This window comes from Bacteroides reticulotermitis JCM 10512, from assembly GCF_000517545.1.
GTDB lineage: Bacteria > Bacteroidota > Bacteroidia > Bacteroidales > Bacteroidaceae > Bacteroides > Bacteroides reticulotermitis.
The window spans coordinates 1-57,671 of sequence record NZ_BAIV01000023.1; the positions used below are offsets into that span (position 1 = coordinate 1).

The following is a 57,671-nucleotide window of genomic DNA, read 5'->3' on the forward strand; positions in this document are numbered from 1 at the left end:
TTTTGCCTCTAGTGGAGCATATACGGTATATATAAAATAAAAACAGCTACAACCGTGTTCGGCAATGCCACACTTTCTTAATGGTTATTAAACTAATTACCAAGAACGGAGACACCTCTATTAAATAGCTTTCCAGAAAGCTTGAAAGTCGCGATATTTACCATAACAGACCAGTTCATCACCTTCCTGTACTTTCTCATTTGCAGGAAGTTCGTTCTTGATGTGCTGTTCCATAAGCGATATACCTAAGCAATTGGTTATTTGGTCTGCTCGCTTCAATCCAATTAACTTCAGCCGGAACTCTTCATCCAGATTCAATTCATTGACAAAGTAACCTACAAGCTTCTTTGGAACGGTAAACTTCATAACATAATACTCAACATCAACTCGAAATGACTCGATGCTAGTACCGAAGTCAAGCAATTGCACCAAGCCACGAGCAGCATCTTCTTCCGGGGTTAATATCTTCTCCAGATCAAAAGCTTCCAATACCGATTTATGAACCAAATCAATAGCACGGGCATAAATATGAGCTACTTTCTTTTGTTTCAAGAGAGCTACCACACGTATAGAAGCCCCAAAGTTCTCACCAATGGCAACAATCACAATATCGACATTATTCAACGGAAGTACTGATAAAGACTGTTCATCTGTCGCATCAATCACAAAGGCTGTAGCAACTTTGTCTTTAATGCTATCTACACGACCTTCACTGATATCCGCCCCGATGACCTCATGCCCTAAAGCTGAAAGTTCTTCAGCCAATACACGACCGTAATTACCTAAACCGATTATTATGTACTTCATACTTATTAGTTTATTATGATGTTATCGCTTGGATAACGATATTTTAAATTCTTCTTCTGTTTGATAATGCCTAACATCAATGTGATAAGTCCCACGCGACCGATAAACATTAAAAAAGCGACCAATAGTTTACTTACATCACCCAAACTGGAAGTCAGGTTCAGACTTGCTCCCGTGGTGCTCAGTGCAGAGACACACTCAAAAGCCAAAGCCATCAACGAGGCTTCCGGCTCAAGCATACTTAATATAAAAATAGATAAGAACAGAACGATCAACGACATAAAGACTGTCGCATTGGAACGCCGGATCGAGTCGGACGAGAGTTCACGTCCAAAAACTTCCACCCGATTTGTCCCGCGCAATACGGCTACAAGATTCAATGAGACCACTGCAAAAGTATTCACTTTAATACCACCCGCTGTAGACTGTGAACCACCACCAATCCACATCAAAGCCAGATAAAGCAATAGCGTTTGTAGACTTAATGATGCCAAATCGACACTTGTGAAGCCGGCCGTACGCGGACATGTCGCGTTAAAGAATGCTTGAGTCACCTTTTCAGTCATAGACATTCCAGCAAAGGAGCCATTCCACTCTAAAACAGCAATAGCTAAAGTACCGATTGTAAGCAGTAGGAATGTCATAATCAATACAATCTTTGTATTCAGATTATAAAGATGAGGCATATTATGCTTATCAAATTTACGAGTGCGCAACATCTTCCAGAAATTCCGCAGACGATATAACACAATATCTTTGAAGTTAACCAAGATAGGGAAACCAATACCCCCCAGAATAATCAGAAACGAGACCGAGACATACAATGAATTGTGCCCATCCATTAGCAACGGATTACCTAGATTGCCGGGAAGTGTAGAGAAACCGGCATTACAGAAAGCCGAAATCGAGTGAAAAGCCGCGAAAGCCAGTTCGTCGTCAAAACTCATTCCAAGTGTATCATGAATACTGAACCAGATAGCTACCATACCGATCCCTTCAATAACTAACGTAAATCCAAGTATATATAGCAGTGTAGAAAGCAAAGAGCCCAACGAATTGGAACTAACCATATCACGTACTACCAACTGATTATAAAGAGAAGTGTTCCCCATAAAGAACATCGCAAAGAAGCTGGTTAGCGTCATCACGCCTAGTCCGCCAATCTGAATGAGTAAGATTATAATAACATGACCGGTAGGAGTAAATGCGGTTGAAACATCTACAGGAACCAATCCGTTGACACATACGGCACTCGTAGCCGTAAATAAGGAATCGACCCAGGTAATGCCATCTACCGTACACAACGGCAACATTAACAATCCCGTACCAATGATAATAAAAGTGAGGAAACCCGCCGCCAACATCAATGACGGATTCGTGCGCCGACCTAAAAGACGTACTAAACCATTAGACAGGTTCAGGAAAGAGAGCACCAACAATAATAAGATATGGTAGAATTTACCATTCAGAAAGTCCCAGAAGTGCAAGATAGCTCCCGACTCTTCCGGGCGATGAAAGATTACCGGAATAAGGGTCAGAAACAAAAAACCATTCAATATCCACGCCAGATTTCGATAGTTCTTTTTTGTGTCCCGGTATTCGAGTATAACGTGTAAGCTAACATCTATCAGAAAAATAATCCATACAGCTTTGTAAACACTGTTCAGACCTATTATTTCATTTGGAGACAAAGGAAATCCATGTTCATAAACCACACTGACAATCAACAGTAGTGAGGCCAGATAGGTTAAGACTTCTACTAAGCCCAATAAAACACGTATATAGGGCCTCAGTAATTTATTCTGGTATAACAAGAATTTATGATAAATCTTCATATCATCCTATTTATTCTTCTTTGCAAACTTAGCTAAAATAACAATTGATTCCGATTCTTTGTTGACAAAATCATCCTTGTCTTAAAAAAAATGGCTACATTTGGCAGCGAAAAACAAAAAAAACACAAGATTATGAGTAATAAAAGAAAACGGTATATCCTACAAGAAGAAGAAATCCCACATTACTGGTACAACATACAGGCTGACATGGTAAACAAACCATTGCCACCGCTACACCCTGGAACAAAAGAAGCTTTGAAGCCGGAAGATATGTATCCGATCTTCGCCAAGGAATTATGCCATCAGGAATTGAATCAGACGGATGCCTGGATTGAGATTCCCGAAGAAGTACGTGAAATGTATAAGTACTATCGCAGTACGCCATTGGTTCGTGCCTATGGATTGGAAAAAGCACTCGGTACCCCGGCGCATATCTACTTTAAGAACGAAAGTGTTAGCCCTATCGGCTCGCACAAATTAAATTCGGCATTGGCGCAAGCTTATTATTGCAAAGAAGAGGGCGTTACGAATATTACAACTGAAACCGGCGCCGGACAATGGGGAGCCGCACTTTCCTATGCCGCTAAGGTCTTCGGATTGGAGGCTGCTGTTTATCAGGTAAAGATAAGCTATGAACAAAAGCCTTATCGTCGCAGCATTATGCAGACATTCGGTGCACAAGTCACCGCTTCGCCTTCGATGTCTACCCGCGCCGGAAAAAATATTCTGACTGCCCATCCCAACTATCAAGGTTCATTGGGTACTGCTATATCAGAAGCAATCGAATTGGCTCAAGTAACTCCAAATTGTAAATATACGCTAGGTTCCGTGCTCAGTCACGTCACGCTTCATCAAACAATCATTGGTTTGGAAGCTGAAAAGCAAATGGAAATGGCCGGCGAATATCCGGATGTGGTAATCGGTTGCTTTGGTGGTGGTTCTAACTTTGGAGGAATCTCCTTCCCTTTCATGCGACATAATATATTGGAAGGAAAGAAAACACGATTTATTGCTGCCGAACCTGCTTCCTGTCCCAAGCTGACCAGAGGTAAATTCCAATACGACTTTGGTGATGAAGCCGGATATACTCCCCTGCTCCCCATGTTCACTTTAGGACATAACTTTTCGCCCGCGCATATTCACGCCGGTGGACTTCGTTACCATGGTGCAGGTGTAATCGTTTCTCAATTGCTGAAAGATAACTTAATGGAGGCGGTCGACATTCAACAACTGGAGTCGTTCGAAGCAGGATGTTTATTCGCACAAGCAGAAGGAATCATTCCGGCACCCGAATCTTGCCACGCAATTGCTTCCGCCATTCGCGAAGCCAACAAATGTAAGGAGACGGGGGAAGAGCAAGTCATTCTATTTAATTTATCCGGGCATGGACTGATTGATATGGTGTCATACGACAAATATCTGGCAGGCGATCTGGTCAATTATGCGTTAAGCGATGAAGACATTCAACAGAACCTTGACAAGATAGGAGACTTATCCAAATAATTGTAAAAGTCTAAAAGTCTGATCGTTCGGTCAGACTTTTTAAATAAAAATACATTTAGTTTTCATTTCCACCGACGGGGAGTTGAAAAGATATCACTATCTTTGAGCCCATTAATAATTTTGCATCCCCGAAAATGAATATCCTTAAAAATAATACATTCTATCTGTTCGTTTTACTTCTCCTTGGAGTCACTCCCGTCTTTTCTGAAGCATCAGACCCAATCAATTTTTCCTATATATCTCTAAACGAAGGTTTATCGCAAAGTACGGTTTTCTCTATCGATCAGGACAAGCAGGGCAATATGTGGTTTGCGACCTATGATGGTGTGAACAAGTACGACGGTTATTCATTTACGGTCTACCAACATGATGAATCCAATCCGCACAGTATCTCCACCGACATTGCCCGCATTGTAAAGGCCGATAGTCAAGGACGTATATGGATCGGCACACGAGACGGATTATCTTTCTACGATGAAGAAAAAGATCAGTTTAAGAATTACTACTACAAGAAAAGTGGTAAACAGTTACCAATTAATGGAATTGCAGAAATATCACCGGAAAAACTATTAGTCAGTACGCCCAACGGCCTGACTTTATTCAATATACCTGAAGAGCGCTTTATCGACAACGCCCTTAACACAGCAATGCACCAGGTAATCGCTTCTACACTCTATAAGCACGGCGAACAAATTTATATTGGTACGCAAGAAAAAGGATTGTACAGCTATTCCATCCCCAATGGAAAGTTTGAGAAAGTCAATCCGATACTCGATACAAAAAGGATTCAGGCCATTTTACAACAATCGCCTACCCGCATCTGGGTTGCCACCGAAGGAGCAGGTCTCTTTCTGATCAATCCGAAAACTCAAGAAATAAAAAACTACCTCCACTCCTCTTCCAACCCGAAAAGTATTAGCTCCAACTACATCCGTTCGTTAGCTATGGACTCGCAGAATCGGCTTTGGATCGGAACCTTTAATGATCTAAATATCTACCACGAGGGCAGTGATTCGTTCGTTTCTTATAGCAGCAATCCGGTGATAAGCGGAAGTCTGTCTCAACGCTCGGTTCGAAGCATCTTTATGGACTCGCAAGGAGGAATGTGGCTGGGGACCTATTTTGGTGGGCTGAATTATTATCATCCCATACGCAATCGTTTTAAAAACATACGGCATATTCCCTATAAGAACTCCTTGAGCGACAATGTCGTCAGTTGCATTGTGGAAGATAAAGAGAAGAATTTATGGATCGGTACCAACGACGGAGGATTGAACCTTTACAATCCCAACACAAAACTCTTCACCCACTATATGCTGCGAGAAGGCAAAGATGAAAAAGGAATTGCTTCCAACAATATTAAAGCCGTATATGTAGACGAACAAAAGTCGCTGTATATATAGGTACGCACGCCGGAGGATTCAATATTCTTCACCGGAAAACCGGCAAAATGGAACATTTCAATCAAACGAACAGCCGACTAGTGAATGAGAATGTATACGCCATTCTTCCCGATGAAGAAGGCAATATTTGGCTAGGTACACTAAGCGCGTTAGTTCTTTTCAATCCGGAGAAGAGGGATTTCACCACCATCGAAAAAGAAAGAAATGGCAATCCTTTCTCAGTTAAGCAAATCACCACATTGTTCCGAGACTCCCGCAAACGACTGTGGATCGGCGGCGAAGAGGGAATATCGGTCTACAACCAGCAACACGATAAACTACAAAAAGAGCTCATCCTCCCAGACAACTCCATGCTTCAGGCATTTGTAAACTGTATATACGAAGCGGTCAACGGAGTATTCTGGATAGGTACACGGGAAGGTGTATATAGTTTCTCCGAAAAAGAAAAGAAAGTGAAACGATATACCACTGCCAACGGGCTACCCAACAATGTGGTTTATGGTATTCTTGAAGACTCTTTCGGACGCCTTTGGATGAGTACCAATCAGGGTATTTCGTGTTTGAATCCGGAGACAGAACAATTCCGTAACTTCACGGAATCAGATGGTTTGCAAAGTAATCAGTTCACATCGTCACACTACCGGACAGCAACCGGACAAATGTTGTTTGGTGGTATCAATGGTATCACCACTTTCCGTCCGGAATTGCTGCAAGACAACCCGCATACGCCTCCGGTGGTCATTACCAAACTGCAATTATTCAATAAGACAGTACGCCCGGACGATGAAAGCGGTGTATTATCCAAGAATATCAGTGAGACAGAAAGCATCACGCTGAAATCATGGCAATCGGCATTCTCACTGGAGTTTGTTGTTTCCAATTATATTTCCGGGCAACATAACACCTTTGCTTATATGCTCGAGGGATATGATAAAGAATGGTATTACCTGAACGACAAACGCACAGTTTCTTACTCCAACCTACCTCATGGCACCTATCGTTTCTTGGTAAAAGCTGCCAATAGCGATGGGAAATGGAACCCGACACCCACGGTATTGGAGATCAAAATCCTACCCGTATGGTATAAAACGTGGTGGGCGACTCTTTTATTTGTAGTTATTACCGCAGGTTTCATCATATTTGTTTTCCGTTTCTTCTGGATGCGCAAAAGTATGGAAACAAAGCTAGAAATGGAACGCAAGGATAAAGAGCATCAAGAAGAGATTAACCAAATGAAGATGCGCTTCTTCATCAATATATCGCATGAGCTTCGTACACCGTTAACGCTCATTCTCGCACCTTTGCAGGAAATTGTTAATCGGATTAGCGACCGTTGGACACGCAATCAGTTGGAATACATCCAACGGAATGCCAATCGCTTACTTCATTTGGTCAATCAGTTGATGGACTATCGCCGGGCCGAGCTTGGTGTATTCAGCCTGAAAGTGAAAAAAGGAAATGCCCACGAGCTTATTTATGAGAATTTCCTCTTCTACGATAAGTTATCGCGCCATAAAAGGATTAATTATACCCTGAATTCGGAACTTGCCGACAAGGAGGTTTTATTCGATCCGAACTATCTGGAACTAATAGTCAACAACCTGTTATCGAACGCATTTAAATATACCAAAAGCGAACAAAGCATCACCGTCACATTGAAAGAAGAAAAAGGCTGGCTATTGTTGAGAGTCAGTGATACGGGTATAGGCATTCCGCTGAGCAAGCAAGGCCGAATATTCGAACGTTTCTATCAAGTTGACAGCGAACATGTAGGAAGCGGTATCGGCCTTTCATTGGTCCAACGCTTGGTAGACTTGCATCACGGACGCATTGAACTGGCGAGTGAAGAAGAAAAAGGAAGTACATTCTCCGTATATCTCCCACAAGATCCGAGCAGTTACAAACCTTCCGAACTAGCCTCTACCGATGAGGAGAGCGAAGAGGATCAAGTCTACTCAACTAACTCCCGAGAGATGTACTTCATCGACACAGAGAGCGTAGCCAATCCTGCTATAGAATCGAGCGATAAAAAACGGGGAACCATTCTGATTGTAGAAGATAACATTGAGATACGTCGCTATTTAAGTAACGGACTTGCCGACTTATTCAACACACTGGAAGTCGGCAACGGCGAGGAAGCTTTAGAAATATTGAAGGATAGTGAAATAGACGTCATTATTACTGATGTTATGATGCCCGTTATGGATGGTATCAAACTCTGTAAAAGCGTGAAGCAGAATATACGTACCTGTCATATCCCTGTAATGATACTATCGGCCAAGACAGAAATCAAGGATCAGATGGAAGGCTTACAAATGGGTGCAGACGACTATATACCCAAACCTTTCTCACTCACAATATTGACCACTAAGATACAAAACATGATGCGGACACGCCGGCGAATGCTCGAGCGATATTCCAAATCATTAGAAGTCGAGCCGGAGAAGATAACATTCAACGCCATGGATGAAGCTTTACTCAAACGTGCTATGAAGATTGTGGAAAAGAATATGGATAACATTGAGTTTTCGACAGATGAGTTTGCCCGTGAAATGGGTATGAGCCGCTCAAACCTACATTTGAAACTAAAAGCCATCACCGGTGAGTCGACAATTGATTTTATTCGAAAAGTACGTTTCAACGAAGCATCCAAGTTATTAAAGGATGGTCGTTACACGGTTGCGGAAGTTAGTAGTATGGTTGGGTTCAACACTCCCTCCTACTTCGCGACCAGTTTCAAGAAATATTTTGGATGCTTGCCAACTGAGTACATCAAAAGATTAAAAGGATAAAAACTAAGAAGAGTTATTTCCAATCTCTTTTTGTGCCTCCTGAGATATCCAGTATCGCGGCCAGTGCCACTGCGTTGGCACAACTGTGACAGTGCGATGGCACAACTATGCCACTGCGGTGGCACGACTGTGACAGTGCATTGGCACTGGCTGGCACACCGCTTAATAATTTTAAAAGATAAGGTAAACAAAGACAAGCTCAACTATTTTCAACACAGAGACTAGAATGTTTAAGCTCACGTTTCACTGGTAGTGAAATCTTATTATGTCATTCATTCCAGTCCTTACGGATTTGTTTCCACGGCTTTGATATACAAGCACATTGCATACCATTATGATAGCTTATAAGCCTTCATCAATGCGCATAACTTACCTTTTCAACAATACTAATATATAATTCAACGTTTTTAATAGCATAAAGCCATTTTTAAACAAAGCAGAAACAAGATAAAACAGGAAACATAATTAATCAAACTACATTTGCCATCAGTGAAATATAACTTTTAATAATTAAATCCTAATAAAGTATGAAGAACATCTTCTTTATTTGCCTTTTTGCTCTATTCGCATTTACCGGATGTACTGATGACGATGAAGATCTGTATACCGGTGGAGATATAGATATAAATCTATTACCAGAGCCGAAACCGAATGAGGTCGTAAATTCCAAAATTTTCGATGTGATTAACTTAGACTATCCCGGTTTAGAGAAAGTGAAAGAATATTATGAAGCCGGTGAACATTACTATGCAGCTAATGAATTGTTGAAATACTACAGAAACCGTACGCATGTTGTTAACCCGAATATTAACCTTCTGAATCCCTGGATCAGTCCGTTTGATCAAAACATAGCTGAGCAAGCAGTGGATAACCGTTTCTATATCCGTAATTTCAAAGAATCAGAAGAAAACGGGAAAGAAGTATATTACTCTTTCCTTAAGGATGGGAAAATCGACTGGGAATTTGTACCCAAAGGAATTACCGATCAAGAATTCATGTCACAAAAGCATCGCCACCAGTGGATGCTTCCACAAGCCAAAGCATACCGTATAACTCAGGACGAAAAGTTCATCCAATCGTGGATTACCGTATATTCTGATTGGTTGACCACTTTCCCTGCTCCGGAAGGAACGGTTTCCAAGAACAACGTACAATGGTATGCATTGCAACCGGCCGAACGCGTACTCGATCAGATTGATATAATGGCGTATTTTATCCAATCGGCTAACTTTACACCCGAATGGCTTTCAACATTCCTCACCGCATTCTCGGACGAAGTAGAATGTGTGCGTAACAACTACTATACAGATGGTAGCAATATTTATGTTACTCAGGTACAAGCCATCACCACAGCGGCGATCTTAATGCCCGAATTTAAAAATTCGGCAGATTGGCTGAATGAGGGAACACAGAGAATCACGGAACAAATCACTGCACAGTTTTTAGCAGATGGCGTGCAGAATGAATTAGATCCGAGTTATCACCTGGGAGTGGTATCCGGATTCTACAACATCTATCAGATTGCACAGCTAAACGACAAGCTAAGTTTGTTCCCTTCTACATATATAGAACAATTGAAGAAGGCAGCACGTTTTGTGATGGACGTTATTTATCCCGACTATTCAATCGACAACTTTAATGACACGCGTTCTGCTTCATATACCAAAAACGTGTTGTTAAGAAACCTCAGACAGTATGCTGAAATGTTTCCGGATGATCCAGAAATTAAGTGGATGGCAACCGAAGGGAAACAAGGAGAAGCACCTGCTGAGTTGATACAAGTATATAGTGCATCCGGTTATTACATGTTACGTAGTGCATGGGGGAAGAATTCGACCCAGATGATTCTAAAGAATAATAACAACCCGGATAATAAATGGCACTGTCAGCCCGATAACGGTACATTCGGTTTATATCGCAACGGACGTAACTTCTGTCCGGACGCAGGTGTTTATTCTTACGGAGGAACATCCGAAAGCAATGCCGAACGTGCAGCATTCCGCGCAACTAAGATGCATAACACGATGACCAGAGAGGAAGCAAATATAGCGGACGGATACATGAACGGGAAATTTCTGAAGATGGATAGTCAAAATGGTGTAGACGTTCTCGTGACAGAAAACAAGTCTTACAGCGACCTGACACACCGCCGCGCAGTATTCTTTGTCAACAAGGAGTTCTTTGTATTGGTCGATGAAGGTTATGGAGCCGGTTCAACCCCGTTGGTTAACCTGAACTTCAGTTTATGCCCAACAAAAGAAGACGTTGTAATCGATGCGAACGTATCAGGTTATCAGTATGGTGCCCACACCGTATTCGCCGACAATAATAATATGCTGTTCAAAACCTTTGTAGAAACAACAACGGATTATAAAGCAAAGGAGAATACGACATACGTTTCAAACAAATTACAAGAAAAATCGGGCCAACGCAGATTCTATCAAGTTAGCACTCGTAAGCCAGCAAGCGGAGCCGCTCGCTTCATCACAGTTATTCATCCATTTGGAGCTGCAAGTGATGCAGAGAACCTGATTATTGATGCGAAATTTACGGACAACGAAGGCAAGCAGCCCGGAACATTTCACGAAAACGGTGCTTCCGTAGAAGTGAAAATTAATCAGAAAGCCTATAATTTATCTTATACATTAAATTAATAGACCCATAATATGAGACTAAAATTGCAATACATTACTTCGAGATTCTTAGCAATCTTAATGGTAGTCGTATTATGTGCTCTCCCAACTTCGTGCACAGATACAGAAACTACCGATTCTACTAAATTTGCACTTCACTATGCCGGCATAACCGACATAGGTCCCTCTATGAACTTTAATCTGGACGGGCCCACGTATATTGGCAATACCCCTTCCGATTTTGCTATCACTCGTATAACAGTAAATGGTGAGGTATACAGCACCGATTGCTTCGCGATAGATAGTGACAAAGGTTCGATCACTATCGCTAACACCAGTGATTTGCCGGTAGGTTTGTATTCCTTGAGTATATCCTGCTATTCAAGTGGCAAATACTATGAGTTTAAAGACATTCTAACCATAAATATGATGAAGTCAGTTCCCGACGGTATTACCGTAGAACCTAATAAGATTGAAGTGGAATATGGCGATATTATTGATGAAGAAAGTACAGAAATACTTCCTACTGCACAAGTCAAAACAGATGGCAATCATATTTCCATCCGCAAATACATCATTGCTAACGTTCGCAAAGATGGAGCGTTGATTGAGAACAAAGACTTCTTTGCTATTTCTGCAACCGGAGAGATTTCTGTAGTAAAAGGACAAACCGGCATTCAACCTGGAAAATATGTACTCGATCTGAAACTGACAACAGCCGTAGTAGATGAAGAAGCCGAAGAAGGTATCTTTGCCAACGCACTCGAGATCGATATAACCTCAAAACCATTATCATTGGTTTATACCCCTAATTCTGTTCGTACAGAAGTAGGAACAGGCAATGTATCGGTTTCTCCGGAATTTATCGGTTCCGTTGATGATTTGGTTTATAGCATTAAATCGAAATCTCCGTCCACTGCGCCTATCTCTATCGACCCGACAACAGGTGTCTTAACTTTAGACGCAAACAATAGCTTGGCGATTGACGATAAATGTGAAGTTACGGTTACCGCTACCAACAAATTCGGAACTGCCGACTTTGAAAATGTATATACCATCAACATTGTTGCATTTATCCACCCGATTGATAACTTCTCGTACAACAATACCGAGGATTTCATTCAGGCTACCGCATTCGAACATTCTGTAGCCGTAATAGACGGTGATGAAGTAAGTTATTCATTCGTCAATCTGCCGGAAGAACTAAGTGCACTGACTATTGACAGTCACAGCGGAAAGATAACTGCTACCAAAGGCAACTCGATTCCGGTGGGCTCGCATACAGTCACTGTACTGGCTAAAAACAGCAAGAACGAAAAGCAGGCTTCATTTAAACTGAACGTAGCTAAGAACCCATATTATTTCACTTACATCCATTGGGGAAATAACCTGAACTTGGCACCTGCCAAAGCTTATGCAAGTCAACATCGTGTAAATTCCAAGGCTGAATTACTAGCTCTATCTATTCCGGTAGCGGAAACCGATTTACCGAATGATGTAAAAGTTATTTGGGAAGTTGCAACCGAAAGTTTCTCCGGAGGAAGTACACAAATCGACGAGCATGGTACACTCACATTTACTGGCGGATGGATTGATGCTAAATGCTTCGTAGTTGTAGTTAGTGCGACTACCGGTAAAGGTACTGCTGGAGAGATTACAGTCAAAACGCCTGTATTTGTAGACTGTTCGGCTGCTATCAAGGGAATAACGGTAAGCTATACCCCATTTGCGTTCCAAGTGAACCCACGTACAGGTGGTAATTCTGTTGCGCCTGTTATTACAGGAGCGGCCGACCAAAGCCAATTCCTGATGGACTACCGCAGAACATTCAATTTCTATAACATCAACGGACCCGCTTCACACCTTGACGGACAACCCACGGTGAAAACCTCATTCATGTACAGCATATGGGCGGCATACTTTAATGCCATAGGTTCTTCATCGGTAAATACAGGTGCACGTGCTCCGTTGTCCTACTATGACAATATCGGCAAAACGTCCATACCCGCTGCATTTGTAAACAACACCGACTTGTCTGTTGTTGTTAATCCGGATAAATGGAAAGATGATGCCGGATTTGCCAACGGAGTTATGATCGGTCAGATGACTTATGCAACAAATGGCAACCCATCCAGTATTGGTGGCGGCGAGAAAATATTCCCGCTAGCGATTTGGTTTGATACGAAGTTTTAAAACTAATCTAAAAATCAGTATATAATGAATACATATAAAACTATATTTAGTACATTGAGCAAAAGAGGGTATCTTACCCTCCTAGCTCTCCTGATGGCAATCTGCACCTTTGCCCAGGAGCAGCAAGTAACCACCAACGGTGTGGTACTTGACGAAACAGATATTCCTTTGATCGGAGCGACTGTACAAGTAAAAAATGGCAAGAAAGGCGTCATCACCGACTTTGATGGTAACTTCTCCATTAAGACTCGCAGTAACGCCACCTTGGTGTTCAGTTACATCGGCTACAAAACGCAGGAAATCAAATTAACAGCTTCAAAAAAGCTAACCGTTAAACTGGTTCCGGACAACGCTATGCTCGATGAGGTAGTAGTTGTAGGTTATGGTAGCATGAAGAGAAGTGACCTGACGGGTTCTGTTTCCTCTGTAGGTGCCAAATCAATTGAAGGATTCAAAACCAGTTCGGTAGTAGAAGCCTTAGGAGGCCAAATTGCCGGTGTACAAATTACACAATCGGACGGTACTCCGGGATCGGGTTTTGATATTAAGATACGCGGTGTCGGTACGGTAAATGGCGACTCCTCTCCTCTTTTCATCGTGGACGGTTTTGAAGTTAGCAACATTGACTACCTGGCTAACTCGGATATCGAATCGGTCGACGTATTGAAAGATGCTTCGGCCTCGGCAATCTACGGTGCTCGCGCAGCAAACGGGGTTGTATTGGTCACCACCAAATCCGGTAAAGAAGGAAAGCCTATCATTACCTATAACGGTTCGGCAAGCTATCGCGATATGTCTAAGAAGTTAGACCTGCTAAACCCTTATGAATTCGTAGGCCTACAAATGGAAATCAACCCAGGTAAATTTGCTACTACCTATTATCAAGAAGGTGAAGACAAAGAAGGAGTTCCTTATCGCTACCAGAATTTAGACGATTATTTGACAGAAAGAGGAGTAGACTGGCAAGATGCTGCATTCAAATCTACCTGGTCTCAGAATCACGACATAAGTATCAATGGTGGTACGAAAGAATCACAATATGCGGTGTCTTTCTCTCATTTCGATGAGAATGGTATCTTTACCAATAGCGGATATAAGAAAAACACCGCCAAGTTACGCCTGAATCAGGAAATTAACAAAGCAATCACGCTCAATACGACCATCAACTACGCCAATACGGTGAAGGATGGTATTGGAACATCGGGTACAGGTGGCACATTGAATGTTTTGTCTAATCTGATCAATGCACGTCCTACCGGCGGTCTGAATATTACAAATGAAGAGCTGTTGAACTCGGTTTTCGACCCACTGGAAATTAGCGAAAACCAAACGTACTCACAAATCAATCCGATCAAGCAAGCTCAAGCGGTAAACAGCCGCAGACAGTCGGAATTATGGAGTGCCAATGCAGCGTTGACCATACAACTGATGAAAGGATTAACGTTTAAATCATCAGCTACCTATAATACGACTAATACGAGAGTTGATACATTTTATGGCGAACAGTCTAGTCAGGCCTATCGTAGCGGTGGGACATACGGTTCGACACAGATGCAGAAAGAATTGCGTTGGTCAAACAATAACACACTGACCTACAAAAAGAAGATCAACAAAAAGAACTCTTTCGACATCATGCTCGGACATGAATTCTCTTACAGAAGCTATGAACATTTGTTAGGTCAAGCTAAAGATTTCCCATTCGAAAATATGGGTAATGACAACTTAGGCCTGGGAGCTACTCCTAGCCGGGTTGAAACGACCAGAAATGATAAGAAGCTATTGTCTTTCTTTACTCGTGCGAACTACAACTTCGACAATCGGTATTTTTTTACCGCTACTGTACGTGCTGATGGTTCTACCGTGTTCTCTAAAAAGAACAAATGGGGATACTTCCCCTCATTCTCTGCGGCATGGCGTATTTCCGAAGAAAAGTTCATGAGAGACATTACTCCTATTTCAAACATGAAACTTCGTTTAGGATGGGGTACAGTAGGTAATGACCGTATTTCGAACTATCTATCGATGGATTTGTATACGGAGAGTAAGTACGGAGTCGGCAATAAACTGACAACTGTATTGACTCCTAAGCAACTGGCTAATAAGAATCTGAAATGGGAAGGTTCTACAACCACCAACATCGGACTTGACTTGGGCCTTCTGGATAATCGCTTGAACCTGACTGCCGATTTCTTCATAAAGAATACGAAAGACTTGCTTTTAGCTCAGAATCTGGCTTACATAACAGGTTTTGAATCGCAATGGCAGAATATCGGAAAGATTCAGAATAAAGGTATTGAGTTGAATTTGAATACTGTCAACATTCAAAAGCGTAACCTGATATGGCAAACCGATTTCAATATCTCCTTTATTAAGAACACTTTGAAATCGTTGCAAGATGGAACCGTTTCGATGTACTCTGCAACAAGATTCAATAGCAACTTTACAGGCTATGATTATGTAGCAACTGTCGGTTCATCGCTTGGACAGATTTACGGTTATGTCTTTGATGGCGTATATCAAACCTCTGATTTCAATGTGACTCCTGACGGAAAAATGATTCTAAAACCAGGTATTGCTGATATCAGTAGTCACTCTGGTAAACCCGTAGAACCCGGTATGGTTAAGTATAAAGATATGGACGGCGATGGAGTTATCAGTACATCAGACCGTACCGTAATTGGTAATGGTTTACCTGATTGGTATGGAGGTATTAATAATACGATCAACTACAAAAACATTGATTTCAGCTTTATGTTCCAGTTCAGCTTTGGGAATGATGTTTATAATGCGACTCGTATGTTCCACACTCAATCGCAAAACGAGCGTAGCAACCAATTAGCCGAAGTTGCCAATCGTTGGACACCAACCAATGCATCCAACCGTGTGCCTTCCGCTAAAGGGTATGTCAAGTATGAATTATATTCACGCTTCATCGAAGACGGTTCGTTCCTGCGTTTGAAGAATGTAACTTTGGGATATACGTTACCGAACAAATGGACAAGAAAAGCATACATCAACCGTTTAAGAGTATACGGTACTGCACAAAACTTGTTCTGTCTGACCAAATACAGCGGTTTCGATCCGGAAGTAAATATGAAAAACAGCCCGCTCATGCCAGGATTTGACTGGGGAGCTTATCCGAAGAGTAAGGTATTTACATTTGGTGTCGAAGTTCAATTCTAAATTAAATAACAAGAACAATGAAAAATATAAAATACTACTTATATACACTGATCTGTGCAATAACCGTTAGCTCCTGTTCACTGGACGAAACGAGTTACACAGAGGTTGAGAAGCCAAACTATATGAATAATGCCGCCGAAGCGCAAAACGTTCTTCTGGGCGTATACCGCAACATGGTAGAGGAAGGGATGTACAGATACCACCTGTCTTTACTATTCACACTGCCTAGCGACATAGCCAAATGTCAGGGCAATAGCCCGGATGGCCTCCGTCTGGTACCGTCTAACTCTTACACCAGCACGCAGAGTGAGGTGCAAACAACTTGGACTAATTTATACGATGCTGTTTATGACGCTAACGACTTTATCGAAAGAATCCAGCATAAAATAGGTGGATACGATGATGTAGACAAACAGAAAGCGATCGTTTTTATAGCAGAAGCACGTTGCCTACGCGCACTTTATTACTTCGAGTTAGTTCGCTGGTACGGTCATGTCACATTAATGACTTCGACCAAGCAGTCGAACGAGCACCCATCAACTTTCACGCAGGCAGATGCTGCGGAGGTTTATCGGTTCATGGAAGAAGATTTAGTGTATGCCGTCGAGAATTTACCGTATGCGATAGATGATCGTTTCCGGGGAGACAACAGTTTCCGTTTATCCAAAGGCGCTGCATTAGGACTATTAACTAAAGTTTACGCTACTTGGGCCGGACATCCTGTCAATGACACAAGTAAATGGGAAGCAGCAGCTAAAACCGCGAAAAAATTAGTGGAGTCGGGTAAACACCACCTGCTTAGTGATTACGAACAATTATGGAAGAATACTTGCAACGGTATTTGGGATGCAGACGAAAGTCTGATTGAAGTGAGTTTCTACTCGCCCGCCATCACCGGAGTAGCCGCTTCCGATCCAAGTGGACGTATTGGTAAATGGAATGGAGTAGCTGCCAGTGGTATCAAAGGTGTACGTAATGCCGGTAACTGGAGAGTGATACCGACTTTCCTACGCGACTGGAAAGATCACGATAATGATAAGAGATGGGCTATCTCCTTTGCAGATCATAAATATGGAAAAAATACGGCTACAGGTGAAGATGGAGTCAAACTTCCGATTAATACAAGTGGTAACATAAATGACGCGTTGCAGGAAGATGCAAAAGATAATTTGAAAAAGTCGTATATGGATGGCATATGCCCGGTAAATGGGATACAGAGAAATACGTAAACGACGCAAACTATCTGGTCGAGGCGAATTTATCCAATATCAACTGGTACATATTACGTTATGCGGACGTGTTATTATTGTATGCCGAAGCTTTGAACGAATGGAAACAAGGGCCAACGACTGATGCCTACGAAGCAATCAACATGGTACGCCGCCGTGGTTTTGGACTTCCCGTCAATACGGCAAGTAGCAGAAGCGACTTGCAAGCAGGTATGTCGTACACTGAATTTCAGGAAGCCGTTCGCAACGAGCGTGCCTATGAATTAGCCTTTGAAGGACATCGCCGTCAAGACCTGACACGCTGGGGTATTTATTATGAAAGTGTGAGAGAAACAGCTCAGGATATTGTTGACTGGTATAGTGACGGAGCACAGTTCTACATTGCTGCTGACTACACCAAGAAGAATAAACATGAACTGCTTCCCATACCTCAAAGAGATTTAGACTTACTAACTAAATACAATCAGAATCCCGGATGGGATAAATAATCTCGACAAACAATCAAAGCGTTACAGAAACAAGACTTAACACACTTGTCTTTGTAACGCTTTTCACTCATGCCTCTCACTCACATTATTCCTAAAGATATGATGAAAAACAAGCTGTATATAATCTGTTCCTTATTTGCGCTACTCTTCAGCCTTCCTTCGTTTGCTCAGATTTATTCATTCGAAGAGAAAACGATTCCGAGCGACTGGAAAATAAATAAGGGAACGCTTACTTTATCAACAAACAAATACAAGTTAGGCAACCAATCATTAAAAGTGAATTGGAAGCGAAATGCTACCCTACTCTTACCCTCTCCGCAAGGCATTTCAGAAGCTAGTAAAAGTCGCAACGGTGGAATGAATGTATGGGTATACAATGAAATACCGGTAAACAGCCACCTCGTCTTTTCATTCAAAAACAACGACGGAAAAGAAGTCTGTCAACTCCCTTTCTTACTTAACTTCAAAGGCTGGCGATGCATATGGGCTAAGTTTCAGGAAGACATGAAGAAGCCTTCTTCGGTCCAGATAGAATCAGTCGAATTACACTTCCCTGCACAGGGCAAAGGAGGCGTTACGTATTTAGACATACTCGAATTTACCCCCAAAGTATCTTGGCAAAACATGTCGGACGCACAATACAAGGTAAACCGGACAGACTTTAGCCTGATTCCTAACTTCACAGGCTATCGAAACACAAAGGCAAAAACAGCTCAGGTCATAAGTTCCGGCAGCGAACAAATAGAAGTAATCGCCAATAGGCTAACCGGATGGTATCTGGGAAGCAAAGATCAACCCGCTGACAAATGGGTCAAGATGAGAAAAGAGAGCGAAAAGAAGTTTATTCAAAGCGGACTAAAAGCTTCCGGAAAAGTCAAGATTCAGTATGATCAAGACAAAAATCCGATTGGAGAGACTCTATTCCCCATGGGAGCACCCGCCACAATCGACGGAATAAAAGCCGAAAAGTTCAGAACGATCAATGAGAAAGTCCTACTTCCGTTAGCACTGGACTATCGCAAAAATAAAAACGAAGCAAGCCTTCAAAAAGCATTATACATTTACGATTGGTTCAACGATCAAGGTTGGGCTGATGGAAGTGGCATGGGAACTCTCTGTTTTGAGAAGCTGAGAAGTTCAGGCTATTTTCACTCCTTCTTCTTACTGAAAGATCAACTAACCGCTGAGCAACTAAATCGCGAACTCCATGCGCTCAATTGGTTTACCATGTTCGGTATCTGTTATCAGACTCCGGCACATCCCGGCGAAGTAGCCGACAATTTACGGGCTTTAGCCATACCGAAACTAATATACGCACTCTCGTTGACTAATGAGCAGGAAAGACAAGTCGCTTTGACTGCTTTTAAACAATACATGGATAATGCGTTGGGCATAGCTCCCGGCTTCTTCGGAACCTTTAAAGCCGATTTCTCAGGCTACCATCACAGAGGTCCTTATCATAGCGCTTATTACCCGCATGCACTCTATGCCGGTTCACTCATCGCTTATTTACTCCACGACACCCCCTACGCATTGTCCGAAACTACGATGCACAACTTGAAGCAAGGGTTATTAACTTTCCGATTCTTTTGTGCCGGTTTGGATGTTCCTGCGGGAACTGTTGGCCGCTTCCCTGAAGGGCAACAAACATTAGAGACATTATTGCCGGCATTTGCTTACGCAGCTCTGTCATCTAAAACGCCGGATAAAGAGCTGACAGCTGCATTTAAACGAATTTTAGCATCGAATGATAATCAAAAAGCGATATCCGACTATGTAACTGAAGTAAATTCCAACTTGGCGTATACCAGTACGGTCGGTGAGATCGAATTAGTGCAACAACTAGCTACCACCTCAATCAAGCAGGAAGAAGCAGTGAAAGGTACTTTATTCATGCCCTACTCCGGTTTACTCGTAGCCAAAGATGAAAACTTCCATTTCAACATCAAAGGTTTCAATCGCTATATTTGGGATTTTGAATCATCAGCAACAGAGAACACGAAAGGACGTTACCTTGCTTACGGACAAGTCGAGTATTTTGACTTTAGAAATAAGCGCAAATCTTTCGCACCGCAAGAAGCTAATTTCAACTGGAATTATATTTCCGGAGCTACGACTAAGGTTCTACCCGAACAGTTACTACAAGACAAAGGGGGGGCCAGTTCCGGCCATCGCAACTTCTCGGACGAAACGTTCCTGACCGGCGTACATGCTTCTCCGCAGGAGGCTTTATTCTCTTTCCGCATGCACGATATAACGTATGATAAATCATTCCGTGCCAATAAGTCTGTTTTCGTATTCGATGATTTCTTATTGTGCTTGGGTACGAATATACAAAACAAAGATCAGACGTATCCTACCGTAACCACTCTTTTCCAGGCATTTGGTGGAAACGGTACTAACAACCGGAGCGACAAAGAAACCATCTTGACCGATCCTTCTCTCATGTACGTAGTCAAAAAGGGCGTAGTGAGCACAATAGATAGAGGTAGGCATTACATTGCTTATATCGATCATGGCAAAGCGCCTCAAGACGCTATGTATCTGTATTATATACTCAAGCAGAAAGATAAAGAAGTAGCGGAACAATTGCTATCCGATAACAGTCCGATTGAAGTCCTATCGCAAAACAACGACGCGCACATCGTTCATCATAAGATAAAAGGTTCCTGGCATGCTGCATTGTTCAATGCCGATAAGGAGTACAACGGCCAATTGGTCAAACGAGTCAATATTCCTCTTTCTTATATTTTAGAGAAACAAGCAAAAGAGTCGTACAAACTCTCCATATGTGAACCTGATATGAGAAGAGTATCTCATGCGCACATGGGACTGCTTAGCGAGGAGGACGTGATACAAGAAGAGAAACCGTTCGATACACAAATTACGATCGATGGATTATATAAAGTAGCCTGTCCTCAAAAAACGATTAACGTATCGCAAAATAAAGAAAAGAAGGAAACACGCATTACTATTTCTACCGTACGCGGAGAAAACTATACACTAATATTACACCCAGACAATGTTTAAAATAAGAAACAGAATAGCATCCCTATTTATTGCATCTTTTTGCTTTATTCATTCACAAGCGCACAACGAGCTGACTTTATGGTATAAGTCGCCCGCTAAAGAATGGGAGGAAGCCTTACCGGTCGGTAACGGACGTCTCGGAGCCATGATCTTCGGAGATACGCAAAAAGAAAGAATACAATTTAACGAAAACACGCTTTATAGTGGAGAACCGGAAACTCCTAAAAAGATAGATGTAACGGCCAATCTCGACCATATAAAACGCTTACTCAAGGAAGGTAAGAACGGCGAAGCGGTGCAATCATGCAAAAAGAATGGATCGGACGACTCAATGAAGCTTACCAACCTTTCGGTGATCTTTATATCGATTTTGATTCAAAAGTTCCTGTCACGGAATATAAACATTCGCTGGACATGGAGCATGCCATTGTTACGACCTCTTATAAGCAAAATGGCGTAAGCATCCGTAGAGAGGTATTTGCTTCCTACCCGGCTCAGGCCATTATTGTACACCTGAAAGCATCAAAACCGGTCTTAAACTTTAAAGCCTCTTTAGAGTCTCTTCACCCCTCAAAGATCGATGCGGAAGAGAACCAACTCTTTTTAAAAGGACAGGCATCTGCACATGCTCAACGACGAGATATTGAACACATGCAACGCTTCGGTACCCAACGCCTGCACCCGGAATATTTTGATTCGGAAGGAAATGTCATCCAAAACAAACACGTTATTTACGGAGATGAGATGGATGGAAAAGGTCCTTTCTTTGAAGCTTCTCTTACGTCTGCACACAAAGAAGGTAAATTAGAGATAATCGACGGACAGTTAGTAGCTACCAATTGCCAAGAAGTTACGTTAATGCTATATGCGGCTACCAGTTATAACGGTCCTCATAAAAGTCCGAGCAAAGAAGGCAAAGACCCGCACCAACAAATTCTGAACGATCAGAAAAAGATCGAAAAGCAAAGCGTACAGGTAATCAAGCAAAATCACATCGCCGATTATCAGTCATTATTCAACCGGGTGCAGTTCACGCTTCCTGCCGATAAGAATCAGCAAAGCCTTCCGACAGATGAACGTCTCAAACTTTTTAAAGAGAAAGAAGATCAAGGCCTCATCACCCAGCTATTTCAGTTCGGACGATATTTAATGATAGCCGGCTCCCGGCCTGGCGGACAGCCTTTAAATCTGCAAGGTCTATGGAACGATAAAGTTCTTCCTCCATGGAACTCCGGATACACACTCAATATAAATCTGGAGATGAATTATTGGCCGGCTGAGGTAACGAATCTTTCGGAATGTCACCAGCCATTATTTACGCTAATTGAAGAAATAGCCGACAGAGGTAAAGGGTTGGCGCACGATATGTATGGCTAGATGGCTGGGCTATCCACCATAACATTTCTATTTGGCGAGAGACTTACCCTTCCGACGGGTTTGTTTATTGGTTTTACTGGAATATGTCGGGCCCTTGGTTATGTAATCATATTTGGGAACACTACTTATTCACTAAAGATGTTGATTTCTTAAAGAAGTACTATCCAATATTGAAAGGAGCATCCGTTTTCTGTGCCGAATGGCTCATTGAAAACCGCGACGGCAAACTCGTTACTCCTGTCAGCACATCACCGGAAAACGCGTTCCTTCTACCTGACGGTACTCCTGCATCGGTGTGCGAGGGAAGTACAATGGATCAGGCCATCATTCGGTCTCTGTTCAGCAATACCATACAAGCTTCTGAAATACTTCAAACGGATCACACTTTCCGCAAAGAACTAACCGATAAGAGAGACAAGCTTCAGGGATATCAGATCGGAAGTAAAGGCGAACTGTTGGAGTGGGATAAAGAATATGAAGAGAGCGAACCGCAACACCGCCATGTCTCTCATCTTTTCGGCTTATATCCCGGTTCGGATATAACCAATGATACGCCCGATGTATTTAATGCAGCACGTCGATCGCTACATACCCGAGGCAACAAAACTACCGGATGGAGTATGGCATGGAAAATAGCTCTCTGGTCACGCTTGTACGATTCGGACAATGCCAATGAAGCATTAACAAACTTGATCAACTTTGTCGATCCAAACGTCAAGGCAGAAAATAGAGGTGGCCTGTATCGCAATCTATTGAATGCTTTACCTTTTCAGATAGACGGCAACTTTGGTGCGACAGCGGGTATAGCTGAGATGCTACTACAAAGCCATCAAGGAAATATCCATCTACTTCCTGCATTACCCACTACCTGGAAAGAAGGAAAAATAAACGGACTCAAAGCCAGAGGTGGATTCACAATAGACATGGAGTGGAAAAAAGGAAAGATACATACAGCGCATATCAGTAGCACCTATGAACAGACGGTTGATATCGTTTATAAAAATGAGAGTAAGGAACTTCATTTTAAAGCGGGAGAGAAAAAAACTATTTTATTCTAAAAGGTTGAAATAGGATTCAGGAATATACCCTAAAAGGGGTATTTGACAAAATCAACAGCTTTTTCAACAAAAGTAATAGTCTTAAACCTGTTTCATGATCCTTTTCAACATTCCTGCCATAAAAAACAGAACTGTAAAGTTACTTTTGCAACAGTTACAAATCTACATAAACAATCATTCAAAATGAATAACATGAAAAAGAAAATTGTTCTCTTTGCTTCGGTTACGATAGCATTGGCAGCATGCCAAACTGCTCCCAAGGAAGACTACAGTTGGATTAAGAAAAGTCTGGATGTAGCTTCGGCGCAGCTCAAGCTTTCGGCAGAAGAAGTTGAATCTACCGGCCGGCTTCCACGCTCCATTCGTACCGGATATGATATGGAATTTCTATGCAGACAATTAGAAAGAGATTCTCTCACTTTCAAAGATTCTCTTCGCGCACAACCAAGTAAAGAGGAACTAGGCAACCGTCGTCTTTCTAACGTTTACGATTGGACCAGTGGTTTCTTCCCCGGCTCGCTTTGGTATGCTTATGAACTGACAGGCAACGACACACTGAAATCACAAGCAGTTTACTATACCAACCTTTTGAACCCGGTACGTTATTATAAAGGTACACACGATTTAGGATTTATGATTAATTGCAGCTATGGCAACGCCGAGCGCTTGGCTCCTAATGATACGATTGCAGCTGTCATGAAAGAAACAGCGGACAATCTCTGTGGACGCTTCAATGAATCGATCGGATGTATCCGTTCATGGGACTTCGGAACCTGGAATTTCCCGGTCATCATCGACAACATGATGAATCTCGATCTTCTATTCAATGTATCGAAAGCAACCGGAGACAATAAATATAAGGATGTGGCTATCAAACATGCCGTGACTACAATGAAACATCATTTCCGACCCGACTATACCAGCTGGCACGTTATCAGCTATAACAATGACGGCACGGTGGAGCGCAAACAGACGCATCAGGGTAAGAACGACGATTCTTCATGGGCACGCGGACAAGCATGGGCTGTGTATGGATATACATCCTGCTACCGCGAAGTAAATGATACTACATTCCTGAACTTTGCCGTTAACATAGCCGATATGATTATGGAACGCGTAAAGACAGAAGATGCCATTCCGTATTGGGATTATGATGCACCGGTAACAGCCGAAACGCCACGTGATGTTTCCGCAGCTTCTGTCACCGCAGCCGCATTCCTTGAACTAAGCACAATGGTTCCGGACGGAAAGAAATACTTCGATTATGCGGAGAAGATTCTGAAAAGCTTGTCTAGCGATGCTTACCTGGCGAAGGTTGGTGAGAATCAAGGATTCATTTTAATGCACTCTGTCGCTCACTACCCAACGGATCGGAAATCGATACGCCACTGAACTATGCCGACTATTACTACTTGGAAGCTCTGAAGAGATACATGGACTTGAAGAAATTGAAGATAGAACATGGTGAATTGAAGGTTATCGGATAATTAGCTATTTACACTATAAATTATATATCATGATGAATAAGACTCTTTCATATGCTGTTTTACTGATTCTGGCTTGCTGGATCGGTACAGCGAATGCCCAGGAATTGAAGAGCGAAGCTTTTTCGCTACTCAATCTGGACTATCCCGGATTGGCAAAGGTGAAAGCCTTGCACCAGGAGGGTAAAGATAAAGATGCTGCCCAAGCATTATTGGATTATTACCGTGCTCGCACGAATGTAAAAACTCCGGATATCAATCTGAAGAAGATCACGATTGGCAAAGAAGAACAACAATGGGCGGACGATGGTTTGAAACACACCTTCTTTGTTCATAAAGGCTATCAGCTTCGTACAACTACGGAGAAGATATCAACTGGCAATATTGGCCGGTGAAAGATAATGAACTCCGCTGGCAGTTACACCGTCACAAATGGTTTACCCCGATGGGAAAAGCATATCGCGTTTCCCGTGACGAGAAATATGCCAAAGAGTGGGCGCATCAATACATCGACTGGATACAAAAGAATCCACTAGCGAAGATGGATAAGAAAGAGTATGAGATGATAAGCGAAGGTAAGGTCAAAGGCAGAGCCGAGAATATACGTTTCGCATGGCGTCCACTGGAAGTAAGTAACCGTTTGCAAGACCAAACGTCTCAATTTCAGTTATTCCTCCCCTCCCCTTCTTTTACGCCGGAGTTTCTGACTGAGTTTTTGGTTAACTACCACAAACACGCCTTACATATTCTCGATAACTATTCCGACAGAGGAAACCACTTGCTGTTTGAGGCGCAACGCATGATCTATGCCGGTTCGTTTTTCCCGGAGTTTAAAGAGGCTTCCTCGTGGAGGAAAAGTGGAATTGACATCCTGAATCGTGAAATTCATGTACAGGTATACGAGGACGGCGGACAGTTCGAACTGGACCCGCATTATCACCTGGCCGCTATCAATATCTTCTGCAAAGCACTGAAGATTGCCGACACAAACGGATTCCGCAGCGATTTCCCGAAAACTTATCTGGACACAGTAGAAGGCATGATTATGTTCTACTTGAATATCTGTTTCCCTGATTACACCAATCCGTGCTTCAGCGACGCGAAGCTTTCCGGCAAGAAAGAGATGTTGAGAAACTACAAAGACTGGAGCAAACTTTTCCCCGGAAATAAAACAATCACCTACTTTGCAACTGATGGAAAAGAAGGTTCTCTGCCGGATTATCTATCCAAAGGATTTTCTAAATCAGGTTTCTTTGTATTCCGTAATGCTTGGGGAATGGATGCCACACAGATGGTTGTGAAAGCCGGTCCGAAAGCGTTCTGGCATTGTCAGCCGGATAACGGTACATTCGAACTATGGTTCAATGGCAAAAACCTCTTCCCGGATTCCGGTTCGTATGTGTACGCAGGCGAAGGAGAAGTGATGGAACAACGTAACTGGCATCGCCAAACTGCGGTACACAATACAGTTACATTGAACAATAAAGATCTCGAAACAACTGAATCTGTTACTAGATTATGGCAGCCGGAAGGCAATATCCAAACCTTGGTTACCGAGAATCCGAGTTATAAGAATCTGAAACATCGTCGGTCTGTTTTCTTTGTAGACAATACTTATTTCGTTATTGTAGATGAGATGGTAGGCAGTGCCAAAGGTTCTGTAAACCTGCACTTCCAGATGCCACGAGGTAAAATAGCCAACAGCCGTGAAGACATGACATTCCTCACAGAGTTCGAAGACGAAAGCAATATGAAATTGCAATGCTTCGGTCCGAATAACATGACAATGAAAAAAGAACCGGGTTGGTGCTCCACTGCTTATCGCAAACGTTACAAGCGCATGAATGTATCATTCAATGCCAAGAAAGACAGCGAAGAAGCGACCCGCTATATCACGGTAATCTACCCAGTCAAGAAAAGCGCAGATGCCCCTAAATTTGACGCTAAGTTCAAGAATAAATCATTCAATGAAAACGGATTGGAGCTAGAAGTGAAAGTAAACGGAAAGAAACAGTCACTAAAATATAAATTATAATTAGTAAGGTACCGGCGCCAAATTCCCCACGCTGAGGATAACATTCAATAGGCAGGGCTCCGGTACCTTATCTCACTTACTACAACTAAACGTATTCCCATTATGAGAAACAGTTGCTCTACCCTACTCCTTCCACTAGCCGCATTAAGCATCGTGTCTTGTGCCGGTCAAAAAAAAGAAGAAACTAAACGTCCGAACATCATTTTTATGATGACCGACGATCATACTACTCAAGCGATGTCATGCTATGGAGGTAATCTGATTCAGACTCCCAACATGGACAGGATTGCAAATGAAGGAATACGTTTCGATAATTGTTATGCGGTCAATGCCTTATCAGGCCCTTCACGCGCTTGCATCCTCACCGGGAAGTTCAGCCATGAGAATGGTTTCACTGATAACGCCAGTGTGTTTGACGGAGACCAGCAAACCTTTCCCAAGCTATTACAGCAAGCAGGCTACCAAACAGCGATTGTTGGTAAATGGCACCTCATCAGCGAACCGCAAGGTTTCGACCATTGGAGCATCCTCAGCGGTCAGCATGAACAAGGCGACTATTACGACCCCGACTTCTGGGAGAATGGCCAACATATCGTAGAGAAAGGATATGTTACGGATATTATCACGGATAAAGCCATCGAATTCCTTGCACATCGAGACAAGGACAAGCCTTTCTGCATGATGTACCACCAGAAAGCTCCGCACCGCAACTGGATGCCGGCTCCCCGTCATTTAGGACTTTTCAACAATACAACCTTTCCTGAACCGGCTAATCTATTTGATGATTACGAAGGACGCGGCAGAGCTTCTCGTGAGCAAGATATGTCTATCGAGCATACACTCACTAATGACTGGGACCTCAAACTGATGACCCGCGAAGAAATGCTCAAAGATACAACCAACCGACTTTATAAGGTATACAAGCGGATGCCGGAAGAAGTACAAGACAAATGGGATTCCGTGTATGCCCAACGCATTGCAGAATATCGCAAAGGTAACCTGACAGGCAAAGCACTAATCAGTTGGAAGTATCAACAGTACATGCGTGACTATCTGGCTACCGTTATTGCAGTCGATGAGAATATAGGCCGGTTACTGAGTTATCTCGAAAAGACAGGAGAACTAGAGAATACAATCATTGTCTATACGTCCGACCAAGGTTTCTTCTTGGGCGAACATGGCTGGTTCGACAAACGCTTCATGTACGAAGAGTGTCAGCGCATGCCTCTTGTTATTCGTTTTGGCAAAGGAGTCAAAGCGGGAAGCATCAGTAGTGCTATCAGCATGAATGTGGATTTCGCACCGACCTTCCTCGACTATGCCAGCGTAGAGATTCCTTCGGATATCCAGGGAACTTCATTGAAGCCGATACTGGAGAATGAAGGCAAAACACCTGTAGACTGGCGCAAAGCAGCGTACTATCATTATTATGAATACCCTGCCGAACATTCGGTAAAGCGTCATTATGGAATCCGTACACAAGACTTCAAGCTAATCCACTTCTACAATGACATTGATGAATGGGAGATGTATGATCTGGCGAAAGACCCGAAAGAGATGAACAATATTTTCGGCAAACCGGAGTATATAGAAAAGCAAGAAGAACTACTACTACTGCTTCGCCAGACGCAAAAAGAATACAAAGATACAGATCCCGATGAGAAGGAAAAGGTTCTTTTCAAAGGTGATCGGAGATATATCGATCGAGTTCCCCTGACAAAGCTCTCTGGCACTCGCTAATCGAACCTATCCGACTAACCATCGGATTTGAATAACCATTAAATTAACCCAAAACAAATATATCATGGATAGAAGAAATTTTATAAAAAACACAGGCTGGTCCTTTCTGGGACTAGCTGCATCGGGCAGTTTACTAGGCTCTTGCGCAGCAGGCAGCAAAGAAGCGAAGAGAATAATGCCATCGGCCAGTAACCTGAAAATGTATTGGGGCGACTTGCATAATCACTGTAACCTGACTTACGGACACGGTGATATGCGCGATGCCTTTGAAGCGGCTAAGGAGCAACTAGACTTTGTGAGTGTGACGCCGCATGCGATGTGGCCGGATATACCCGGAGCAGACGATCCGCGTTTGAAATGGGTGATCGACTATCATACAGGAGCTTTCAAGCGCCTGCGTGAAGGAGGATATGAAAAGTATGTCCGGATGACAAACGAATATAATAAGGAAGGTGAGTTTCTGACATTTGTTGGTTACGAAGCGCATAGCATGGAGCATGGCGATCACGTAGCTTTAAACTACGATCTGGACGCTCCTTTGGTAGACTGTACTTCGATTGAAGATTGGAAAGAGAAAGCGAAAGGACACAAAGTCTTTGTTACTCCTCACCACATGGGCTATCAGGGCGGATATCGTGGTTATAACTGGAAGTGCTTTACGGAAGGAGACCAGACTCCGTTCGTCGAAATGTTTTCACGTCACGGACTGGCGGAGAGTGATCAGGGCGATTATCCTTACTTACACGATATGGGCCCTCGTCAATGGGAAGGAACCATTCAGTATGGTTTGGAGCAAGGGCATAAATTTGGTATTATGGCATCTACCGACCAACATTCCGGTTATCCGGGTAGTTATGGTGACGGACGTATCGGTGTGCTGGCTTCTTCATTAAGCCGCGACTCGATCTGGGACGCTCTTCGTACCCGCCATGTATGCGCTGCCACTGGTGACAAGATTCAGATTGACTTCCGCTTAAACGATGCGTTTATGGGCGATGTGGTACGAGGAAACAGCCGTCGCATCTACTTGAATGTTACAGGCGAAAGCTGCATTGACTATGTAGACATTGTGAAGAATGGGCAACTACTGGCCCGAATGAATGGACCGTTAACGCCTGTCGCTCCGGAAGGTGATATGGTACGCTGCAAAGTAAAAGTAGATTTCGGTTGGAATCGGGAAGAAAAGTACGTACATTGGCAAGGGAAGTTAGCCGTTAACAAAGGGCGCATACTGAATGTAACTCCGTGTTTCCGGGGAGCAGCTTTCACTTCTCCGCAGGAAGGTGAAGTTGAATTCCATACCCACGTTAACCGCATCGTATCGGTAAGCGAAAAAGATACGGAACTCGACTTGTACAGCAGCAAGAACCCGAATACAACAACTGCGGCTATGCAAGCTGTAATTTTGGATGTAGAAATGCCTAAAGACGGAATCATAACAGCCGACTTCAACGGCAAGAAGTTTGAGCATTCCTTGGGTGAGTTGCTCGAAGGTTCACGCTCGCATTTCATGATTGGCTGGTTGAGCGAAGCGATCCTTTTCAACCGTGCCATGCCGGAAAGCAGCTTTACCGTAGAGCACTTTATGGAAGATAAAGAGCCGCAACGTGATACGGATTATTATTATATACGCGTACGTCAACGCGATGGTCAATGGGCTTGGAGTTCACCGATCTGGGCAGAAAAAGTATAAGAATATGAAACTAAAATACGCTATAGGAATAGATCTTGGCGGTACCTCTGTGAAATACGCCCTTATTGATAGTGAAGGCGTGTTTCACTACCAGGCACAGTTACCGTCGAAAGCCGATATATCTGCTGAAGCAGTGATCGGCCAATTGGTTACAGCTTGTCAAGAAGTAAAGGCTTATGCCGACAGACAAGAACTTACCATTGAAGGAATCGGGCTGGGTACGCCGGGTATTGTAGACGAAACCAATCGCATTGTATTGGGAGGAGCCGAAAACATCGTAGGCTGGGAGAATCTAAAGCTGGCCGACCGCATCGAATCGGAGACCGGGCTACCGGTGCAAATCGGAAACGATGCCAACCTGATGGGGCTGGGAGAGACTTTGTATGGTATTGCACAAGGAGCTCGCAATGTAGTGTTCCTCACCGTTGGCACAGGAATTGGTGGAGCGGTAGTTATTGAAGGCAAGCTTTTTAATGGTTTTGCCAACCGAGGTACCGAACTGGGACACGTCCCCTTAATTGCCAATGGAGAACCTTGCGCATGCGGTTCGGTGGGATGCCTCGAACAGTATGCCTCTACTTCTGCATTAGTTCGCCGTTTCAGTAAACGGGCAGCAGATGCCGGTAGAACCTTCCCAGGAGAAGAAGTTAACGGAGAACTGATTGTCCGACTATATCACACAGGAGATCCGTTAGCGGTTGAATCGTTGGAAGAGCATTGCGACTTTCTGGGACACGGCATTGCCGGAGTTATCAACACCTTCAGTCCGCAGAAGGTCGTTATCGGTGGAGGTTTATCGGAAGCCGGAGACTTTTACATTCAAAAAGTCAGCGAGAAGGCATTTCGTTATGCCATGTCCGATTGCGCCGTAAATACCCAAATCGTAGCTGCCTCCTTAGGCAATAAAGCCGGTTCTATAGGAGCAGCTTGCTTGGTCTGGGATTTAAAGCAATCCAACTAAAACGGTAGGCCAAACACCCCCTTAAAACTTAAAAGCATGAAACACTTAATACTTCTTTTATCGTTTTTACTTCCTTATCAGGCGTACGCTCAAGAAAGTATCTTGCGTATAACTCACCCCACCCTGATGCATGAAGTTAGAAAAACTCCGTCTCCGCTCGACGGGCAGACTATTACCATGAACCCTCCCCGATTCATGTGGCCGGATAAATATCCGCATTTAGGCAGGTCCTTGATGGAATCGAAGAAGAAGATTTCAAGCCGGAAGTGACTTATCGCATCCGCATATCACGTGATCCGAAGTTCAAATCCAACGTGATTACCGCCGAACGTAAATGGGCTTTTTTCAATCCTCACCAGGTATTCGAAAAAGGCAAATGGTATTGGCAACATGCCTATGTAAATAAAAGCGGAAAGGAAGAGTGGTCGCCTGTCTATTACTTTTATATATATGAGACCACCCATGTGTTCAATCCGCCCGCGCTTGATGAACTCTTATCGAAACTTCCTCAGACTCATCCACGTATCTTGCTGGATGCCAAAGATTGGGAACAGATCATCCAGCGAAATAAGAACAATCCGGAAGCATGGGGTTATAGGGTCAGGGCTGATAAATGTCTCTCCCACCCTCTCAAGCATTTGCAAGAGGAGATTGATACGACCGAAGTTGTCAAACTTACAAACATCGTTCAATACCGGTCGGCGCTGATTCGCGAAAGCCGGAAGATTGTAGACCGGGAAGAAGCGAATATCGAAGCCATCGTACGGGCTTACCTACTGACTAAAGATACGAAGTATTATCGGGAAGGGATGAAACGGCTGACGGAGATCTTATCTTGGAAAGATAGCAAATATTTTGCCGGCGACTTCAATCTCTCCACCATTCTTTCCATGAGTACTTCCGCCTATGATGGTTTTTATCACCTGTTGAAGCCTGCCGAGAAAGAACTGTTGCTGAAATGTATTCGCGATAATGGAAGCAAATTCTTCCACGAGTATGTCAATCATCTCGAAAACCGGATAGCCGACAATCATGTTTGGCAAATGACCTTCCGCATCTTGAACATGGCGGCATTTGCTACATACGGCGAAATACCGGAGGCTGCCACATGGGTTGACTATTGCTACAACGAATGGGTATCTCGTTTACCGGGACTTAACGCAGATGGCGGATGGCACAACGGAGATTCCTATTTTCATGTACATATTCGTACCTTAATTGAAGTGCCTGCCTTCTATTCTCGCGTCAGTGGTTTCGATTTCTTTGCCGACCCTTGGTATAACAAGAACGCGCTTTATGTGATTTACCATCAGCCTCCTTTCTCTAAATCGGCAGGACATGGCAACTCGCATGAAACGAAGAAGAAGCCAAACGGTACTCGAGTAGGCTATGCGGATGCGTTGGCGCGTGAGTGCAATAATCCGTGGGCAGCCGCTTACGTACGTACCATTCAGGAACGCGAGCCCAACATCATGCAAACAACTTTCTTGGGAAAATCCGGTGATCTGACTTGGTATCGCTGTACGACTAACAAACCGTTCCCAACCGAACAACGTTCGCTGGCTGAACTACCTTCTACCAAAGTCTTCAACGAAACCGGCGTTGCTACCATGCATACCGCTCTAGGCAACATCGAAAAGAACGCCATGCTCTCTTTCCGTTCCAGCCCATACGGATCGACGTCCCATGCACTTGCCAACCAGAACTCATTCAACACCTTCTATGGAGGTAAGGAAATTTTCTATAGCAGTGGGCATCGCACCGGCTTTACCGATGATCATTGCATGTACGCATACAGAAACACCCGTGCGCACAACTCGATCTTAGTAAACGGTATGACGCAAAAGATTGGCACGGAAGGCTACGGTTGGATTCCGCGTCGGTATGAAGGTGAAAACATTTCGTACATGGTGGGCGATGCGTCCAATGCATACGGAAAGGTTACCTCTACTATCTGGTTGAAACGGGGAAAATACTCCGGCACGGAATACACGCCTGAAAAAGGTTGGGCCAAGAACAAAGTCGACTTCTTCCGCCGACATATCATCCAACTGGGAAGTACGGGACTGTATGTCATTTATGATGAACTGAAAGGAAAAAAACCGGTAAAATGGAGCTACCTTCTCCATACGGTAGAACTACCGATGGAAGTGAAAGAAAGCATGCAAGAAGTAACTGTAACCGGTAGAAACAAAGCCGGAGGAACTTCTGTGGCTCATCTCTATTGTTCTGCCCAAACTGAGCAGGCAGTAGTCGATACCTTCTTTTGCGAGCCTACCAATTGGAAGAATGTAACTAATGCACAGGGTAAAGCGGTGAAGTACCCCAATCACTGGCATTTTTCCTCCACAACAACTCCTTGTAAGACAGCTCGTTTCTTAACGATTATGGATACACACGGGAAAAACCGTTCCGATATGCAGGTAGTCCGCCAAGGAGACCGTTTTACAGTCGGTGACTGGACCATTTCCTGTAACCTATCGGATAAAGGAGAGTCCGCAATCCATGTGACTGATAAAACCGGAAAAGCATCGGTAAGCTATGATGCCGGAAAACAGGAAGGTAGAACGCAAGTTACGGACTTTGTGAAAGGAAAACAAGTTGAAAAGACGTTGGCAGACTACCTACCGGACTTTGAGATATAACTCAGAATCACCTAGTAAAGTGAATAAACGATAAACAGCCAGGGCTTCATTAATTGATTAATGAGGTCCTGGCTGTTCTCTCTCATAGAAGTTGTTTTGTGGTAAGTAAGTAGCGTAGGTTGCAAGTTGATCAAGCCTTATTGAATAATGTTCAACCTAGCCATATAGCAAGTGAGGGAAAAAATAGAGTCTAGACTATAAAATAGACTCCTTCTTTTGTCTTCTCAGCATCGAAAGAATATAGAATCGGTGGATTGTACGTACTATTACTTTGAATCTCCTCCAATTGAATAATGTAACCGGTAGCCAAAACCTTACGCTGAAAGTTACGTCTGTCGATTTCTTTATCCAGAAATATCTCATAGATTCTGCGTAAGTCACTCATCTTAAATTTTTCAGGAAGCAATTCGCAGCCAATCGGAACAATGGGCAATGTCTCCCGAATCGTATTAAGTGCTGTCTTTATAATATTATTATGGTCGGAGTAGAGAGGAGGAAGGTCGTTTACATCAAACCATTTCATCACTTCCGACTCTTTTTTAATACACTGAACATCCTCGTATTTAACAAGAGCATAATAGCCCATACTGATGAAACGTTGCATAAACCACTCAGCTTCCTGCAAACCATCAGCCATTTTGTTGCCATATTCCAGATTTTGCTCCATCACCGTTCGGCTCGGTTCCGCAAACAGATGAAACTGTTTCAGGTAAATTCCGGTCAACCCCGTACGTGTTTGCAAAATACGAAAGGCCGCCTCATCTGCACTTTCCGACTTCCGCATAAATCCACCCGGCAGTTGCCAATAGTTACTCACATCAAATTTGTTAAGCAATACACGTATCTTCTTCTTATAATAACATAAGATTACGCAATCAATAGAAAAACCCGGATGCAGTTCCCCTACATCACCTAACATATACTTATCCATATCCTCTTTACTTATTTTAAAAACCCATACGATATCGTATGATTCATTAATCGGGAACAAAAATAATAAAAGAAACGATACTAGCCTACAAAACTGCGTTATTAGTACGCACTTTATGTTATATAGCATATATGCGTACTTTTAACGCAGAAATACTTTTTAATCTGAAAACAAGCCGTATATTTGCGTCAAGTTAACGCAGAAACAAGAAGGCATAAGAATTTAAGCTTCGTAGGATGAATACTAAAAACTTAAAACAAATATCGATATTATATTGGAGGCATACGCGAAAAGTTGATGCCGTAAGCGCACGGTTTGTTGTCGACAGACTACAAATTAATCTCTCACTCAAATAAATTAAACGATTACTCTACGCTAAGACATTCTATCAATTATGAAAAAGGAATTAATATTATCATTCACGTTACTTGCGGCAAGCAGCAGCTATGCTCAGGTTCAAACTAACTATCAGACAATTCAGAATCCCGATGGAGCAACACTCGGTTACTCACCCGCATCAGGTGTAAAAATACTAACTGTAGACGGACTAAAATTCAAAGATCTGAATAAAAACGGCAAACTGGATAAATACGAAGATTGGCGCCTCCCGATAGAGGAACGAGCGAAAGACTTAGCCGAAAAAATGTCGGTGGAACAAATTGCAGGGTTAATGCTATACAGCATTCACCAATCAATCCCATCCGCGGAGACCGGATTTACCGCCGGAACGTACAACGGCAAACCATTTTCAGCAAGTGGAGCCAACCCATGGGAATTGACGGATGCACAAAAAGCCTTTTTAAAAGATGACAATCTGCGCCATATCTTAATCACTTCGGTACAAAGTCCGGAAGTGGCAGCAGCTTGGAATAATGAAATGCAAGCATTCGTAGAAGGTATTGGCTTAGGCATACCGGGAAACAACAGCTCCGACCCTCGACATACCGGACAAGATACGGGAACAAAAGCTGAGTTCAATGCCGGCGCAGGCGGTAAGATTTCAATTTGGCCGGATGGCTTGGGATTAGCAGCTACATTCGATCCGACTATTGTTCAACAATTCGGAAAGATTGCCGCACAGGAATATCGTGCGTTGGGAATCTCTACCGCACTTTCACCGCAAATTGATTTAGGAACAGAACCTCGTTGGTACCGTATATCCATGACATTTGGCGAAAGCCCTCAACTGACTACCGACATGGGACGTGCCTATATCGATGGTTTCCAAACCTCCTATGGACAAGACGAGATTAAGGATGGTTGGGGCTACAAAAGTGTCAACGCCATGGTGAAGCACTGGCCGGGCGGCGGTGCTGAAGAAGGTGGACGCGATGGACACTGGGCATTCGGTAAGTTTGCCGTATTCCCCGGTAATAACCTAGAGTCGCATATCAAGCCTTTCACCGAAGGAGCATTTAAACTATCCGGCAAGACCGGTATGGCTTCGGCCGTCATGCCTTATTATACGATTACGTACAATCAGGCTAAAGACGGAACGAATCTGGCTAATGGATTCAGCAAATACATTATCACCGATTTACTCAGGGAGAAATACGGCTATGACGGAGTGGTATGTACCGACTGGTTGATTACCGGAAACGAAGGAGTTACTCCCGATGATTTTAAAGGAAAGCCATGGGGCGTAGAAGATAAAACCGAAGCGGAAAGACACTACATTGCATTAATGGCAGGCGTAGACCAATTCGGAGGTAACAATGTGATGGAGCCGATTATCGAAGCCTATCAAATGGGAATCAAGACACATGGTAAGAAGTTCATGAGAAACCGTTTTGAACAATCCGCCGTACGTCTTTTGAAGAATATCTTCCGATTGGGATTATTTGAGAATCCGTATTTAGATCCTCAAGAGAGTGCCAACGTGGTAGGCAACCCTGATTTTATGCAAGCAGGATACAATGCGCAATTAAAATCAATCGTTCTACTCAAAAATAAAGAGCAGATTCTTCCGATTCGGGAGAAGAAAACAGTCTATATCCCGAAAAACTATTATCCGGCTGTAAAGGATTGGTGGGGACTTTGGTCTGAGCCATCGTTAGAATATCCGGTTGACATGGAATTGGTGAAGCGATATTATAATGTAACCGAGAATCCTCAGGAAGCAGACTTCTCAATCGTATTCGTATCGAGTCCGTACAGCAACAATGACGGAGGTGGCTATGATATAAGCGATCGCCAAAGCGGAGGAAACGGCTATGTACCCATCTCATTGCAATACAATACGTATACAGCAGTAGACGCTCGCGAAAATAGTATCGCTGCGGGAGATCCGGTAATCGATCCGACTATAACCAATCGCTCCTACAAAGGAAAGAGCGTGAATGTATCCAATGCGGCAGATTTAAGCACGATTCTAACAACCCGGTCACAAATGGGTAGCAAACCCGTCATCGTAGTAGTAAACCTTGCCCGTCCCATGGTATTTCACGAATTCGAAAGTAAAGCAGACGGTATTATTGCCCGTTTCGGTATTAGCGAGCAAGCCGTATTGGATGTTGTTTCCGGCAAGTTCGAACCCTCCGGACTGCTTCCGCTACAAATGCCGGCTAATATGTCGACCGTAGAAAAACAGTTGGAAGATGTCCCGTTTGATATGGAATGCCACCAAGACAGCGAAGGAAATAGCTATGACTTCGGTTTTGGCTTGAATTGGAAAGGTGTAATAAAAGACACCCGCACTCAGAAATACACAAAGAATTAATCCTTATTATAATCTAATTAAAACCATGAAAAGAAAGTATTATTCACGGGCATTGCTAGTAGCGGCCCTCGCAGCAAGCACGAGTTCTTGGCACCTTAACGCCCAAACTACTCACCGAAAAGCGGCATCCGACTCAGTGAAAGTGGCTAATCCGAAAGCAGGAGAAACAGCCAATGTTATGTTGAACGCTTCCTCTGACAGCGGTCCTCGTGTAGTTAACATCGGCCTGCCCGCTAGTGTGGGAGGTACAGTGATTCTGGAAAACGGCCTACCCGTAACCTATGACTATATGGGGCAGATGCCTACTTTACTTTGGCGTCAGGACAATGGCATAGCCAAGTTCGGCGTACTGAATATCACCGAAACAGCTCTATTGGCCAGCGACGTAGGCGTTTCTGTCAGCACCTGGACAAACAGAGGGACAGATAAGACGAAAGGTACCGTAAGTTTTACCACCAATTCTTTTGGTTTACTACGCGGAGATGTCGGTATCAGCGGTCCGCTGAAGAACAATTGGTTTTATTCGGCAAGTGCTTTTATTAATATGGATCCGGGCACGTTCCGATCGAACATCTCAACTTTCTTGGATAAGACTCAGATATATAAAGGAGTTATCAACAAGAAGTATAACCGGGGACAGATTGGTGTCCAATACAAATATGCGTATAGCGAAGGGATTTCTACGAAGCAAAGTCCGTACATCTATCACCAAGACGGAACAGTGGACAAAGTAGACGGATTCAAAATCGGACGCGACTCGTATCTAGAGCAGTCGGGAATGATTCACACGATTGATCGCTAACGGGTAAAAACGTTTCGTGGGATGCCATGCAAGACGCTGCCAGCATCTCGCACGTAATCGACTTGATGGGTGATCACCGCTTTAAAAACAATATGAAGTTGGATTATACACTCCGTTATCATTATGCAAACTCAGGTATGTACAACCCATATCTTTCGAACATCAGTACGGCTTCTAAGGTAGGAGACAATCCGAAGACAGGCGACAAACGTTATTATTACGCCGACAATCCCGACGCTCCTTACACCGGGCTTGTACAAAACGGTATGATGATTTTCGCTCCTCAATCGGTAAAGAACACGTTGATGGCTCGCATCGAGTTAAGCAAAAAGACGAAGAAGCATCATTGGATGGTGGGATTCCACAATTGGTATTACAATGCTGATAAAGCCAATATGGCAACCTACAGCTACCAGTTTGAAGTAGCTCCGAATCCGAAAGCACTGATTTATGAACAATACGGAGAAACACTGGATGCAAATGGAAATGGCACGGGAAACTACGAATGGAAAAAGATTACAGACGCCAATGGCAACCGTAACCACAATAAATCCGTGCAATACTACAATGGAATCGATAACAAGATGGCCCTAGTGGGAACAGAGAAATGGACAATAACGGACAAACTTTCGTTGGACTTAGGCGCACGCCTTGAGTGGCAGCGGATCGACGGTGATTGGTACTCGGAAGCGGACAGACAGGCCGGAGCTACAAACTGGGTATCGGGCAATACTACATCCGTTAAGAAAGACTGGTTTAACGTTACCGGTACAGCCAGTGCGATGTATAAAGCATTCCCTAACTTGGGAACCGAAACCCGTCCTATCAACCTCGGCTTCCTGGCAGACTTGATGTACATACAGCAGGCAGGCAAACTGAGCATGTATGCAGGTGCCGATGATCCGGGCATTGAGAAATGTGAAATCCCCGGCTTCTCGTTCGGAGTCTATTTCAATCATCCGATGATAAATGTTGTGTCTAAAGTAACCAAGATCAAACGTACGAACTTCAAGAACAACTCTACATTCAATAAGAAAGAGGCCGACGGTTCCACAACAACCGAGAAACAAACGATTAGCTATGACGTCAACACACTTGGTTGGACCACCGATGTTTTATTCAAGCCGTTCAAAGGATTTGAATTACATGCCCTGCTAACGCTCCAGAATCCAAAATATGAGAACTACGAGTTCGAGGTATTCGGACAACAATACAGCAACAGCGGTAACGTAGCACGCAGCGTCTCGAAAACCCTGATCGAAATCGATCCCAGCTACTCTTGGGGAAAGTTCAAGATATGGGCCAGTGCACGTTACTTCAGCAAAGAATACGCGAACTACCCCAACACATTGACATTTGCCGGACGTTGGGAAACATTTGCGGGCTTGAATTACAGATATGATAAGAACATCGATTTCTCAATCAGTGCCGTCAACCTACTGAATCAGAGCGGAGCGCAAGGTTCTATTTCCGGAACCAATACAACCACTGCTCAAGAAGCCGTAGCATTATACGATCAACCGTTAGTGGGAACCTACATTCGTCCGTTTACCATTGAATTTAAAACCAGAATCCGATTCTGATAACTATGAAAAAGATCATCAGCCAACTATTCAGTCTAATAGTCGTTTGCGCCCTAGCCATGGGTGCAAACGCACAGGAACGAACATTGAAGCTCATCAGCTACAATGTGTATTGGGGCATGAAACAAGATACAACTGCCCATAAAACTCAGTTTGCTCAATGGTTCAAGGAACAAAACCCCGACATTGTAGCCCTACAGGAAGTGAACGGATTTACCCAGCAACAGATTCAGGAGTTTGCCGAAAGCTACGGTCACCCCTATGCCATCATAGTCAGAGAACCTGCCGCCGATGGAGCAATCAGTTTTCCGGTAGCCCTCACATCCAAATATCCCATTGTGAATGTCCGTCGGGTAGTAGACAATATGATACACGGCCTAATCGTTGCCGAAATAGAAGGCCATCATTTCATGGTTACCCACTTCCATCCATTCTCGGCTGTAAAGAGAGGACACGAAATCGACTTGGTTCTAGCCACAGCATCCTCCGGTTCCCCGCAGGAGAAATGGTTGCTGATGGGAGATCTGAATTCCGTCTCTCCGCTGGATAAGAGTGAATACGACAACGGACTGGTACTAAACCATATCCGCCAAGACATGAAAAAGAAGCCGCACAATCAGAATCTGATAAACAATGAACTAGACTACAATGTCCAGCAAAAGGTACTTGACGCTGGTTTCATAGATGCTTTTAAAAAGTTTCATCCGGCATTCGAAGCCTCAGCACCGACAAAGCTGTTTTATGACCAGTCGAAGTTTCCCTTGCGGTATGATTATCTGTATGTCAATTCAGCCATGCAAAATGACTTGGTGAAATGTGATATCATTAAAGATGCCTTTACCGATATATATTCGGATCATTATCCGGTTGTACTATTATTCAAGAAATAAATTAGATATTATGAGAAAAATTACATTCTTAGTGCTCGCCGCTTTAGTCGGTTTCATGCCTGGCGCATCCGCGCAAAAGAAGAAATCCGTTGCTGCCAACGGAGAAGTCGTGATCTACTTTGCCCGCCACGGGAAGACGATATTAAACACCATGGACCGGGTACAAGGTTGGGCTGATACGCCTCTCACCCCCGCCGGAGTGGAAGTTGCCGAATACCTCGGAGAAGGTTTGCAGAGTGAAAATATACAATTCAAAGCAGCCTATTCCAGCGACTTGGGACGCGCACGCCAAACGGCTCGCATTGTACTTGACAACAAAGGACAAGCAAACCTGCCAATCACAGAAGTTGCCCAGTTGCGCGAAACCAACTTTGGCAGTTATGAAGGCGATCTGAATGGCAAGATGTGGGGAGATGCCGCCCTCTACCTACACTACAAATCGGCTCAGGAACTATTTGCCGATATGGAACAGAAACCGGAATTACTGAAGAGTGCGATAGCCAGTTTCAAAGCCCTTGAAACCTTGGGAATAGGAGAAGACTACGATCAGGTGAAAGCCAGAGGACAAAAAGCCATCCGGGAGATAGCTGCTAAAGAAGCCGCCAACGGAGGAGGAAACATCTTAATTGTGGGACACGGCATGTCTATAGGCGTATTCCTTTCGGACATCGACAGCAACGGAAAAAAGCCTAGTGCCAACCATATGGGGAATGCCGCCGTATGCAAAGTGATATATAAAGATGGTAAATTCTCACTCGAGTCATTTGGTGATATGAGTTATGTAGAAAAAGGAAAGAGCACTCGAACAAATAAATAACTGTTCGTGAGCTTTATGTAGAATGTTTGTAAACTTCACTATTCTAGCTGCCCCGTAAGGTCTGACTTCGGGGCAGCTGTTTCGTCTAAATCGAATAGAGTTTTAGCTCAAATAGTATAAAAATAGTATATTTGCCATGCAAACCATTTAAAAAAGATCCAAAATGAAATATATAGGAGCTCATGTTTCTGCTTCCGGTGGCGTAGAGTTCGCCCCGGTCAATGCACACGGAATAGGTGCGAACGCTTTTGCACTTTTCACCAAGAACCAACGCCAATGGGTGAGCAAACCACTGACGGACGAAAGCATTCGCCTCTTTAAAGAGAATTGCCGTCAATACGGCTTCCAACCGGAATTTATACTTCCACACGACAGTTATTTAATCAATCTGGGGCACCCCGAGGAGGAAGCTTTGGAAAAAAGCCGGGCGGCTTTCGTTGACGAGATGCAACGCTGCGAAGAACTGGGACTGAAGCTGCTTAACTTTCATCCGGGTAGCCACCTCAACAAAATATCGGTAGAGAACTGTCTCGATCGCATTGCCGAGAGTATAAACCTAGCTTTGGAAAAAACGACGGGCGTAACAGCAGTTATTGAGAATACCGCCGGACAAGGTAGCAACCTCGGAAACGAGTTTTGGCAATTGAAGTACATCATCGAACGGGTGAACGACCAAAGCCGCATTGGTGTATGTCTGGACACTTGTCACACATTTACTTCGGGCTACGACTTCCTGACGGACTACGCCCGGGTGTTTGACGAGTTCGAGCAGGTAGTAGGTTTCCAATACCTAAAGGGTATGCACCTGAACGACTCTAAGAAAGAACTTGGTAGCCGTGTAGACCGACATGACAGCATTGGCAAGGGGTTGATCGGAAGCGAGTTCTTCGAGAAATTGATGAAAGATCCCCGATTCAATGAAATGCCACTCATCCTCGAAACGCCTGACGACACACAATGGGCAAAGGAAATCGCTTGGTTGAGAAGCGTTGAATAGCCTCTCACAACGGGGATTGAAAAAAGACGTATGATTTATTTGCCGATCAAATTCAGTCGCAGAATAGCATGAACCATGAAGTAAGAGCCCAAAGCGTTATAATCCGTATCCCGAATAGCGGTTGCGGTAATGCTTCGCATCTGTGAGGTATCTTGTCTCAATAAATCGTAGATTTTGAAACGAAGCAGCAGTTGTTTGCGTTTCAGGAACGCTTTCGACAGCTGACAATTCCACATAAAGTTTTCTCTGGAATAGCCCTGGTAGCCATACCCTTCACGAAGGGAATAGCTTAGGTCAGTGTATAGTTCCATCCGCCAGGGCAAGTAGAGTTGCAGTTCCGTGCCTGCCTGATAGTCGTATGTCTCGGTACGAAACTCCCGCACATTGTTATAAGAGTTATTATAGAGTATACCGGCCAGTCCGCTGACTTCGATCTGACGGGTACGATACGTCATCCGCAGGCGTTCGCGTGCAGTAAGATGGCGTACGCTACTCTTCACGGGTTCTTCCTTGTTCAGGGTAGTGTAACCGTTCTGATTGCGCAACTGAAAGGACGAGTTGGTACGGAAAACCCAACTGCGATTTCTGAAAGGGGTATTCAGCGTAAATGAACCGGAAGCACGCCAATTACCGTTGAGGTTGACCGGCATAGTAGTGCGCGCACCTGTCTCGCTGTCGTAGGTCACTTGGTTGGTGATGCTGTTCAATGTGTTTTCCGCCAACAGGGTGGCAACGATGTTGCGCTGATGTTTGGCATTGTAGGAGTTGAAGTTCAGCGTAAATGTATTGGTGTACGAAGGTTTCAGCGAGGAGTTACCCACACGTATATTCAACGGATTGGTACGGTCTGTCACCGGTTGTAGATCGCGAATATTGGGTTGCCTACCCCTACCCCGGTATACAATCTGCAAACGGGTTCGCTTGGAAAACTTATATCGGAAGTTAACCGTAGGCGAAACGTTCAGTACCGACCGCCGAAGTGGTTCTTCATACCGATTGTCGAGCAATGAATGGCTGACTGACTTTTGCGGTTCAAGATCGACACCGATATTGTAATTGTATTTTTTACGTGAGGTGCGCACAGCAATATTCAGCAAGTTATTGGTGTATTGGTTCTCAAACCGGTTGCTGGCATCTTCTTCGTAATCGGGTTCAAAGTCTCCCAACTCTTCATCCCAGTTGTAGACCAGATGGTCGGAGTTATTCACTCGATACTGATAGCTATAACGGAACTGGAGGAAGTGGAGCCATGGCAACGGTTCGACGTACACCAGCTGCAACCGGTAATTATAACCATCTACCTCATCATCTATCTGCTGATTAAGCGTTCGGACGGTATTATTCTTAAAATATTGGGTGGTAGAAAGACTTGTGCGGTCGGTCGACGAGTTATTAACGCCATAATCTACTTTCAAAGCGATGTTCCTGCCTCGCTGACTGAGCTTGCGGCTGAGTTGCAACATCAGGGTCAGGTTATTGCGAGAGTTGTCAGTAGCCCCCGAAGATGTCTTTTCATTGAGCAGAACTTCATTCCCCCACCCTTGCTGAAAACCTTCATTCTTCCGGTCGTTGGCCGAAAAGCGATATTGGGGACGGAAGATGAGAGTTGTAAGGGTATCTATCTTCCACTCTACCGAGAGGTTGGCCACCAGATCGTGATTCTTTGTCCGGTTGGTGTTGCTACTCCGGTTGATCGACTTATCTTCCCGCAAGAAGTTATCGACCAGGGTGTTACTTTCTTCCCGCCGATCTGTGCCGGCGTATTGTACATTGGAACGGAGTTTGACGCGCTGCCAGTCGTAAGCGGTGTTAAAGCCGAGGGAACGAGAGGTAGTCAGTCCGTTTCGGCTGCGGGTGTTGCCGCTAGACCCGGCGGATTCTCCCTGCAACTCTGAAAAGCCCTGGTTGTTGGTGTTGTTCAGGTTGGCAATGACGGTCATCTGAGAATTGTCGCGGAAACGGTTCAGGGTATTGGCGAGTTCATATCGTTCTTTGTTGCCTGCACCGCCCATAAAATTCTCCATCCAGCCTTGTTTCATCTTTTTCTTGACGGACAGGTCGAGAATCATCTCTTCTTCTCCATCATCAATTCCGGTGAGGCGTGCCAGATCGGATTGCCGCTCATATGCTTTCAGTTTCTCGACCATCTCTACGGGAAGATTTTTGAGTGCGGCTTGTGGATCGTCGGAAAAGAACTCCTTACCGTCAACGAGTATCTTTTTTACTTCTTTGCCGTGAATCAGCAGTTTACCGTCGGAATCGATTTCTCCTCCGGGTAATTGTTTCACCAGGTCTTCGAGCATCGAGCCATCGGGTACGCGATAGGCGGAAGCATTGAATACAGTGGTATCTCCTTCGGTCACTACCATCGGGGCTTGACCTATGACGAGGGCTTCACTGAGAAGGTAGCTTTCGGGGAGCAAGGAGATAACCGGCAGGGTAAGCGAGGTTTTGTTTGTGGTGACGGCGATCGGGCGGTAACATGGCTTATAACCCAGATAGGAGACGTGAAGAAGTACAGTGTCGGCTTCGGAAGCGAAAGACAACCGGAATCGTCCTTCATCGTCGGTCGCACCGCCGGTAAGCAGCAGGCTATCGGGTAAAAAAAGCAGCCGGACCGTAGCGTACGGTACCGGCTGACTGGTTTCAGCGTCAACCACTCGCCCGGCAATAGTATTCTTGCCGGACTGTGCGCAAACAGCCAAACTTATCATCAGTAGTAGGATACAATTAACAATAAAACGATACTGAAGAGGTGTGGTATGCCTGCTTGTGCTCAATTTGTGTTGACTTAGTGAAATAAAGCTATTATAATAAACCTATTTACCTGTATGATGAGGCTGTGTTGTCTTTGTCTTTGACGGTCTCCCTGTCCGGGTTTTTGCCCTTTCTTTCTACGGTCGAATTCTTTTTTGAATTTATTCGCGTTACTTTTCTCCATCTGATAGATGCGCGTTACTTGTTTCTGAGAAAGTACCTTGCTGAATTCAGTGTAGTATTTCTCGCGGATGTCTAATAGTTTACGGCTCTGCGCAAACTGGTCTTTGATCTGCTTGGCTATTTCAGCATCGGTCAATGCGGGTTTCGGTGCCATTTTAGTAGCTTGACCAGCATCTTTCTGTCCTCTGGGCGTACGGTTCATCATGCGGCATTCGCGCAGCTCTTTGAGGTAATTGCCATAGACAGGCGTGAACTTGGCGGCTGTGGCATCGTCTAGCATCAGGGCCTTGACCATGCGATCTGTCTGCATCTGGGTCATTTGCTCGGGAGTGGGACGTTGTTTCTTTTCCTGAGTTTCTTTATTCTGTGCCGAGAGGGTTATCGAGCCTCCCAGTAGCAGGGCGGCCATCATGAAATGCATAAATTTAGTTTTCATAATCATCTTGTTTTAATGATTTAATTCAATTGTTTAATTTAAAAATAGATCGTTTTCAGAGAAGTTGACGAGCTCTTCCAACTCCTCATCTGACAATTCGTTTATCCATTTATCTACCGGATCGGCCGTTTCATGGTTCTTCTCTATCGCTAAGCGGTCGGAAACGGGCTGTTCGCTTTGCCGCAAGAAGGGGATAAAGAAGAACCCGGCCAATATGGCGGCGGTCATTACGGAGGAGATGACGAGTCGCAAACGGAATCTCCGCTGCCGCTTGATGCCGGCTCGCTCCATCACCTGCTGCTGTACGTCCTCGAAGAAGCCTTCAGGGGTACGGTAGGGTGTATGTTTTCCTATATCGTCAAAATCAAAATCCTTTTTCATAATGCTCTACCTATTTAATATATATTCTTTTATCTTTTCTTTCGCATAGTGAAAATTCACTTTCAGGGTCTCGGGCTTGGCGTCGAGCACACGGGCTATCTCTTCGTAATCGAGTTCATCGTAATAACGCAGGTTGAAGACCAACCTCTGCTTCTCGGGCAGACTCAAAATGGCTTCCTGAAACTTCACCGCCAATTCGTTTTCGTAGTCGATATAATCGGATGCTCTGAGTTTACTCATCAACTCTTCCTGCACATCTTCGGACGAGATTACGCCTTCGCCCTTACGATTGTTCAGCCAACGCAAACTTTCATTGGTGGCTATCCGGTATATCCAGGTACTCAAAGAACTCTCGCTTCGAAAATGATCCATATGCCGATAGACTCGGATAAAGACTTCTTGAAGAACGTCCTGCGCATCTTCGTGTAGTACAACCAACCGCCGGATATAGTTGTATATCGGCTTCTGAAAGGTGTCCATCAGCATTTTAAAGCCGCGTTCACGATTGGAGGCACAAGTATTGCGAATTAGTTCTTCGTTTACCATGGATTTTTTCTAAGCTTTACTAGTTAGAACGAAGAATGGTAGGGAAGTTAAATGGAGGTGGGCGCTTTTGGGCTTTATTAACAATAAAAGGAATTTAAGGCTTACCGATGAAATCATGTGGACTATATATAATTCTTTGTTTATTTACCCTAGAAAGAGCAGAAGCTGTCCACGATTTCTCTTAAGTGCAAGCTAGAGGATGCTTACATCGATAGCTAATTAACCTAGAAAACGCATTATTCAAGCGAGTAAGTAAAATGTAAACGACTATATGACTAAATCACTTTTTGCCATATACTACTGATTACCAAACAGATACAATGCGCATACTTTTCTGAGACTGATTTATAGCCATAGATAACACCAGTTCCAAAGGCTATATACTTTGCCAAAATCGACCGACAGGGTGCAATAAATCAACTGAAAAAAGGTTTTTTTTCTCATTAATTTAGCTGTTCCACATTATGTGGAACAGGTGAGTCACAGTTGTGGAACAGCTGTCCCATACTATGTGAGTCACCTGTCGCACATTATGTGAGTCAGCTAATAAAAGGGAACAAATTGAAGAAACGACTACATAAATGTACGAATTAGAACATACGATACAGCTAATAAAAAGCTTGTTTAGTAAATTGAAGACTCTCTTTTTTTGAGAAAGCAAACTACGCTAAACGCTCATTAAAATAAAGTGACCTGAAAAAGAAGACGCAATATAAGTAATTGGTATACTGAAAGATATGCAAAAAAGTGACTTACACATCAAACCAATGTAAAACATCACACAAAATGCTTATATCAGGTTTCGGGGATGAAATTAGGAATATTGGCCGTCTACACGGATACTGCATAGCGTGCAAAAAGAGTAGAAGCTTAAGTAGTGCTCAGGAAAATCGGGGGGGCATCGGACACCATACTTTTGCAGGTGATCCGAATTTATTAGTCTTCAGGAAAATAAAAAAACCTCCTTAGCTTATTGGAGGGCCAGGGAGGTGCTTGCATAAAACCGAAAATTCGCTTTACCAGAATTTGTTGTACTCGGCACTGTATTCAAAGCCTACGGACTTGAGTTGGCTGATTAGGTTTTCCTTATCTACTTGCATATCGTCGCACAACTCATCCAGCGAAGCGTAGCAATCGCGAAGTTTCATATTGATGACGCTGAATAACATCATTGGGTCTTTGGGTAATTCCATCTTAATTGTTCTTTAAAAATCCGACGCAAAATTACAGTTTTTTCTTTCTGTATCAGCAAAATACTTATTTATTATTTGTAAATTGCCAAGGTAATAGAATGGTATATGAGTTAGTCCGGACGGATAATCGATCATCGACATTCCGCAATCTGATTGTACGCTCTACACCTTACTCGGGGTCTTCTAGCAAAATGCTGTCTATTGCGAGTTCGAGGGTGCACTATTTAAAGATGTAATCCTGTAAAACAGGTCATTTTATGGTTTTTTATTAAATATATGTTAGTTATCGGTTTGACATGAGTAGCAGAAAAAGCCCTAATATAGTTGCATTTCCAACCATATTAGGGCATTCGGGAAGTTTTTAGCAAGGTTATTGAATGTAATTGTTAATAATCCTTTCATCTGCATATTTCTTATAAAAATTGTTTCTACATTTGTGGTCGTTATGATGAAGTACATATTCTTTATATCATTAGGTCTATTTCTAATGTTGGGGGTTAGTTCGGTTCCCAATAAAGATCTGCAAGGGGTCCGAAGTACAATCGGTACTATAGCCACTGAATCGCTTAGTCATGCCTCTAAGATTAGCATTCAAGAGGTCTGCAAAAAGGATTATCAGCTAAAAGAGGACAGTCACTACGGGAGATATAGTTACGAAACCGGTGATGGAGTTTTGGCAAACTCACTCTTATCCCGAAGTTACTTCACCCCAAAAACTCTAAAAATCACCCCCTCCTCCGCAGTAATCCAGATACTAAGCGCTTTCAAGACGCAACTTCCAGAAGAAAAATGGACTGCATTCTCCTACGAAATTAATCCTCTCAAATATTCATACAGATACTACATTTATACACTGGGACGCATGCTTATTTAATCATTTTAGAATTCAGAATGGAAAAGAGCCTTTCTTCTTCTATTCGATACGATGTATAATGACTATACAAATAAATACAGGAAATTAGTTTAAGCATTGAGATAGAGAAATTCTTTAGTACATAAACAATCAACATACAATGGATTTTTTATTGGATTTTATTCTTCACATTGATCAGCATATGATTAATATCGTGCAAAGTTACCACGCATGGACATATGCAATCTTATTCCTAATTATATTTTGTGAAACCGGCCTGGTTGTGACTCCTTTCTTACCGGGCGACTCGTTGCTTTTTGTCGCCGGAGCAATAGCTGCTCTACCCGGTATGCCAATTGAGATACATTTCCTTTCTCTGATTTTATTTATTGCCGCCGTATTGGGCGATTCGTGCAATTATATGATCGGGCACTTCTTCGGCCGCAAACTATTCAATAACCCTCACTCGAAGATTTTCAAACAGAGCCATTTGGACAAGACCCACGACTTCTATAAGAAGTATGGCGGCAAGACAATCATTCTTGCTCGGTTTGTACCGATTGTCCGCACCTTTGCACCCTTCGTGGCCGGCATGGGGAAAATGCACTATTACTATTTTATGATGTACAATGTAGTGGGAGGCGCTGCCTGGGTGGCAATCTTCACATATGCCGGCTATTTCTTCGGTGATCTGCCGTTTGTACAGGAAAATCTGAAGCTACTTATCGTAGCCATCATATTTATATCAATCTTACCCGCTGTGGTAGAGGTTGTGCGAGCTAAAATGAAATCGCGCAAAGAAAACTCGGGCATACAGTCTGATAAGAACTAAGAGAGCATCAACAAACAAACATATCAAATTAACTAATGTATTTACATTTATGAAAAATTCTTTTTTTAGTCGGTTTACTCCCAAGGAACCTAAATTTTTCCCTTTGCTGAAACAATTGTCAGATGTATTGTCTGATTCAGCAGCCGTTCTGGTAGAGAGTTTGCAGCATGATCTGCCCGCTGAGAGAGCAGATACTACAAACGAATCAAGGACTTGGAACGTAAAGGTGATAAATTGACACACTTAATTCTGGATGAACTAAGTACGACATTCATCACTCCGTTCGATCGTGAAGATATCAGCTCTTTAGCTTCATGTATGGATGACGTTATTGACGGAATTAATAGCTGTGCGAAGAGAATTACGATCTACAATCCGCGCCCTATCTCCGAGAGTGGAAAAGAACTGAGCCGCTTAATTCAGGAAGAAGCCGCTTACATCTCTAAGGCAATGGACGAACTCGAAACTTTCCGAAAGAATCCGGCTCCACTACGCCAATACTGCTCGAAGTTGCACGATATCGAAAACCAGGCTGACGATGTTTACGAATTCTTTATCACCAGACTTTTTGAAGAGGAAAAAGATTGTATCGAACTGATCAAGATCAAAGAAATTATGCATGAGTTGGAAAAAACGACTGACGCTGCAGAACATGTGGGCAAGTTATTGAAAAACCTGATCATCAAATACGCATAAAACCGCAGCAGGAAACATGGAATTATTAATAGTTATCATTGTATTAGCTCTGGTATTTGATTATATCAATGGCTTTCATGACGCAGCAAACTCAATAGCCACGATTGTATCGACCAAAGTTCTTACTCCTTTTCAAGCTGTTGTATGGGCGGCATTCTTTAACTTTGTAGCATTCTTCATAGCCAAATACATCATTGGTGGTTTTGGAATCGCTAATACGGTTTCTAAAACGGTATTGGAAGACTACATCACGTTGCCTATCATCTTAGCCGGTGTTATCGCGGCTATCAGCTGGAACTTGTTTACCTGGTGGAAAGGTATTCCATCTTCTTCTTCCCACACGCTTATCGGAGGATTTGCGGGAGCGGCCATCATGGCTAACGGGTTTGAAGCGATTCAGGTTAACATCATTCTTAAAATTGCTGCTTTCATTTTCTTAGCACCGCTTATCGGTATGGTAATAGCCTTCGGGTTCACTTTGCTAGTCCTTCACATCTGTCGCCGCACGCATCCGCATACGGCTGAGACGTGGTTTAAAAGACTGCAACTTGTGTCTTCGGCTCTATTCAGTATCGGACACGGTTTGAATGACTCCCAGAAAGTAATGGGTATCATTGCCGCCGCCATGATTGCGGCACATTCGCAGGGCTTAGGAATGGGTATTAACAGCATTAACGACTTGCCCGACTGGGTGGCTTTCTCTTGTTTTACAGCTATTTCATTGGGTACAATGTCCGGTGGATGGAAGATCGTAAAAACAATGGGAACCAGAATCACCCGCGTAACTCCACTAGAGGGTGTTGTTGCAGAAACTGCCGGTGCTTTTACGTTATACTTAACCGAAATGCTTAAAATTCCGGTAAGTACTACGCACACCATCACGGGTGCTATTATCGGGGTTGGTGCTACCAAACGTTTATCAGCTGTTCGCTGGGGAGTGACCCAGAGTCTGATGGTGGCTTGGGTTCTGACTATTCCGGTCAGCGCATTGCTGGCTGCCGGTATTTATACCATTGTATCTCTGTTCCTGAACTAAGATATAAATAGCCCGAAACATAAAACTGTTGCTCGAAAAAGTAACTTGATTGCATGGAGCTGTCCGCAAAACGATGGCTCCTTTTTGTATCTAGTACGCTGAGGTGCTTCTAGGCTCCTCTCCTAGCTGACGCCAAACTGATTGTTTATGATTGGTCAGCCTTTATCATTGCACTTCAGTTTCTGAGTGAGCCTATCGAGTGCTTTAGCTATTCGGTCTACCTTCGTCTCATCGGTTTTAGCGGAATAGATCCATTTGACGTAATTATGCTGTTCGTTTTCATGCAATGAATTAAAGAACTGCAATGCATCAGGCTCGCTTTGCAGGCATAACAATAGTTCTTCGGGAACATCTAACGGTTCGTTGTCCAGATATAAAATAACATGTGCATAGTCGCCTGCTTGCTTTTTGATCTTCTTACGGATTTCAGCTCTCACGGAAAGGCCCAATTGACCGGTCCCCATTGGCATTAGGTGATGTTTCTTAAATTCAACACCATCAATACTTCCCCTTACTTTCACCCAACCGAAAGGCGTATGTTTATCTTGTGGTACTTCAGGGATAACCGTGTAAGTCCACCCTCCTTTTCCGGGTGTTTTCTCAAGCAAGCATTCTCTATCTACCAAGGGTATGTCCATTTCATTATGAATTAAGTCTGTTTACAATCAAGGCATAAATATAGGACTAAAATCCAGGAAGAACAAATAGGAACCAAGAAACACTTACAATCGCAGATTCTACTTCACCAGGCTAATAGACCTGTGCTTTTATTTATAAAACGATGGATTAAAGGCAGATAATTTTTAGGAGTTGATAAAATTAGGTAAGTTTGTAAGCAGAATCATGAATTCCTCTTCAATGAAAAACATCATTAGCAAAATCAAACAAGTCTATCCGGTTTCGGACGAAGCACTTCAAGAGTTGCAGGCGAATATGGAGGTGCGGTATTATCCCAAAGGTACTTATTTAGTGCAATCGGGAATGACGGACCGCTTGGTCTACTTCATTGAAGAAGGAGTTACCCGCTCCGTATTCCATCACAACGGACAAGATACCACGACTTGGTTCAGTCAAGAGGGCGACATCACCTTCGGCATGGATTCATTGTATTACCAACGCCCATCGATCGAGAGCATCGAAACGCTTACGGATTGCACAATCTATGTCATCTATATAGATAAACTAAATGCTCTCTACGAAAAGTATATCGATATAGCCAACTGGGGAAGGATTCTGCATCAGGATGTAAACAAAGACCTCAGCCACATCTTTGTGGAAAGACTGCAACTTTCGCCTAAGGAACGATATGATCGGTTTAATCAACGGCATCCCGGACTGATTAATCGGGTGAAATTGAAATACGTGGCTGCTTTTCTAGGCATCTCTATCTATACACTCAGTCGGGTACGTGCTCAAAAGTAGCTATTTCCCCTCCTTTTTTGCTTTTGAGCAAAAGAACTTCTTTTTGCAAGCTGTATCTTTGCCATTTCAAAATATTAACTAACACAAAGAACAGATGTCGAAAATTTCTTCAGCAGCTTATGCAGATACTAAGCCACATTATGACCTTCTAAACGGACTTCGCGGTGTAGCAGCTCTTATGGTCATATGGTATCATGTATTCGAAGGCTACGCTTTTGCCGGTGGTACTATTATTGAAGGCTTCAATCACGGATATTTAGCTGTGGATTTTTTCTTTATCCTTTCGGGTTTCGTTATCAGCTATGCCTATGACGACCGCTGGGGTAAGAGCTTGACCCTAAAAAACTTCTTTAAGCGCCGGTTGATACGTCTTCATCCGATGGTAATCATGGGGGCTGTTCTGGGTGTTGTTACATTCTGTATACAAGGGAGTGTACAATGGGATGGAACACATATCGCCACTTCAGCAATCATGTTATCACTGCTTTGTACGATCCTTTTCATTCCTGCAGTGCCGGGAGCAAGTTATGAGGTTCGTGGAAATGGCGAAATGTTCCCACTAAACGGGCCTAGCTGGTCGTTGTTCTTTGAGTACATAGGCAACATCCTTTATGCCTTGTTTATTCGTCATTTATCGAATAAGATGTTAACCGTATTTGTAGCATTGCTTGGAGTGGGGTTGGCATCGTTCGCTATCTTCGATGTGTCCGGCTATGGAAATATCGGAGTGGGTTGGACATTGGATGGGGTTAACTTTACAGGCGGATTATTGAGATTGCTTTTCCCTTTCTCTATGGGAATGCTTCTAGCGCGTAACTTCAAGCCTATTAAGATAAGAGGTGCATTTTGGATTTGTACCGTCCTATTGATTGTTTTATTCTCGATACCTTTTTTAGAAGGGACAGAGCCTATTTGTACTAACGGCGTCTATGAGGCGTTTTGTATTATTGTAGCCTTCCCCGTCCTTGTCTGGCTGGGAGCATCAGGAACGACTACCGACAAGAAGTCAACGAAGATATGTAAATTTCTGGGAGATATATCTTATCCGCTCTATGTGATACATTATCCATTCATGTATTTGTTCTATGCGTGGCTGATTAAAAATCAACTTTTCACTTTCGGGCAGACCTGGCAAGTTGCCCTGGTTGTCTACACCTGGAATATATTACTAGCTTATCTCTGCCTGAAGCTCTATGACGAACCCATACGCAGATATTTGGCGAAAACGTTTCTTGAAAAAGAAATAAGAAGTTATAGGAAGTGTTGGAATCCTACCAATTTTAGCCTATATTCGCTACGAATGGAGTTAACTGAGCAGAAACGCCCCTTTTTAGGGGTATGCCAAGCCAAATAATGTTACGAACTTTGTATTCAATAAAGATCCCTTGTTTTTGCTATAGGTAGAAACAAGGAAGAAACGCATACACACACAATTTATTCATTAATAAAAAACGAACTATTATGGCAACAGAAAATCAGAATGTGAAGTACGTAGTAACCCGATCGCCCAAAAGTATGGGTGCAGCCATTGCCTTGGCTTTCTTCTTTGGTCCGTTGGGCATGCTCTATGCCACCATCCCCGGAGCAATTGTGATGTTCTTCGTAAACTTGATAGTCGGGCTATTGACATTGGGACTTGGTCTGCTTATCACCTTTCCCATCGGTATTATATGGGCGGCCGTCGCCACAAGTACATACAACAAGAAATTGATTTCCGGACGCATGTAGAAACGCCGCATTCTTGTTTGAAATACGCGATGAAATATACTTTCGAAGGGACGACTACTTAGTTTTAATCTATGTCCATCCCCAGAAGCATAATCCAACCCATAAACCTCTGTGCAATTCATTTTGAACACCATACCATCTCTATGAGCCTCATAATTATATGTCAGGACAGCGGTGTCCGAAGATAGTTGCACAGTGGGATTTATCATTTTAGTAAACATTTGATAAAAAGTCAGCATAATCTTAATGACTACCATCCATTTCTGAAAGTGAGTTAAAGTATTTAAGAAAACCATCTGCACCAGATTCCTTTAGCCTTTGTTGGTTTCCGATGAAATTTTGCCCATACTTCTCCCAATTCTTGGAGAATCTCTTGAATTTGAAGCATGGAAAGGTTTTGCATTCATAACAATGGACAATCCCTCTCCCTTCGCAGCACAAATGGAATGTTTTGCACTTTTCGCATCTGGCTTTGTTTATCTCAGCTCCGGGACAAGGTTTTTTCTCTTTGAGATACATCGGACAGCCGCCACAAAATACGCCGCAAGCAGGAATTCTACCATCATATGGTTTCATTGGGCACTTTTCTAAGTTTGATTAAAGCTAACGATTCACCTTGAGAACTCATTCTCCGTTCGATTGCATAAGGAGTATAACCCAACTTGGAATACAGCAAAATGCCTTTTGTATTGGTGTTGAAACAAGAAAGATGTATGTCCAAAACATTGTATCTCTCCAAAGCGATACGTTCCATGGTTTGAATTAAGAATGCTCCAATCCCTTGATTGCGGTATTTTGAACTCACAACAACATTTCCAATGGAGCAATAATGGTTCTCTTCTTTTTCATAGAAATTGGCAAACCCGACAATTTCGTCGTTCAGCAAAACAACTGTCGAATCAAAACGATTATTAACTGCTGTTTTCAATTGGCCTTCCGTCAATGGATATTCTGCCTTCGGAAACATGAAGAATAGCTCTTCGGCATTTTGAGGAAGTTTTCTAATTGATTCGAGATCAGCAATTTCTACAGGCCTGTATGATAAGTCGTTGATTATTTGCATGACATATCGGTTTTATTGGTTTTTCAAATACCTTTTAAGCAGTACTTTCATGATGACTTTATGGAATGGCTTTACAAACTCTTCCCCATACATGATTGCAATGTACTGCCAAATTTCTTCGCTATTTAAGTACTCATAAGTAGCCATAAGTGCCACTTCATCACTAAATAAGTTCCGCTACAAACAGGATACAAATGTATGATAAAAACTAACAGAAACAAATAGCAATCCGTAAATTCACAAAAACAAAAATCCCTGCAAACTATTTGTTTACAGGGATTTTCTATTATTTATTGATTATTTCTAATCTCCTTTTACTTCACTTCTTCGAAGTCAGCATCTTGAACATTATCTCCATGCTTGCTGTCGTCTTGCTGACCAGCACCTGCGTCAGGACCGGCTTGCGCACCTTGTCCGGACTGTGCATACATTTCAGCACTTGCAGCTTGGAATGCTGTATTTATCTCTTCCATTGCAGCATCGATAGCAGCTAGATCTTGTGCTTTATGAGCTTCTTTCAGTTTTTCCAAAGCAGCTTCGATCGGAGCTTTCTTGTCAGCAGGAAGCTTATCTCCCAATTCTTTCAACTGATTTTCAGTAGAGAAAATTACGCTGTCTGCCTGATTAAGCTTATCAATCTTTTCACGTTCTTTTTGGTCGGCATCTGCATTAGCTTCAGCTTCTGACTTCATACGATCGATTTCTTCTTTGCTCAAGCCGCTGGAGGCTTCGATACGGATAACTTGTTCTTTACCTGTAGCCTTGTCTTTTGCGGAAACCTTCAAGATACCATTTGCATCGATATCGAATGTTACCTCTACCTGAGGAACACCACGGCGAGCCGGAGCAATACCTGTCAGGTTAAACTGACCGATCGATTTATTCTGTGTAGCCATCGGACGTTCACCTTGCAATACGTGAATGGTTACTTCGGTCTGATTATCAGCTGCAGTAGAGAACGTTTCGCTCTTCTTACAAGGAATCGTTGTGTTAGCGTCAATCAACTTCGTCATAACACCACCTAAGGTTTCAATACCCATTGACAGCGGAGTAACATCCAATAATACTACACCTTTGATTTCGTCTGTCAAAACAGCTCCCTGAACAGCAGCTCCTACAGCTACCACTTCATCCGGATTAACTCCCTTAGAAGGAACTTTACCGAAGAAATCTTCTACTTGCTTCTGAATAGCCGGGATACGTGAAGATCCACCTACGAGGATTACTTCATCAATATCAGAATTGCTCAATCCGGCATCACTCATCGCCTTCTTACATGGTTCAAGACATGCTTGGAATAACTCATGAGCCAAAGATTCGAATTTAGCACGAGTTAATGTTTTAACCAAGTGCTTAGGTACACCACCTACTGGCATGATATACGGAAGGTTGATTTCGGTACTTGCAGAAGAAGACAATTCGATTTTCGCCTTTTCAGCAGCTTCTTTCAAACGTTGCAGAGCCATCGAATCCTGCGTTAAATCAGCACCTTCTTCACTCTTAAACTCCTGAGCTAACCAGTTGATAATTACCTGGTCGAAATCATCACCACCCAAGTGAGTATCACCGTTGGTAGAAAGTACTTCGAATACTCCACCACCGAACTCCAGAATTGAAATATCGAACGTACCACCACCTAAGTCGAATACGGCGATCTTCATATCTTTGTGTGCCTTGTCCAAGCCATAAGCTAAAGCTGCGGCTGTCGGCTCATTCA

31 protein-coding genes and 8 pseudogenes (1 of these 39 running past the window's edge) are annotated in these 57,671 nt (G+C 43.3%); 28 read left to right on the top strand and 11 right to left on the bottom strand.

Features of this window, described 5'->3' with window-relative positions; translation table 11 throughout:
• Window positions 1-120: 120 nt before the first annotated feature.
• Together JCM10512_RS13740 and JCM10512_RS13745 are read right to left on the bottom strand one after the other, a co-directional pair.
• A complete protein-coding gene (locus JCM10512_RS13740) occupies window positions 121-807 on the bottom strand; it encodes a potassium channel family protein (RefSeq protein ID WP_044163945.1) in 687 nt (228 codons plus the stop codon).
• Between the two features lie 5 nt (window positions 808-812).
• Entirely contained in the window at window positions 813-2,642 is a 1,830-nt protein-coding gene (locus JCM10512_RS13745; protein ID WP_044163949.1) for a TrkH family potassium uptake protein, read from the bottom strand.
• A gap of 132 nt (window positions 2,643-2,774) precedes the next feature.
• Between JCM10512_RS13745 and JCM10512_RS13750 the strand changes: the two genes are divergently transcribed.
• The 15 genes and pseudogenes from JCM10512_RS13750 (at window position 2,775) to JCM10512_RS13820 (ending at window position 34,089) form a co-directional block, all read left to right on the top strand.
• Window positions 2,775-4,145 carry a TrpB-like pyridoxal phosphate-dependent enzyme gene (locus tag JCM10512_RS13750; RefSeq protein WP_044164060.1) on the top strand — a complete coding sequence of 457 codons (1,371 nt, stop codon included), beginning with the start codon at window positions 2,775-2,777 and terminating at the stop codon, window positions 4,143-4,145.
• A gap of 134 nt (window positions 4,146-4,279) precedes the next feature.
• Window positions 4,280-8,340 (top strand): annotated as a pseudogene (locus JCM10512_RS13755) (hybrid sensor histidine kinase/response regulator transcription factor).
• A gap of 527 nt (window positions 8,341-8,867) precedes the next feature.
• Complete coding sequence (hepC, locus tag JCM10512_RS13760; protein ID WP_044163951.1) at window positions 8,868-10,994, top strand: heparin-sulfate lyase HepC; 2,127 nt, start codon at window positions 8,868-8,870, stop codon at window positions 10,992-10,994.
• A 12-nt stretch (window positions 10,995-11,006) separates the two neighbouring features.
• Window positions 11,007-13,166: a surface glycan-binding family protein gene (locus tag JCM10512_RS13765; protein ID WP_044163953.1), complete on the top strand. Its 2,160-nt coding sequence runs from the start codon at window positions 11,007-11,009 to the stop codon at window positions 13,164-13,166.
• A gap of 24 nt (window positions 13,167-13,190) precedes the next feature.
• A complete protein-coding gene (locus JCM10512_RS13770) occupies window positions 13,191-16,349 on the top strand; it encodes a SusC/RagA family TonB-linked outer membrane protein (protein WP_044163955.1) in 3,159 nt (1,052 codons plus the stop codon).
• 17 nt (window positions 16,350-16,366) lie between these two features.
• Window positions 16,367-18,066: pseudogene (locus JCM10512_RS21460) on the top strand (RagB/SusD family nutrient uptake outer membrane protein).
• A gap of 99 nt (window positions 18,067-18,165) precedes the next feature.
• Window positions 18,166-21,096 (top strand): chondroitinase family polysaccharide lyase, encoded by a 2,931-nt coding sequence (locus tag JCM10512_RS13785; protein WP_244437210.1) that lies wholly within the window; start codon window positions 18,166-18,168, stop codon window positions 21,094-21,096.
• Window positions 21,089-23,231 (top strand): annotated as a pseudogene (locus JCM10512_RS25120) (glycoside hydrolase family 95 protein); the annotation flags it as partial. The gene JCM10512_RS13785 and the pseudogene JCM10512_RS25120, both read left to right, overlap by 8 nt.
• Window positions 23,232-23,285: 54 nt before the next feature.
• On the top strand, window positions 23,286-23,531 hold the full coding sequence (locus JCM10512_RS25125; protein ID WP_439644381.1) for a glycoside hydrolase family 95-like protein: 246 nt from the start codon (window positions 23,286-23,288) through the stop codon (window positions 23,529-23,531).
• A gap of 183 nt (window positions 23,532-23,714) precedes the next feature.
• Window positions 23,715-25,018 (top strand): annotated as a pseudogene (locus JCM10512_RS13795) (DUF4995 domain-containing protein).
• Window positions 25,019-25,050: 32 nt separating this feature from the next.
• A pseudogene (gene hepC / locus JCM10512_RS13800) lies at window positions 25,051-27,050 on the top strand (heparin-sulfate lyase HepC).
• Window positions 27,051-27,152: 102 nt separating this feature from the next.
• Window positions 27,153-28,790: a sulfatase family protein gene (locus JCM10512_RS13805; protein WP_044163960.1), complete on the top strand. Its 1,638-nt coding sequence runs from the start codon at window positions 27,153-27,155 to the stop codon at window positions 28,788-28,790.
• A gap of 64 nt (window positions 28,791-28,854) precedes the next feature.
• The gene (locus JCM10512_RS13810; protein ID WP_044163962.1) at window positions 28,855-30,483 is read left to right on the top strand and encodes a CehA/McbA family metallohydrolase domain-containing protein; all 1,629 of its coding nucleotides are present in this window, start codon (window positions 28,855-28,857) and stop codon (window positions 30,481-30,483) included.
• 4 nt (window positions 30,484-30,487) lie between these two features.
• Window positions 30,488-31,444, top strand: a complete 957-nt coding sequence (locus JCM10512_RS13815; RefSeq protein WP_044163963.1) for an ROK family protein — start codon at window positions 30,488-30,490, stop codon at window positions 31,442-31,444.
• Between the two features lie 36 nt (window positions 31,445-31,480).
• Window positions 31,481-34,089 (top strand): annotated as a pseudogene (locus JCM10512_RS13820) (DUF4962 domain-containing protein).
• 190 nt (window positions 34,090-34,279) lie between these two features.
• Here the strand turns inward: JCM10512_RS13820 and JCM10512_RS13825 are convergent.
• Entirely contained in the window at window positions 34,280-35,020 is a 741-nt protein-coding gene (locus tag JCM10512_RS13825; RefSeq protein ID WP_044163965.1) for an NUDIX hydrolase, read from the bottom strand.
• Between the two features lie 394 nt (window positions 35,021-35,414).
• On the opposite strand from JCM10512_RS13825, the gene JCM10512_RS13830 reads away from it, so the two are divergent.
• The 6 genes from JCM10512_RS13830 to nfo all read left to right on the top strand — a co-directional run bounded on the left by JCM10512_RS13830 (window position 35,415) and on the right by nfo (window position 42,828).
• Window positions 35,415-37,739: a glycoside hydrolase family 3 protein gene (locus JCM10512_RS13830; RefSeq protein ID WP_044163967.1), complete on the top strand. Its 2,325-nt coding sequence runs from the start codon at window positions 35,415-35,417 to the stop codon at window positions 37,737-37,739.
• A 25-nt stretch (window positions 37,740-37,764) separates the two neighbouring features.
• Window positions 37,765-38,541: a hypothetical protein gene (locus JCM10512_RS13835; protein ID WP_148298407.1), complete on the top strand. Its 777-nt coding sequence runs from the start codon at window positions 37,765-37,767 to the stop codon at window positions 38,539-38,541.
• Between the two features lie 26 nt (window positions 38,542-38,567).
• Window positions 38,568-40,124, top strand: a complete 1,557-nt coding sequence (locus tag JCM10512_RS13840; RefSeq protein ID WP_044163972.1) for a TonB-dependent receptor — start codon at window positions 38,568-38,570, stop codon at window positions 40,122-40,124.
• A 5-nt stretch (window positions 40,125-40,129) separates the two neighbouring features.
• Window positions 40,130-41,014, top strand: a complete 885-nt coding sequence (locus tag JCM10512_RS13845) for an endonuclease/exonuclease/phosphatase family protein (RefSeq protein ID WP_044163973.1) — start codon at window positions 40,130-40,132, stop codon at window positions 41,012-41,014.
• 10 nt (window positions 41,015-41,024) lie between these two features.
• Window positions 41,025-41,831, top strand: a complete 807-nt coding sequence (locus JCM10512_RS13850) for a histidine phosphatase family protein (RefSeq protein ID WP_044163975.1) — start codon at window positions 41,025-41,027, stop codon at window positions 41,829-41,831.
• Between the two features lie 163 nt (window positions 41,832-41,994).
• A complete protein-coding gene (nfo, locus tag JCM10512_RS13855) occupies window positions 41,995-42,828 on the top strand; it encodes a deoxyribonuclease IV (protein ID WP_044163977.1) in 834 nt (277 codons plus the stop codon).
• A 35-nt stretch (window positions 42,829-42,863) separates the two neighbouring features.
• On the opposite strand, the gene JCM10512_RS13860 is transcribed toward nfo, so the two are convergent.
• From JCM10512_RS13860 to JCM10512_RS13880, 5 genes are all read right to left on the bottom strand, one after another.
• Complete coding sequence (locus JCM10512_RS13860) at window positions 42,864-45,542, bottom strand: TonB-dependent receptor (RefSeq protein WP_081741322.1); 2,679 nt, start codon at window positions 45,540-45,542, stop codon at window positions 42,864-42,866.
• Between the two features lie 77 nt (window positions 45,543-45,619).
• Window positions 45,620-46,204 (bottom strand): DUF4890 domain-containing protein, encoded by a 585-nt coding sequence (locus JCM10512_RS13865; protein WP_044164069.1) that lies wholly within the window; start codon window positions 46,202-46,204, stop codon window positions 45,620-45,622.
• A 33-nt stretch (window positions 46,205-46,237) separates the two neighbouring features.
• Window positions 46,238-46,585 carry a hypothetical protein gene (locus tag JCM10512_RS13870; RefSeq protein WP_044163983.1) on the bottom strand — a complete coding sequence of 116 codons (348 nt, stop codon included), beginning with the start codon at window positions 46,583-46,585 and terminating at the stop codon, window positions 46,238-46,240.
• Window positions 46,586-46,591: 6 nt separating this feature from the next.
• Window positions 46,592-47,131 carry an RNA polymerase sigma factor gene (locus JCM10512_RS13875; RefSeq protein WP_044163985.1) on the bottom strand — a complete coding sequence of 180 codons (540 nt, stop codon included), beginning with the start codon at window positions 47,129-47,131 and terminating at the stop codon, window positions 46,592-46,594.
• Window positions 47,132-48,147: 1,016 nt separating this feature from the next.
• Window positions 48,148-48,324, bottom strand: a complete 177-nt coding sequence (locus JCM10512_RS13880; RefSeq protein ID WP_044163987.1) for a DUF4250 domain-containing protein — start codon at window positions 48,322-48,324, stop codon at window positions 48,148-48,150.
• A gap of 448 nt (window positions 48,325-48,772) precedes the next feature.
• On the opposite strand from JCM10512_RS13880, the gene JCM10512_RS25240 reads away from it, so the two are divergent.
• From JCM10512_RS25240 to JCM10512_RS13900, 4 genes and pseudogenes are all read left to right on the top strand, one after another.
• Entirely contained in the window at window positions 48,773-49,198 is a 426-nt protein-coding gene (locus JCM10512_RS25240) for a DUF8440 family protein (protein WP_500778528.1), read from the top strand.
• A gap of 139 nt (window positions 49,199-49,337) precedes the next feature.
• A complete protein-coding gene (locus tag JCM10512_RS13890) occupies window positions 49,338-50,009 on the top strand; it encodes a DedA family protein (protein WP_044163992.1) in 672 nt (223 codons plus the stop codon).
• 49 nt (window positions 50,010-50,058) lie between these two features.
• Window positions 50,059-50,705 (top strand): annotated as a pseudogene (locus tag JCM10512_RS13895) (DUF47 domain-containing protein).
• Window positions 50,706-50,721: 16 nt separating this feature from the next.
• Window positions 50,722-51,741 carry an inorganic phosphate transporter gene (locus JCM10512_RS13900; protein ID WP_044163994.1) on the top strand — a complete coding sequence of 340 codons (1,020 nt, stop codon included), beginning with the start codon at window positions 50,722-50,724 and terminating at the stop codon, window positions 51,739-51,741.
• Window positions 51,742-51,896: 155 nt separating this feature from the next.
• Here the strand turns inward: JCM10512_RS13900 and JCM10512_RS13905 are convergent, their stop codons facing one another.
• On the bottom strand, window positions 51,897-52,379 hold the full coding sequence (locus tag JCM10512_RS13905; protein ID WP_044163997.1) for a YdeI/OmpD-associated family protein: 483 nt from the start codon (window positions 52,377-52,379) through the stop codon (window positions 51,897-51,899).
• Between the two features lie 220 nt (window positions 52,380-52,599).
• Here JCM10512_RS13905 and JCM10512_RS13910 point away from each other — a divergent pair, with 220 nt between their 5' ends.
• From JCM10512_RS13910 to JCM10512_RS13920, 3 genes and pseudogenes are all read left to right on the top strand, one after another.
• A complete protein-coding gene (locus JCM10512_RS13910) occupies window positions 52,600-53,163 on the top strand; it encodes a Crp/Fnr family transcriptional regulator (RefSeq protein WP_044163999.1) in 564 nt (187 codons plus the stop codon).
• A gap of 94 nt (window positions 53,164-53,257) precedes the next feature.
• Window positions 53,258-54,406: pseudogene (locus JCM10512_RS13915) on the top strand (acyltransferase family protein); the annotation flags it as partial.
• A 218-nt stretch (window positions 54,407-54,624) separates the two neighbouring features.
• Window positions 54,625-54,891: a hypothetical protein gene (locus JCM10512_RS13920; protein WP_044164000.1), complete on the top strand. Its 267-nt coding sequence runs from the start codon at window positions 54,625-54,627 to the stop codon at window positions 54,889-54,891.
• Window positions 54,892-55,453: 562 nt separating this feature from the next.
• On the opposite strand, the gene JCM10512_RS13930 is transcribed toward JCM10512_RS13920, so the two are convergent.
• Both JCM10512_RS13930 and dnaK read right to left on the bottom strand, forming a co-directional pair.
• A complete protein-coding gene (locus tag JCM10512_RS13930; protein ID WP_044164004.1) occupies window positions 55,454-55,954 on the bottom strand; it encodes a GNAT family N-acetyltransferase in 501 nt (166 codons plus the stop codon).
• 314 nt (window positions 55,955-56,268) lie between these two features.
• Window positions 56,269-57,671 carry the 3' portion of a molecular chaperone DnaK gene (gene dnaK / locus JCM10512_RS13935; protein ID WP_044164006.1) on the bottom strand. 499 nt of this gene lie beyond the right edge of the window, so the window shows 1,403 of its 1,902 coding nt (coding positions 500-1,902); its start codon lies beyond the right edge, outside the window — the gene reads right to left on this strand; the stop codon is at window positions 56,269-56,271.

What these genes read in the sequence shown, in the direction of transcription:
- JCM10512_RS13830 (WP_044163967.1), top strand. Translation starts at nt 35,415, where the DNA reads ATGAAAAAGGAATTAATATTATCATTCACGTTACTTGCGGCAAGCAGC.
- JCM10512_RS13750 (WP_044164060.1), top strand. Translation starts at nt 2,775, where the DNA reads ATGAGTAATAAAAGAAAACGGTATATCCTACAAGAAGAAGAAATCCCA.
- JCM10512_RS25240 (WP_500778528.1), top strand. Translation starts at nt 48,773, where the DNA reads ATGAAGTACATATTCTTTATATCATTAGGTCTATTTCTAATGTTGGGG.
- JCM10512_RS25125 (WP_439644381.1), top strand. Translation starts at nt 23,286, where the DNA reads ATGCTACTACAAAGCCATCAAGGAAATATCCATCTACTTCCTGCATTA.
- JCM10512_RS13905 (WP_044163997.1), bottom strand. Translation starts at nt 52,379, where the DNA reads ATGGACATACCCTTGGTAGATAGAGAATGCTTGCTTGAGAAAACACCC.
- JCM10512_RS13770 (WP_044163955.1), top strand. Translation starts at nt 13,191, where the DNA reads ATGAATACATATAAAACTATATTTAGTACATTGAGCAAAAGAGGGTAT.
- JCM10512_RS13745 (WP_044163949.1), bottom strand. Translation starts at nt 2,642, where the DNA reads ATGAAGATTTATCATAAATTCTTGTTATACCAGAATAAATTACTGAGG.
- JCM10512_RS13825 (WP_044163965.1), bottom strand. Translation starts at nt 35,020, where the DNA reads ATGGATAAGTATATGTTAGGTGATGTAGGGGAACTGCATCCGGGTTTT.
- JCM10512_RS13875 (WP_044163985.1), bottom strand. Translation starts at nt 47,131, where the DNA reads ATGGTAAACGAAGAACTAATTCGCAATACTTGTGCCTCCAATCGTGAA.
- JCM10512_RS13865 (WP_044164069.1), bottom strand. Translation starts at nt 46,204, where the DNA reads ATGAAAACTAAATTTATGCATTTCATGATGGCCGCCCTGCTACTGGGA.
- JCM10512_RS13920 (WP_044164000.1), top strand. Translation starts at nt 54,625, where the DNA reads ATGGCAACAGAAAATCAGAATGTGAAGTACGTAGTAACCCGATCGCCC.
- JCM10512_RS13835 (WP_148298407.1), top strand. Translation starts at nt 37,765, where the DNA reads ATGAAAAGAAAGTATTATTCACGGGCATTGCTAGTAGCGGCCCTCGCA.
- JCM10512_RS13805 (WP_044163960.1), top strand. Translation starts at nt 27,153, where the DNA reads ATGAGAAACAGTTGCTCTACCCTACTCCTTCCACTAGCCGCATTAAGC.
- JCM10512_RS13765 (WP_044163953.1), top strand. Translation starts at nt 11,007, where the DNA reads ATGAGACTAAAATTGCAATACATTACTTCGAGATTCTTAGCAATCTTA.
- nfo (WP_044163977.1), top strand. Translation starts at nt 41,995, where the DNA reads ATGAAATATATAGGAGCTCATGTTTCTGCTTCCGGTGGCGTAGAGTTC.
- JCM10512_RS13810 (WP_044163962.1), top strand. Translation starts at nt 28,855, where the DNA reads ATGGATAGAAGAAATTTTATAAAAAACACAGGCTGGTCCTTTCTGGGA.
- JCM10512_RS13740 (WP_044163945.1), bottom strand. Translation starts at nt 807, where the DNA reads ATGAAGTACATAATAATCGGTTTAGGTAATTACGGTCGTGTATTGGCT.
- JCM10512_RS13860 (WP_081741322.1), bottom strand. Translation starts at nt 45,542, where the DNA reads ATGATAAGTTTGGCTGTTTGCGCACAGTCCGGCAAGAATACTATTGCC.
- JCM10512_RS13850 (WP_044163975.1), top strand. Translation starts at nt 41,025, where the DNA reads ATGAGAAAAATTACATTCTTAGTGCTCGCCGCTTTAGTCGGTTTCATG.
- JCM10512_RS13900 (WP_044163994.1), top strand. Translation starts at nt 50,722, where the DNA reads ATGGAATTATTAATAGTTATCATTGTATTAGCTCTGGTATTTGATTAT.
- hepC (WP_044163951.1), top strand. Translation starts at nt 8,868, where the DNA reads ATGAAGAACATCTTCTTTATTTGCCTTTTTGCTCTATTCGCATTTACC.
- JCM10512_RS13845 (WP_044163973.1), top strand. Translation starts at nt 40,130, where the DNA reads ATGAAAAAGATCATCAGCCAACTATTCAGTCTAATAGTCGTTTGCGCC.
- JCM10512_RS13815 (WP_044163963.1), top strand. Translation starts at nt 30,488, where the DNA reads ATGAAACTAAAATACGCTATAGGAATAGATCTTGGCGGTACCTCTGTG.
- JCM10512_RS13930 (WP_044164004.1), bottom strand. Translation starts at nt 55,954, where the DNA reads ATGCAAATAATCAACGACTTATCATACAGGCCTGTAGAAATTGCTGAT.
- JCM10512_RS13840 (WP_044163972.1), top strand. Translation starts at nt 38,568, where the DNA reads ATGCAAGACGCTGCCAGCATCTCGCACGTAATCGACTTGATGGGTGAT.
- JCM10512_RS13890 (WP_044163992.1), top strand. Translation starts at nt 49,338, where the DNA reads ATGGATTTTTTATTGGATTTTATTCTTCACATTGATCAGCATATGATT.
- JCM10512_RS13910 (WP_044163999.1), top strand. Translation starts at nt 52,600, where the DNA reads ATGAAAAACATCATTAGCAAAATCAAACAAGTCTATCCGGTTTCGGAC.
- JCM10512_RS13870 (WP_044163983.1), bottom strand. Translation starts at nt 46,585, where the DNA reads ATGAAAAAGGATTTTGATTTTGACGATATAGGAAAACATACACCCTAC.
- JCM10512_RS13785 (WP_244437210.1), top strand. Translation starts at nt 18,166, where the DNA reads ATGATGAAAAACAAGCTGTATATAATCTGTTCCTTATTTGCGCTACTC.
- JCM10512_RS13880 (WP_044163987.1), bottom strand. Translation starts at nt 48,324, where the DNA reads ATGGAATTACCCAAAGACCCAATGATGTTATTCAGCGTCATCAATATG.